This window comes from Paenibacillus sp. cl141a (genome assembly GCF_900109305.1).
In the GTDB taxonomy this organism is placed as follows: domain Bacteria; phylum Bacillota; class Bacilli; order Paenibacillales; family Paenibacillaceae; genus Paenibacillus_AQ; species Paenibacillus_AQ lautus_A.
Map to the genome: position 1 here is coordinate 921,813 of NZ_FNZO01000001.1, position 57,671 is coordinate 979,483.

Genomic DNA, 57,671 nt, shown 5'->3' on the forward strand with positions numbered 1-57,671 from the left:
CCTCGCGAAATCCTGCAATAGCGGATCTCTTGTCCGCATATTGCCTTGAAATGGGAAAAACAAAGGAATAGCGGAACCAGTGTCCTCTAATATCCCAAATCCATGGAGTTTCACAAAGCAGGATCTATGGTAGAGTATCCTAATGAGTGAGTCGGTAATACGACGCAAACCCCAGGTGTTATATTAGTGAAATCTGACGAATCTGGAGTCGATGGGGACAGAGGATCCGCTATTTCGCCGAAATGGGCCTATTATGGTGATCAAGCGGACACATAATCCGTTATTCAACCATAATCCTCGCGAAATCCTGCAATAGCGGATCTCTTGTCCGCATATTGAACAAAGGAATAGCGGAACCAGTGTCCTCTAATATCCCAAATCCATGGAGTTTCACAAAGCAGGATCTATGGCGTTTCCTAATTAGGGGAATCGGTAATACGACGTTAATCTAGGGTGTTATTATGGTGATTAGCCGAATAAGGAGATTGTATGGACAGCGGATTCGCTATTTGCTGGAATCGGCATGATATTGGACTCATGCCGATTCCAGCCGAACTGAATAACAGCATAACAAAAAGCTTACGCCGTTATACAACGGGTAAGCTTTTTGAATTCCAAACGGCTTTGGATGAGTTGATTATCGAGTGAATACTTTTTTACTGTGCCGTTTTTTCGAGAATATAACTGTTATAGCGAGAATGGCCCGATTTCCGCCCGTACAACAAAATCCCTCTCATCTGAAAATGAGAAGGATTGAAATAGAGGTTTTTATGAAGCTTTAACCGATGTCAGGAGCGTTAACTCCGATTGCTCTTGGTCGAGCTGATGGCAGCGGGAAGTTATGACAAAAGCTCCGATAGCGAATGCAATTGCGGCCCACGGCAGGTAGGCCAGGCCAATGCTGTCTACGACCAGGCTGCCCAGAAGGGAGCCGAGCGCAATTCCCATGTTGGATGCAACCGGCATGAGCGTGGATGCGAAGTCCTTGGAGCCGGGCGAAGATTCATCTGCCAGATCAATCAGGTATAACTGAACGGCGGTACTGAGCGCAAAGGAGAAGCAGGCCACCAGCATCAAGGATGCCAAAGCCATCCACTGGAGCGATAAGGTGAGGGCCAGAGCCGTCATAATCATCGCTTGGATGGTGAAAATCACTTTCAATTTTACCCGGGAATTGCCTTGCGCTACCTTGGCGCCAAGCCAGTTGCTTAGAATCGTGAAAGCGCCGTAAGCCAGCAACACGGTGCTGATCCATTGCTGAGGTATCCCCAGCACGTTCTCCAACAGCGGCGTGATGTACGTGTATACGATAAATACGGAGCCTACGCCAAAGACCGGAATGAAGAATGCAAGACGAATCCGTTGATTTTTGAACAAGGCAAATTGCTGCTTCATGGAGCTTACGCTAATCGTATTGCTCTTTGGCATAACGGCCAACATGAACGCAAGCGGGATGATCCCCACAAGTGAAGTAACGATAAAAGCGGTTTGCCATCCAGCCATTTGGCCGATTTGCGTTCCGACGGGAACGCCCAGGACATTCGCTATGGAAAAACCTCCAATGATCCAGGCAACCGCGCCAGCCCTGCGGGAAGCGCTCATATGCTCGCTGGTTGCGGCAATGGCCAGCGACAAGGTCAATCCGCACAGAATGGCGGTGATGATGCGAATGAACAGCATAACAGGATACGTGGTGGCGAAGATGGTCAAATAATTAAACACCAACACCGCAATGTACGCTGACAGGATGGTAACATGCCGCGGGATGCGTCCGAGCAGCGTCACTGCTAAAGGCGTTCCGAGCGCATAAGCGATAGCAAAGCAGGATACGAGGACACCTGCAGCCGCAAGCGAAATGCTGAGGGTTGCGCTAATGTCCTTCAATAATCCAACAATGACGTATTCGGTGGTACCCAGCACAAAGGCTGCAAACGTAAAAGCGATAATAAAAATGGTTTCTCTCAATCTGGTCATGGTTGTCTCTTCTCCTGGTTTCTCTTTTTGTATGGTTCGATCTTACGTTATGAAAGGCTTTTCAAGTCAAGCCCCAGATCGGAATTCCAAGAGAAGCTCTGCCGGCTTCATGCTATAATGTAGGAAAAAAAGTGGAGTGGGTGGATACCATGCCGAATCAAACTTCAAAGCGATCATGGCGTGCAGACAAATTATCACAGATCGGTTCTTCGATATTTGCCGAGGTCAGCGAATGGAAACAAGAAGCTGCCCAGGCGGGGAGACATATCATCGATTTGAGTATCGGCAGTCCTGACCGTGGTCCTTCTGACGATATACGCGAGATCCTGAGCCAAGAAGCGCTAAAAGAAGATAACTATACATATCCGGGCACCAGAGGAACTATGGAATTCCGAGAGCAGTCGGCAGCATGGATGAAGCACCGCTTCGGCGTGAACGTCGATCCCGATACGGAAATACTGGCCTTAATGGGCTCTCAGGACGGATTATCGCATCTGGCTCAAGCCATATGCAATCCGGGGGATTTGGCTATTGTGCCGAATCCGGGATATCCGATTTATGCCGGAGCCCTTGCGATCGCAGGGGTAACACCATGGTATTTGCCACTGAGAGAAGAGCGGGGATTCGTGCCCGATCTGGACAGCATACCGGAGGAGATTTGGATGAAAGCGACCTTCATCCTGCTGAATTTTCCGGGGAATCCGATTGCGGTTCAGGCTGATCTTGCTTTTTTTGAAAAGTTGGTCGGTTTGGCGAAAAAATGGGACGTGCTCATCGTCCATGACCTGGCCTATTCCGAAATGGGCTTTGACGGTTATCGTCCGATAAGCGTACTGCAGGCTCCAGGCGCTATCGACATCGCGGTGGAGTTTCACTCCTTCTCCAAAAGCTTTAATATGGCAGGCTGCCGCATCGGTTTTCTTGCCGGTCATGAGGAAGCTGTCGGCGCGCTGCGGGAATACAAAAGCAACATCGATTTCGGCGTGTTCAAGCCGGTTCAGACGGCGGCGGTCCATGCCTTGCGTCAAGCCATGGCTGCTTCCCGTGAAGATCGCGGTGTTGCTTCGCTGTATGAACAACGCCGTGATGTCCTCGCAGCTTCCCTGGCCGAAGCGGGGTGGGACGTCCCTAAACCCAAAGCCACGATGTTTCTATGGGCTCGGCTGCCAGAAGCTTTTCGCGAGGAAGCATGGAGTTCGCGGCGGTTCGCCCGCGAATTGCTGTTGAATACAGGCGTAGCTGTTATTCCAGGAGATGCTTTTGGCTCTGAAGGTGAAGGCTACGTGCGAATCGCGCTGGTCCAGGAAGAGGAAGCTCTGCGCGAGGCGGCGGTGCGCATAGGGAAATTTATTGGAGGTGTTTCGCCGTAAATGAAATGGCTTGGAGTCGGCTTCGCCATGTTTCTGGCGCTGACGCTGTTCCCTCAGAGTGCGGGCGAACTTGTTCATCATCAGGCATCGTACATAGAGGAAGTTGAGGGTGATGACAGCAACACGCCTTTTAAGGTGCAATATATAGATTTGGATAAGTACCAGAGCGTCAATGCGTATGAAAACACGTTTACCACCATGCCGGAGCAGGGCAGCAAATTAACCGTTAAGGTTCATAACAAGAACAGCTCTGGCCACGTGATGCTGAAGGTCTACCGGGGAACGGAGGAATTCGGATATACGGATGTCAAAGCCGGTACGGAGCGAACCCGGACATTCGCCATGCATGACGGGCGTGGAGTAACGGGGGATTGGAAGGTTTACATTACGTCGCGAGACGGTCAAATTATGAACCTGCAGATTCAAGCAGGACAACATGATTAATAGACGCTAAGACTACATTTTTCCATTCAAGTTATTTGCTAATTCAAGCATAATTAAGGGTGAGCCCATTGCGGAATTTTATGCCTGTACAAGCACCGGCCATAGAGATTCAATCTCCTGCTTCAGATTATGCCTATATGGAATATAGGCCGTGCCAGCCATTGATGCCATATGTAGCCTGTTATTGGAGTTTGGAATACCGAGTCACGTCCATTCAAGCTCCGCTCCATCGCATCCTTCCTGACGGTTGCGTGGATATCATATTTAATCTGAAGGCACGGACCGCCTCGGCCTCTGGCTTCGTTACGGGTCTGATGTCCCGTTATGAAGCGGCGATACTCACGCAGGAGCAGTCTCTGTTCGGTATTCGCTTCTATGTGGAAACCGTTCGTCCGTTCATCCACTTTCCCGCTTCCGAATTTCGGGAGGGTCCCGTTCTCTTGGATGAAGCGTGGGGGGCAGAGGTGAATCACTTGAACGAAGAAATGGTGACAGCTCTCGATTCCGCCCGACGCATCGAGCTGATTGAGACGTTTTTATTCAACGCGTTAAGACGGAGTAGCTTACATTCTGAGCCGCTGGTGGAGCAAGGCATGCAGCATTTATACGCCTCCAAGGGGAGAATAACCATTCATGCCTTGGCCGAAAAAATGAATTACAGCGAGAGAAACATAAGAAGAGCGTTTCAGAAGGAATTGGGCATGAAGCCGAAGGAAATGACGGACATCATACGATTCCAGAATTTGCTGCAGGGGATGCGTTGTTCCAAGCCTAACCGGTTTCCTGAAATCGCTGCCCAATACGGATATTATGATCAGCCTCATTTTATTAACACCTTCAAACGCTTATACGGCATGTCGCCGAAACAGGCTTTTCAACCATAAATTTTGTATCCATGGCGGCGGCAAGGTTTGTCCGTTTTTTACAATCTTTCATTCGGGTGTTGAACGACAATGGGGTAGAAGTAACAATAATGATGTACAGGAGGTATCGTAAAATGAGAGCAAGCATATCCGTACTTACGATTGGCGTTGATGACCTGGAACGATCCCTGAAGTTTTATCGTGACGGGCTCGGGCTCCCGACCGAAGGAATCGTTGGCACTGAATTTGCGCATGGGGCCGTAGCATTTTTTGACTTGCAAGCCGGTGTGAAGCTGGCGATATGGAATCGCAAGGATCTGTCGGTTGAAGCGAATGTTCCCTTATCGTCCCCGAGTTCTTCGGAATTCACGATCGGCCACAACGTCGGCAGCAAGGAAGAAGTGGATGAGGTGATGGAGCAAGCCAGTAGAGCGGGCGCGACCGTTACCGTACCGGCACAAGACACCTTCTGGGGAGGCTATTCCGGTCATTTCCTCGATCCGGACGGGCATTTGTGGGAGATTTGCTGGAATCCTGCATGGGAGGTTGATCTTTCGTGACGGATATGATAAATTAATCAACGATTGTTCCGCAACTGAATATTTTATTTGAATGTATAACCTCATTAATATGGTCTGAGGGTCTCTACCAGGAACCGTAAAATCCTGATTACAGAAAATGTTTTCCATTTTTTGTAATCAGGATTTTTTTGTTGATTATAAACATGACATCGAAGAAAGGGGATTTCATTCCAGATGAATCTGAAAGTATTAATTCTAGCGATATCGACGATTTCCGTCGGGCTGGTTGAACTTATTGTTGGCGGGATACTGCCGCTCATTGCGGACGACTTGCATATTTCACTCGGTACGGCGGGTCAGCTGATTACCGTGTTCGCCCTGGTCTATGCGATAGCGGGACCGGTGCTTCTTGCGCTGACGGCAAGAGTGGAGCGCAAACGACTCTATATGATTTCCTTGTTTATTTTCTTTATTGGTAACTTGCTGGCTTATGTAAGCCCAAACTTTACGCTGCTCATGGCAGCCAGAATCTTAACCGCGATGAGTACGGCGCTGATTATCGTGTTATCTTTGACAATAACCGCCAAGGTGGTTGATCCTGCACATCGCGCTAAAGCCTTGGGCGTTATCTATATGGGGATTAGTTCGTCATTGGTGCTAGGCGTGCCGCTCGGCATCCTGATCAGCGAGGCTTTCGGATGGCGGGTGTTGTTCCTGGGTATCGGCTTCCTGTCGATCGGTTCCATGATTTTGATCTATATGTTCCTGGACCGGATCAAGCCTGAAAATGTTACGCCGTTATCCGTTCAGATCAAGGCGCTGGGCAAGATGAAAATCGCCGGTGCGCATCTGGCCACCTTGTTCATGCTTGCAGGGCATTACACCATATATGCGTACTTCACGCCGTTTCTTGAATCTGAACTTGGTCTGAGTCCTTATTGGATCAGCATCTGTTACTTCCTGTTCGGACTATCCGCCGTCGGCGGCGGGGCGTTCGGGGGCGCGCTTGCGGATCGGCTCGGATCGCATAAGAGCATCGTAATCATCATTACGTCATTCATGCTGGTATTGTTCGTGCTTCCGTTATCCACATTTTCGATTGGCGTGTTTTTAATCGTGATGATGATATGGGGGGCATTGAGCTGGAGCCTGGCTCCTCCTCTGCAGAATTATCTGATTCAAGTGGATCCGGGTTCGTCCGATATCCAGCAAAGTTTTAACAATTCCGCGCTGCAAATCGGTATCGCATTGGGCTCTGCCATTGGGGGGCTCGTGTTAGAGCAGGGAGGCACTGTAGCCAGCACGGCCTGGGTCGGCGGGGGGATCGTCATCGTGTCCCTGGTTTGTGCCGTTTATTCCTTGACGAGACCTGCGCTAACGTGGAAGACAAGCAAATAAATAGCCGTACGTTTTTCGCGAATTAGAAAAGACAGCCGCATCCATGCAGCTGTCTTTTCTTTTGCAATCGTGTTGCACATCGTGCGCACTGCTCCCCGTGCGCACGATGCGTGGTTTGGGGCATGCTTGTATGGTGGGAGGAGTTTACATCTTGGCGACGGAAGAACGATAGATGATCTTGCCCTTCACCACAATTCTGCCGAATTTGGTATCAGGGGTGCTGATTTTGCTTAAGATGGACTGGATCGACGTTTGAGCCAGCTGCTTCATATTGACTTCAACCGTCGTCAGGTGCGGCACGGTCAGCGTAGCGTAGATATCGTTGTCAAAACCAACGACGGAGCAGTCATCGGGAATGCGGTAACCCATGCCTTGCAACTTCTGTACAACCAAATAGGCGACCTGATCACAATTACATACGAAAGCCGTTGGCAATTCACCCGGAATCTCGATGTCGAGATAATTGCCGTACTCATTCCGATCGTTGATCACCCAGTCCTGCTGAAGCGGGATATGATGCTCCAGCAGCGATTTATAGTAACCCAGGAACCGATCCTGAATGCTGCTTGTGGCATGCAAGCTGCCCACGTAGGCAATGTTGCGATGCCCTTGCCGGATCAGGTAATTCGTAAGTTCATAGGCACCGTAAAAATTATCGGAAACCACCGCGTCAATATCCGAATGGTCATCGTAGAAGTCCAGAAACAAAATCGGCGGTTCGATGGCGTGCATGATCTCGATGTAGGGCTTGCCAATTTGTCCCAGCAAAATGAATCCGTCCACTTTGCGATCATAATAGATGCGCGGCAGCTGCAAGGACTGTTCATCCGAGCTGCTTAATATATGAAGTATGCCGTAATACCCATAGTCTTCCAATCCCTTGGAGATTTCTTGATAGACACGCAGATAGAACGATTGGTCGGGTCCGGTAAAACGTTCGGGAATGATGACGCCGATGTTGTAGGTCAGCCCTTCGCGCATGGATCTGGCAACGGTGTTCACCCGATAACCCATTTCGCTGGCGACGGCTTTGATTCTTGCCTTTAACTCGTCGCTTACGCCTTCCTTGTCGTTCAGGGCTTTCGAGACGGTCACCGTGCTGACGCCAACTTGCTCCGCGATGTCCTTCATCGTTATGTTTTTGTTCATCGCGTTTGTCTCCTTTTATCTACAGTCGAAGTAGAGCATCTGTCCGAGTATGTATGCAACCATTCCTTGATTCAAGTACAGTATACCTGCTCGTCTGAGACAAATAAAGGCGAAGGCGCATTTCTGATTGTTATTCTGTTAGAGCTTGCTGCTTATCTGTTCGATTCGATTTAAAATTTCCAAGCAAAATCGACTGTTATGATAGGGACATTTCCATGGTCCGGCCATCTCATGCTGATCCGGTCGTCCGTTCTCATTAACGGACCAAAACCATTCGCTGCCGGGGCGGGAATCGATAATATTTTTTTTCGTATAATCCCACATGCTGAAGAACTGTTCTAGGAATTGAATATCTCCCGTACGCTGATAGGCATTGAAAAAACCGACCATAGCCTCAGCCTGGACCCACCAGATTCTGGAGGTATCCAGATGTGAGCCTTCTTGCTCATTCATGAGCGAACCATCCTTCTGCACGGCCCGTTCAGAAACGGCATACGCCAAGTCCAGAACCATGCGCTTATAATCCGGATTCGTGCTTCCGATGACATCAAGTGCCTCATCCATCAACCAGCTGGCCTCGATATCATGGCCAAATGAAGTGACATCCACGAGCGGGTTCCAATCCTTGTCAAAAAATACCCCTAAATGTCTCCGATCAGCATCGAAAATATGATGGTACAGAATGGACAGTAGGTTATGAAGCGATTCTCGGACCACCGCCTCGGGCCAAGCCCGATAAAGCGTGGAGTAAGCTTCCAGGACGTGAATATGCGTATTCATCGTGATATGCGCGACCACGCCGTTGCCGCTAAGCATTTCGTTGGGCTGTTCGTTCCACTCCCGGTCGAACTCTTCCTTGTAGGCCTGCCGTTTCGCATCATACCCCTTACTCTCGATCAGACGGTACAGCTCTTTGGCCAGATCCAATGCCTCTTGGTTCCCGGAAGCGCGGTGGTATTCGCTTAATGCATATACGCCGAACGCTTGATTGTAGATATGTTTCCTCGTATCTGTCGGGACTCCCTTGTAATCCACCATCCAATACAGTCCGCCATATTGGCGATCAATGAGGTGGCGCGCGAGAAATTGAAAGGCATGCCTGGCATACTCTGCGTAGATTTCGTGCCCCGTCGTCCGATAGGCTGCGCTAAAGCTCCATAACATTCTTGAACAGGCAATCCCGCCTTTGGCTGCTTGTTTATCGATCTTTAAATCGGCGTTCACTTGGCCGTAAAACCCGCCGTTGGTTTCGTCCTTCAATCCCCCCCAAAAAGGCAGGATATGCTCCAGCCATTCTTTTCGGATTTCAGAACTCAGGGTATGTAAAGTCATTGTCATATAATGCCTCCGTTATAAAGTTATCGTTAACCTTAGAGAATATATTAAGAAAAGGTATCGTTCGATGTCAACGAAATCTTTTGTACGCAACATTATTATAAACACATCTACACCATTGACAGGTGATGGTTAGGCATATAATATTCAAAATATTACTTTAACGATTACCTAAATGATTCGGACTTTAAGAAGAATCTAAACACTTCGGTTTTGATCCATCACCTAGTACCGAGGCTAGAAATCAAATGAGATGAATCCAGAAGGAGGAAGATGATGTTGATATGGATGCAAGGGTGGAAGTCTATTCTAGTCGCGATCCTGGCGTTTGTGTCAGTAGGCGGTGAACTTTCTACTCCAGAAGCAGTCACAGGATTTTATGTAAACGGTACCCAGCTGTATGATTCAACAGGCAAAGCCTTTGTGATGAGGGGGGTAAATCATCCCCACACCTGGTACAAGAATGATCTGAACGCGGCTATTCCGGCTATCGCGGAAACGGGAGCCAATACCGTACGAGTCGTCTTGTCGAACGGGTCGCGCTGGATCAAAGATGATCTGAACGCCGTCAAAAGTATCATTTCAGTGGTGTCACAGCATCAAATGATAGCCGTTCTGGAGGTGCATGACACGACAGGCAAAGATGATGATGCTTCCCTTGAAGCGGCCGTCGACTATTGGATCAGCATCAAAGGGGCATTGATCGGAAAAGAAGACCGCGTCATCGTCAATATTGCCAATGAATGGTATGGAAATTGGAACAGCAGCGGATGGGCCGATGGTTATAAGCAGGCCATTCCCAAATTAAGAAGCGCGGGCATTAAGAATACGTTGATCGTTGATGCCGCCGGATGGGGGCAATACCCGCAATCCATCGTGGATGAGGGGGCCGCGGTATTTGCTTCCGATCAACTGAAGAATACGGTATTCTCCATCCATATGTATGAGTATGCCGGTAAGGATGCCGCTACGGTGAAAACGCATATGGATGATGTTTTAAACAAAGGGTTGCCTTTAATCATTGGGGAGTTCGGCGGCTACCATCAAGGTGCCGATGTCGATGAGATTGCTATTATGAAGTACGGGCAGCAGAAGGAAGTGGGCTGGCTGGCTTGGTCCTGGTACGGAAACAGCCCGGAGCTGAACGATCTGGATCTGGCTGCTGGGCCAAGCGGAAACCTGACCGGCTGGGGGAACACAGTGGTTCATGGAACCGACGGAATTCAGCAAACCTCCAAGAAAGCGGGCATTTATTAATGTCGGATTAAGGTCGATGAGATTGCTTCTTAACAGCAAGCCAAACATAGGGATGCATGCAGGCTGTCGAGGAACCGTCTCGACGGCTTTTTTCTATAGGATTTTCTGAATCGACATACAGCCTATTCTTGCATCCACTTCGAGACCTATCGACAAAGAAGAGGAACAACCTTGATGCAATATCAATATGCTTGGCTTTGGAGAAACCTGCATCTAGTGCGGGGTTTTGTTTTGATGGTTTAAATATATATTTAATTCCTACTTGACAGGTGGTATTAATTGGTTTAATCTAGCCACAAGCAAATTCATTCAGTCCTCATTAAATGATCATTCATTATCTTAGTATTGAACGATATATCAGCCGATTGGTCTACCAAAGGCTCCTGTTTACTCGATTTCGTTATTTTAACGGAAGGGGAAATGGGAGCCTTTCTGTATTTTCCGGACATCGTTACGGATTATGACTTGGAGTCTGAGGCTATCGTTCCACAGGAAGGAGCGGCATGGAAGAAACGGATTGGGCATTAATGGAAGAGGCGGATTGGCATTTTCGCAAAATGGTGCGGAGATTTGTCAAGGAGCGTGACAAAATCTCGATAGAAGGCGTATCGCTGCCAGGTTTGTTGATCCTGAACACCATATTGCGGGATGGGGAGCAGAAGCTTGGGGAGCTTGCGGAACAGCTCGATTTTACGTCCGGAGCGGTAACGGCCTTGTGCGATAAACTTGAGGCTTGCGGGTTCGCGGTGAGAAGACGGAGCGAGAGCGATCGGAGATCGATTGTGCTGGACCTCACGGATGCAGGAAGAGAAATGCTGAAGCGTAACGAATACATAGGCGGTCGTTCGATCGAACGAATATTCGGAATATTCTCGCATGAGGAGCTGCGGGATCTGATCCATTATTTTGAACGGTTGAACGATCATCTGGAGGGCTTCTCGGATTTCGTGCTTCGGCCGCCCCGCCCATCTTTCGATACGCCGGCAGCAATTGATCAAAGCAATCCAGGCTCACTGAAACGCTCGAACAAATTCATTTCTTACTAAAATTCATATTAGAAAGGAAGTTGAACGATGGGACATCCAACGATTTATCCAACGGGTACAACCGTATTTCAACCGGGGAAGGCGTGGAGCGGCTACACGATTTATCAAGCCGCGGATACCGGCGCCCTCCTGATTGACATGAACGGCCGGGAGGTTCACTTATGGAAAGGGCTTCGGGGTTTTCCGAACAAGCTCTTTCCCGGAGGTTATGTGCTTGGGAGCACCTCAGAGCGCGATCCGAAATACGGGTTTCAGGATGAAACCAATCTGGTACAGGTCGACTGGGAAGGCAATATCGTCTGGAAATTCGATCGTTATGAATACATAGAGGATCCGGGTCATCCGGCACAATGGATGGCTCGCCAGCATCATGATTACCAGCGGGAGGGCAATCCCGTCGGTTATTATGTACCCGGGCAGGATCCGAAGGTAGATTCCGGCAATACGCTGATTCTTGCTCACAAAAATGTGAAGCGTCCCGAAATTTCCGACATCGAACTGTTGGACGATACGATCATCGAAGTGGATTGGGAAGGCAATGTCATTTGGGAATGGGCGGTTAGCGATCACTTTGATGAACTCGGGTTTGATGAGGACGCGAAACTAGCGTTATCCCGTGATCCGAATACCCGCGGCTTCGGAGCCCATGCCGGCGATTGGATGCATATTAACTCGGCATCTGTGCTTGGTCCTAACCGGTTTTATGATGCGGGGGACGAACGCTTCCATCCCGATAATATCATCTGGGATGCACGGGAAACGAACATTATTGCCATCATCGATAAAAGAACCGGGAACATTGTCTGGAAGCTTGGCCCTGACTATTCCACGGAAGAAACGAAGCATATTGGCTGGATTATCGGCCAGCATCATGCTCACCTCATACCGAAGGGACTTCCGGGCGAAGGCAATATTCTGATCTTCGACAACGGCGGCTGGGGCGGATACGGTAAGCCGAATCCGGAAGCGGCAGATGGCTTGAAGATAGCGCGGCGCGACCATTCGCGAATTCTGGAAATCAATCCCGTAACCTTAGAGATTGAATGGCAGTATACGCCCACGGAGGCCGGCTTTCAGGCTCCGCTGGACTCTTACCGATTCTACAGTCCGTATATCAGCTCAGCACAGCGTCTGCCTAACGGCAACACCTTGATTACCGAAGGAGCCGACGGCCGAATATTCGAGGTGACAAGAGAATTTGAACTGGTATGGGAATATATATCGCCTTATAAAAATATCCGCAACTCCAATATGGTCTACCGCGCATACCGGGTTCCTTATGAATGGGTGCCACAGCTTGAATTGCCCATAGAGACCGAGATTGCTCCGCTTGATGTGGCAGATTACCGCCTGCCAGGTGCCGCACCGAGAGGTGCCGTTACGACCGTGGAAGTAGAAGGCACGATCTCCTATGGGGAGGGGGCGTTATGCGTGGCCAGGACCGACGAAATAACGCAGAAAGAAAGGGATCGCGATGCGTAGACCTTATTTGAAACGATGGCATGCTTGGTTTCTGATATCGACGCTGGCAATGAGTTTGCTTAGCGGATGCGGTAAGGCCAGCGGTGACAGTCAAGAGAGTAAATTTCAATTGAAAATCGCCGATATTTCCACGAATGCGGTGTTTCGTATAGCTAAGAGCAAGGGGATCTTCGACAAACACGGGATTGATGCCGAGCTGGTGAACTTCGCAACGCCGGCCGAAGGCGTGAACTCCTTGTTTATTAAGCAGGTGGATGTTGCATTCGGTGCAGACTTCCCACTCCTGAATGCTGTTAGCAAAGGCGATTACTCTATATTCGCCTCAACCGGAACAGCCACGGATTTGAGCGCAAGCGAATGGAAATTGTTCGTCCGTAAAGAGATCGCCAGCGCTGCCGATCTCAAGGGCAAGAAATTGAGTTTCTCCAGGGGCACATTCATTCCCTATCTGTGGGATGTTTATCTCGCCGATAACGGGGTTGCATTGTCGGATGTGGAGCTGATCGGGCAAGGAGGCTTCGACGAGGCCTACGTGGCGTTGAAAAAAGGCGAAATTGACGCCGCATGGGTATATGGCGCAGTGCTGAACGAAAAGTTCGGTGCCCTAGCCGAAGCCAGAGAGCTGTCGGATATGTCGAAGACGCCGGTAAGGCTTGGCACCGGTTTGATCGCTTCGAATGAATTAATCAACAGCAACAAGGAAGGATTCGTAGCGCTTCTGAAAGCGCTGGATGAAGCGTCGGCTTATGCCCAAGCCCATCCGGAGGAAACAGCGGATTTGATGTACGAAGAAGTCAAACAGCCGAAGGAAGCGACCTTAAAGGATCTGCCGAAGAATCCATGGAGCATTGAATTTACGGACAAAGCCTATGCGGGATTGCAGGGACAGAAGGAATACATGGTCGCTAACGGTATCATCGAGAAGGATTTCGAGCTGAATGATAAATTGAATCTGGATTTGGTAAGAACAGCCTTCCCGGATCGAGTCATTGATTTGAAGTAAGGAGATGATGAAGATGAGAGCAGCGTCAAGGCAGAATGAAATCCATATTGAGCAGTTGAATAAAAGTTACACGCAGGCATCAGCATCGGCAGGCGGTTTACATTATATCATCCAGGACGTCAACCTGGCGGTTAAAGGTGGGGAGTTCTTCGTCCTTCTGGGACCGAGCGGGTGCGGGAAGTCGACGCTGCTCAGTCTGATCGCCGGCTTCGTCTCCAAGACATCAGGTCAAGTAAGGGTAGGGGAAAAGGAAGTGGAGCGCCCCGGCCAAGATCGTGCCGTCGTATTTCAGCAAGCCGACTCATCCTTGTTTCCGTGGCTGACGGTTAGGGAGAATGTGGAGTTCGGCCTCCGCATGAAACGGATGCCAGCTGAGAAGAGAAAGGAGATATCCGGCGAATTTATTGAGCTCGTGGGCCTTGCGGGACATGAAAGCAAATATCCGCGCGAACTGTCAGGCGGCATGAAACAACGGGTACAGCTGGCACGGGTGTTGTCCAATGATCCCTCGATCCTGCTCATGGATGAACCGTTCGGCGCATTGGACGCGATGACAAGACGCACGATGCAAAGGGAATTGGTCCGCATATGGCAGGATACGGACAAAACCGTCATCTTCGTGACCCACGATATTCAGGAAGCACTTCTGCTGGGAGGACGCATCGGCATTATGTCTGCAGGACCTTCCTCGAAAATAACGGATATCTATGAGGTGCCGCTTGCATACCCGAGAGATTTGTCAGACCCGGCCTTCCATGCCCTGCACAACCAAATCCAATCGCATTTTGACGAGTAGTGAGGAGGCGTTCCCGTGAGCAATCATCTTAAAAAATGGTCCCTGCATATCCTGTTATGGATGGTAGGACTTGGCGTCTGGCATCTGCTGTCCCTTGCGTATGGCCCGGAAATTCTGCCCGGTCCCGTCTATACGGCAAAGGGCGGATACGAATTGTTGACGGACGGCACTTTGATTCAATATATCGGAATCAGTTCGTACCGCGTGCTGCTTGGCTGGACGTTTGGCAGCCTGCTAGCGATCCCGGTCGGAATCATGATTGGGAAGGTCGGACCGATCCGTGCTTTCGCCGAGCCTTTCCTCAATTTCATTCGGTTCATTCCTCCGATTGCGTTCATAACCCTGTTTCTGGTCTGGTTCGGCATCGGGGAGACATCGAAGATCATGCTTATTCTGTATGCAACCTTCTTCATCGTGGTCTTGAATACGCTGACGGGCGTTTTATCCGTTGAGGAGGATAAGATCCGCTCCGCCCGCAGCATGGGGGCGTCCGAATGGCAGATTGTGCTGCATGTCGTCATTCCTGCAACCGTCCCTTTCATGTTCACCGGCATTCGGCTTGCGATGGGAACCTCGTTCATGGCGATTATCGGGGCCGAGATGATTGCATCCAATGAAGGCGTTGGTTATCTTATATGGAATTCACGATTGTTCTTCCGTACAGATTGGATATTTGTCGGCTTGATCTGCCTGGGATTGATGGGATTCCTGACAGACCGGGCCGTGGGGCTGCTCGGCCGCAAGCTGCTGTCCCGGTATGGGGTGGTCAGCGCAAATTCGCTGCGTCGGTAAAACGTTAATAATACAGCAGTTTCAAAACAGCAACGGCACCCTTCATGAAAAGGGTGCCGTTGCTGTTTTCCATCGACATCATGATCCGGAATAATGGATCACCATGCTTAACCGGTTCAGGGAATCCCCGGAATTATGATAAACATGAGGTTTGTCTGCTTTGAAGCGGATGGATTCACCTTGCTTTACCGTATATTCCTCCTGATCGACACGAACGGTGACCTCACCATCGAAAACGGTAATAAACTCTTCCGTACCCTCGATATGGGCCTCTGCACTTAAATAACCGCCATGTTCCATTTCTAATGAATATATCTCGAAGCGCCGCCCGTCTTCATACGGGAAATACGGATAAATTCGAATCCGGCCGTTATCCTCAACCAGTGCCTGCACTTCTTCCCGTGATACCACGACAGTACCGGAATGCGGCTCATTGATCAAAGACGAAAAAGAAAGCTTTAATCCGTTAGCGATCTTCCAGACGGTGGTTATGGAGGGGCTTGATTCCCCGCGTTCAATCTGACCCAGCATCGTCTTGCTGATGCCGGTCATTTCCGCGACTTTGTCCAAACTCAGCTTTCTCTGCTCCCGGAGCACCTTTAAATTGTTCGCCAATATCAGATTGATGGGTTTCAAATGATGGTTCACCTCTATACTGTACATATTGTGCGTTATAACACACATAAAGTATAATGATAACGCACGGTCGCTATAACGACCGATTAGAATCACTATAACATACAAACAAGAAAGGAGTTAAGAGCTTGTTTATCCTACCGCTGTTGACTTATGCCATTGTAGCTTCATTTACGCCCGGTCCCAACAACATTATTTCGATGACCAATGCACGAAGTTACGGTTTTCGAGCAACGATGCGCTTTATCGGCGGGGTTGCAGCCGGGTGTTTGATCATTATGCTGCTGTCCAGCTACTTCAACTTGGCAATGTATCAATACATCCCGAAGATTCGATCGGTTATGAATATGATCGGTTTCCTGTATATGATTTATCTTGCCGTAAAAATCATGCGTAGCAGGCCGCAGGGGGAAGCAGATGATAAGCCAGGCGGATTTAACAGCTTTACGTTCGGATTCATATTTCAATTCATGAATCCGAAGGTCATTTTATACGGGATTACGGCCGTATCGACCTTCGTGATGCCAATTGCAACAACCCAAGCGCAGCTGTTATTATTTTCGATACTGCTCACCATCGTTGGCATTTGCGCCAATATGACCTGGGCGCTATGCGGTTCGCTGTTCCAAAACCTGTTGTCCCGATATGAACGCACGTTCAATGTATTGATGGGACTGCTTCTGATAAACAGCGCATTCTCAATTTATGCAGCGAATGGATAGCAAGCGGGCCTCGTCGTGCACGGACGCCATGCCAAATAAAACAAGGCTTTCCGGAACGTTCATCCGGAAAGCCTTGTTTGGGTTATTCGAAGATTTTGGAAATCTGTTCTTTCAGTTTGTTAGCGGAAGCATGGAATTGGGTCAATTCCTCGTCGTTAAAGTCAAGGCTAAGAATTTCCCGAACCCCGGTGCGGTCAACCACGCACGGCACCCCTAGATATACGTCGGACACGCCATGGTAGTCTGTAAGCAGCGTGGACACATTGAGAACGGAACCCTCGTTTTGCAAAATGGAGACGATGATCCGGTCAAGCGCCAATGCGATGGCATAGGAAGTGGAACCTTTGGCGTTGATGATTTCATATGCGGCATTCTTGGTACGATCAAAGATATCTTCTCTTTCATGGTCCGTCAGATCGATCCCGATACCGGCAATGTTGGCGATGCTCCAGAGCGGCAGCTCGGAATCGCCGTGTTCGCCGACGATATGGGCGTGAATGCTGCGCGGATTGATGCCTTTGTTTTGACCGATCAAATAACGGAAGCGGGCGCTGTCGAGCAGGGTGCCGGAACCGATTACCCGATTAACCGGGAAGCCGCTCTTTTTCAATGTGACGTAAGACAGAATATCAACCGGATTCGTAGCCACGAGAATGATGCCGTGATCATTGTACTTCACGATATTTTGAATAATATCGTCAAATATGGCCGTATTCCGCTTCATTAAATCAATTCGCGTCTCGCCCGGTCTTTGGTTGGAGCCTGCGGCAATGACAATGATGTCTGCATCCTTGCAATCGCTGTAATCTCCAGCCCAAAGTTTCACCCCGCCAGCAAAAGGGAGCCCGTGGTTCATATCCAAGGCTTCGCCAAGAGCCTTGTCATGGTTGGCATCGATCAATACCAGTTCAGATACTCGTTCCCGCAAGAATAAGGTGTACGCAGTCGTTGCTCCTACAGCTCCTGTACCGATGATCACGACGCGGGACGGGCGCTGAGCTTCATTTTTAGTCATCCATGTTTCTCTCCCTTGTACTCAGTTAATGAAGTCCTATACATGGAAAGCTTCTAATTACTTACCCTAATGAGCAGTTATATACACAGCAACTCCATTAGGCGCTTTCGATAGTAATGATAACATATTCAGGAAGATTTAAGCAGTGGGAGTGTGACTTAAGTTACGATCATGCTCACAAATAGAAGGTTTTGATCGCACGTTACCTTTTATCTGTCTATTTGTCGATGTTGAACCGCCGTCGGCGCGATTCCAATTCATGCGAATGAAGTAAATCGCTCCTTTAGCTCCTGAAGCATGACCTTCCGGTATTCGTTCCCCTTATGGTAGAGTTCACCGATCCTTGTGTAGACCTGATCCCATTGTTCCTGATATGAACCGGCTTGTTGATCTGCGTGTTTTCTTTTGAACTCGTCCATGACGTTTTGGATATATGCCGGTCGAGCGCCCCATTGAAAGCGGTCATAGACTTGCCTAAACTGTTCCTGGGTATTGAGGATGCTGCTCAGTTTCATTCCCCGACTCTTCATGCCCTCCATAAATCGACCGGGGGATATGCCTCGCCCTATTTTGTTCCGAAGATGAATAGGCGTTGTCATTGGCTCATTCGTCCTTTCGTACTGAACGGGTAGTTTTGGTGTACATTCCGCCTATAGCTAGCCTAGAATATATTTGACCACATAGTAATGGTCACTTTGGAGCTGTTTGTGCAAGTCAGATTGAATGGAATGTGGGTCGTGAATTTATATTAAAAAAGCCTGAGGTGGTCCATGATGTTTGATATCCTTCTACCCGAGCAAAGCGAGTTTCCGTTATACCAGCAATTATACCTTCAACTTCGTGAGGGTATCCGAAACGGCGCAATTCCCGACGGACAACGATTGCCATCCGTGCGATCCCTCCAGCTTCAGCTTAATATAAGCAAGACGCCGATCGAGACGGCTTATCAGATGCTGACGGCAGAAGGGTATGTGATCAGCAAACCGAGGTCGGGGCTTTACGTCATGAATCCCTACAAGGAAATCTCATACTCCCAACAGCATCAACAGCCGCCCTCCATGACCACGATGTCAGTCATCCGTTCCCATGCGCATACCAATCCCAATGTCATCGATTTCAATCCAACCCGATTAGATCAAGCTGCCTTTCCGGTACGAATTTGGAATAAAATGCTCAAGGAAGCGCTGGACCACCACTTATGCGAGATCGGAATGTATGGGGATCCACAAGGCGAATACGCTCTTCGGCGCGTGGTTTCCGAATATCTGCGAAATTCCAGAGGGGTCAATTCAACGCCGGATCAAATTGTCATTGGTGCCGGAACGGCATATAGCATAGGCCTTCTCTCCAGGATGCTGAAAGGGATGAAGCATGTTGCCGTTGAGGAACCGGGTTACAGCCGGGTACGGGATCAATTTCAGCTGAATGGCTTCGAGATTCTTCCGATATCGCTTGGCGATAAGGGGATCTCGCTTGACCGATTGGAGCAAAGTCACGCAGAGCTCGTGTACGTAACGCCTTCTCACCAGTTCCCGACAGGAAGCATTATGCCGTATCCGGAGCGGGAACGATTGCTGGAGTGGGCGAATGCCAAAAAAGCATACATCATCGAGGATGATTACGACGGCGAGTTTCGCTACCAAGGCAAGCCGATTGCTTCGCTGCAAGGATTGGATGATAACGGACGGGTAATTTACGCCGGCACCTTCTCGAAAGTACTCACCCCCGCACTGCGGATGAACTATCTGGTTCTTCCACAGGCACTGCAGCATCAGTTGACCCAAATGCAGCAGGAGGTGTTTTTTGCCCCATCGCGTGTGGAGCAGTGGGCGATGACCGTTTTTTTCGAACAAGGGCATTGGTTTCGCCATATTCGCAAAGTACGTAACCTGTACAAGAAAAGACATCATCGGTTGATCGAGCTGATCGAGACTCATCTTGGCAAGTTTGTTGAAATTACGGGTCAGAATGCCGGGCTTCACCTTCAACTGCTCGTCAAAAAAGAAGCTACCTCGGAGGAATTGATTCAGGAGGCTGCGAAAGCCGGCGTGAAAGTATACGACTTGCGGAAGACGTGGATAAATCAGCGTCAAGACGCTGGACATTACCCGAGGATATACTTGGGATTTGCCAGTTTGAATGCGTCCGAAATGGAAACGGGCATACGGCTGCTGCAAAAAGCCTGGAACATGAACTAACCACTCGGGAACCCTCCTGTCTTTTATAACACCAACAAACTGACCATTCCATGCAGGTCAATTTGTTAGTTATGATAAGCAAAAAACAGGAGAAGGAGAGCAGGTATTTATGATCACGCATAGTGAGGTAAAGGCGTATTTGAACCGATTAGGCATATCCGAAATCAAGGCTCCGACAAAGGAATATTTATTCGAGCTGCATAAAGCGCACGTGGCAAGAATTCCTTGGCAGACCCTGGATATTTTTGCCGGGAAACCGACTCCCTTGGATATCCAAAATTCGGTACAACTGCTGATCCATCAACGAAGCGGTTATTGTTTTCATTTGAATGGAGCTTTTACCGCTCTTCTTCGAGCCTTGGGGTATGCGGTTAGTTGGCATAAGGCCGGCGTACAGCCGTTAGGACAAGAGCCACGGATTAACGGCTTCCATCTTGGATTAACGGTCAGCCTCATGAACGAAGAACTTGGGGAAGAAGAGTCTTGGCTTGTCGACGTCGGTCTCGGGGATATGCCATGGGAGCCGATCCCATTGAAATTCGGGAAATACGCACAGGGGCCTTTCACGTATATACTTGAGCCGTCCGGCATAACGGATCAGGGCTGGCGGTTGATCCATGATCCCCAATATTCCTATGTAGGGGTAGATTATGCGCCTGAGGTTGTAAACAGCTTGGAATTATTTAAAACAAATCATGAATTTTACAGCCGATCGCCGGAATCCCCATGGATGGATCTATTGGTTGTCAGGCAGCGGCACGATGTGGGCATGAGCGAGCTCAAAGGCTACATCTGGAGAAAATGGAACGGCAGCATGCTGGACGCCGCAGAGGTCTCGTCGAAATCGGAGTGGTTCGAGATCCTGGCGGACGTATTTAACGAGCCGCTCGTCAACTACTCCATTTTAGAACGGGATCAGATTTGGGCAAAGGTGTGCAAGCAGCATCAGAACTGGCTGAGGCTTGTGGAAGATCAACGATCTTAGAGGGGCCAGTCAGGCATCTCGTGTGACTCCTAAGCTGATCTCCTTCGTCATAGAACGTTCTAAACCAATCTGTCTCTTGAATGCTTGCAGCCCCAGGTGGTAAGATGGTACTTAAATTTCATGTCGCGAAGCACATGAACATGTTCCATAACCTACCTGTAAGGAGTTACATGCATGGCAACCATCGATGATTTTACCAAGCTGGATATTCGCGTCGGGACGGTCGTGGAAGCAGAGCCCTTCCCGGAGGCGCGCGTTCCCGCCATTAAAATGAAGATTGATTTCGGCCCGCTCGGGATCAAGCGTACAAGTGCACAAATTACGAATCGGTATGACGCGAATAGCGTTGTAGGAAAGCAAGTAGTGGCCGTCGTCAATTTCCCGCCTAGACGGATTGCCGGCTATCAATCAGAGGTGCTTGTGCTCGGCGGCGTACCGGAGCAGGGGGACGTGGTGCTCCTGAAGCCGGATTTCGATCTGCCGAATGGAACACCTATCGCTTAAGCTTATTCCATTTACCGATCCAAGCATCGGTTTTATGGTGAAGCTCTGCTCATACATGCGTTCCGGGACGGTCGCCTAACCCTCCTCCTTGAATATATCTAAAGTATCAGATGATTCAAGAGAGGATGTTGGCTTTGCAAACGGTTTCCCATGGTATCGTCCAAGAGTGGATTGCCTACACATCGAACTGTACACGCTGCTGGATTGGTCTCCTGATAGCCGTTCTTTGGCGTATGTCAAGAAACGGAGATGAACTACCACGCAGCCCTTATTATGAGATATCTAAGCCCTGTCCAATTGGGGAAATGGTCTACCCTTAATTCATCTTGTGGGCAGACGGCAACCATATCCGTCAAATCGGTGCGAGGCTGTCGTTCATCCAGCCTTCGAACAATGAGTTGCAGGAAAGTACCCGTCGGCCGTTGAATATATCCGAATGCTGCAATAATGATCAGGCCTTTTCAGGAACACTTATAGCCGCAGGAGGAGAACAACATGAAGTCGATTACCGTTCAAAGTCTTACGGAGTTATTTCATTTGGAAGTACTTGCAGGCGCCAATCGCATGGATCGAATGATTACCCGTCCGCAGACGCACAGACCGGGTCTGGAGTTTGTCGGGTATTTCGATTTTTTCCCGATGGAGCGAGTCCAGGTGCTCGGCCGTAAGGAGATTAACTATTTATTGACGCTTAGCATAGAAGAACGCAAGCTGCATATCGGGAATATCGTCAAATATCACCCGCCGTGCTTTATTGTCACCTCAGGACAGCAGGAGATCCCTTATCTGACCCTATTCTGCAATCAGGAAGGAATACCGTTGTTGCGTACGACCGAGACGACAACGGAGTTTATTGCCAAGTTGAACAGTTATTTGGTGAAGACGCTGGCTCCGGAGATGTCGATCCATGCGGTATGCGTGAATGTATCCGGGATAGGAATCCTGCTCCGCGGCAAATCCGGTATTGGCAAAAGCGAAACAGCCCACACCCTTATCCGGCGGGGCCATCGATTTGTGGCGGACGATATCGTGGTGCTCAAAAAGCTGGGCCCTTCGACTCTTCTCGGAACGCATAATGAGACAACCCGGGAGTTCCTTGCGCTGCGAAGCATCGGATTGATCAATGTGGTGCGTCAATACGGGCGAACGGCTTTTCAGGATGAGACGCGAATCGTGCTCGACATTGAATTGGTGCCTTGGCGTGAAAATTCCCTAAACAACGAGCTGGAGGCCGTGCCTCAATTTACGGAATATCTAGGCATCCAAATTCCTCATATCGAGGTTCAGCTTCAGCCGGGTCGCGACGTAGCCAGTCTGATCGAGGCGGCGGCCAACAATTGGTATCTTAAACAACTCGGCTACAGTGCGGCCGAAGACTTTATGAAACGAATCGAAAACGAGATGCAGTCGTGAGGCTTAAACGATTTTCCGCCATCTGATAATAAAAACTTACGGAAACGATGTTGGTGATAGATGAAAATCCAAATAGAACAACAACAAATCGAATGTCATGTAGAATACGGTCCACGCAAAAAGCTTTCGATCCAAGTCCACCCATCGGGTCTGATCACGGTGAAGGCGCCGAATCGTACAAGCGATGAGATGGTGATCAACGCCGTAAGGCGGCACGGGAGTAAAATCGTGAAGCAATTGCAAGCGATCGAGGCAGCCCGAACGGCTTCGAAGGTCAAGGCTTACGAGGATGAAGGCAAATTCCTTCATCTTGGGCAATATTATTCGCTTCATGAGTTAATCGAGACGGACGGGCGAACGGAAGAAGAGCTTCAACGGGATCTGAAGAGATTTTACTTCGCAAGCTGCAAGAAGATGATTGCGGAGCGCATCCGAATTTATCAGAAGCAGCTGAAAGTCACGCCGAAATCCTTCATCATCGAGGACTCCAAAACGAAATGGGGTAGCTGCAGCTCGGCAAAGCATCTTACCTTCAACTATCGCCTCGCGATGGCGCCCATCGAGGTCATTGATTATGTGGTCATTCATGAACTCTGTCATCTCTTGCATATGAATCATGACCGATCCTTCTGGCGATGCGTCGGCAGCGTGATGAAGGACTACAAAGCTAAGGAAGCGTTCCTTGCGAAGTATGGACATGCCATGACCTTGTAATGGAATGGTTACGAGTCATAGAGAGAGTAAGGACACTGCCTGATTTGGGCAGTGTCCTTTTTTTGAATGGATCCTGATCGGCTGATCTGATTCCATGATCCACTGGCAGCGTAGGCGCCAGGGCAGCTGCTTACCATGATTAACGGATTCCTGGTATTGGGGACGACTGCCATCTTGTCGACCAGTTATGCCGGCTGCTGCTTGCGTTGATCATAACATCTGTTTACATTAGAGTAATGACAAGGAAAAATTGAATCTTACGGAGGCAATGATGAAAACAATTGGACTCATCGGAGGTATGAGCTGGGAGAGCACCGTGATGTACTATCAGATTATAAATGAGGTCGTAAAGGAACAACGGGGTGGGCTGCATTCCGCAAAAATTTTGTTATACAGCGTGGATTTCCAAGAAATCGAAGAATGCCAGGCCGTTGGAAATTGGAACAAGAGCGCTGAAATTTTAGGAGATGTTGCCGTAAACCTTGAAAGGGGAGGTGCGGATTTTATCGTAATCTGCACCAATACGATGCATAAGGTTGCTCCAATCATTCAGCAAAGAATCCGTATTCCCATTATTCATATTGCAGATGCCACTTCGAAGAAGCTCATAGAAAGCGGCATAGATCACGTAGCTTTGCTTGGAACCAAATACACGCTGACTGAGGATTTCTACAAGGAAAAACTGATTACTGCCGGCATTCATGTGCTGATTCCTGATGAAGATGACATACAACTTATCAACCATATCATTTATGAAGAATTGTGCTTGGGTATCATTTCTCAACAATCCAAGAACGAATATTTGCGTGTGATCAACCAATTACAGAAGCAAGGTGCCCAAGGAGTCATACTTGGCTGCACAGAAATTGGTCTTCTTATTAAACAGGAAGATACGAATATCCCTGTTTTTGATACGACTCAGATTCATGGAACAACAGCAGCTCTATTTGCACTCGAAAAATAATCATTGATGTTTATTGTCGTGAGAGTTGCACCAGAAGCATGATTCCAACGCTTACCCGCATGCTCACGCCAACGTGGAAACCTGAAATGATCCCGCCTTTTTTGCGCGCAATGCGATCGACGGCATTTATGCCAACTGCGATCACGGCAAGGAATGGTGGATTCATAACCGTCGTAATTCACCCGGCGCTGTTACGGATAATCGCAGAGTAAGGAAACGGTTAGGCCTGATTGTCAGATGGGATGCACATCCGTCTGCAATCAGGTCTTTTAATGTCTTTGCGAAACAAATAGCTGCAGATGGCCGTATTATACAGATTGGGAAACGGGGATTGGGAGATTCCGTCGTATGTATGGGAGAACCGCACCTTCTAAAGGAGCAATTGACAACCCTCAGCAACAAGGTATGATCAAATAGATATCCGTATCATGCCGAGGAGGGAATATGATGAATTCGACTCAACACCAGGGAAGGCCGAATGTGCTGCTCATTACGGTCGATCAGATGCGCTTTGATTGCCTTAGCATAGCAGGTCACCCTGTGGTGGAAACGCCCAATCTGGACGAGCTTGCAAGGAGCGGCGTAAGGTTCAGCCGTGCGTATTCGGCCACACCCACCTGCGTACCTGCAAGAGCGGCGATCTTCACCGGCCAATCCCAGCGCGTTCACGGGCGCGTCGGCTATCAAGACTGCGTCCCGTGGAATTACAAGGAGACGCTGCCTGGGGAATTGGCTAAAGCCGGTTATCACACGCAGTGTATCGGTAAGATGCATGTTTACCCTGCACGCAATCTGCTCGGGTTCCACAATGTAATGCTTCACGATGGTTACCTGCACCACAACCGCAATAACCACGGCATTCCGATGCAGGAGCATTACGATCAAGTTGACGATTACTTGCAGTGGCTCCGCGAGAGGGTGCCGGGCGCCGATATGACCGATCTGGGTTTGGACTGCAATTCATCAACCGTCGCTCGTCCTTGGCATTTGGCGGAAATGCAGCATCCAACCAACTGGGTGGTAACGCAGTCGATTGATTTTTTGCGTCGACGGGACCCCGGGAAGCCGTTCTTCCTGTGGATGTCATTCGTCAGGCCGCATCCTCCGTTCGATCCTCCGCAGGCCTACTTGGATCTGTATGAGGATGCCGATATACCTAAGCCACCGGTTGGCGATTGGGCGGAGACGGAGGACCCGGATCAGGCCGGATACTCCCCTATAACGGGGCGGGGGCTGGTCCCGAAACGCCGTCTGCGTAAAGCGATGGCTGCCTATTACGCCCTGATCACGCATATCGATCACCAAATCGGACGCTTTTTGCAATCATTGAACGAATATGGGGAGCTAGGCAACACGGTGATCCTGTTTACTTCCGATCATGGCGAGCTGCTGGGGGACCATCATTTATTCCGAAAGTCTCTTCCGTACGAAGGCAGCACCCGCGTGCCGTTTATCGTTAACGATCCCGGCAACCGTTTAGGCCTGAAGAGCGGCACGGTTTCAGATCATGTCGTGGAAATGCGGGACATCATGCCCTCGCTGCTGGAAGCGGCCGGCGTGCCTATACCGGAAACGGTCGAAGGCGAGAGCATCTGGAGACTAGCGTCAGCAGAAAGGGATGGGGGAAGCAAGCCGGCTTGGCGTCCCCATCTTCATGGAGAGCACGCTCAAGGGATTCAGTCCAATCATTGGGTTACCGACGGAAAGGAGAAATACATCTGGTTCTCCCAAACAGGCAAGGAGCAGTTCTTCGATCTGGTTGATGATCCCAATGAGCTGCACAACGCAATCGGGGACGAAGATCGGCAGGAACGAATCCGTTATTGGCGTTCGGTCCTCATCCAAGAGCTTGAGGGACGCGAAGAGGGTTATACGGATGGCCGACAGCTGATCCCCGGCCGGAAGCCGGTAGCCGTATTATCCCATATTTTGAAATAGCACGAGACCGTAAATTCATTCAGAACCGTTAAGGAGGTAACATGCTAACGACACAACAGCTAAAAGACATTGAACGATTGCAAGCCGAGTGCGAACTTCATGACCATATCCAATTAAAGCTGAATTGGGAAATGCTCAGAGAACGCAAAACGGAGAATCTGGATTTCTTTCATTATGAGGAAAAGGAACTTGTAGCGTTTCTAGGGCTATATCCTTTTGGTTCGACCGTCGAGGTATGCGGCATGGTAAAGCCTGCCGAACGACGAAAGGGGCATTTCCAGCGATTGTTTCATCTCGGAATGGAACAGGTAAAACTCGCCGGATACAAGAAAATCTTGTTGAATGCGCCTGCAGGCTCCGATTCAGCTAAGGCTTTTTTGCATCAGCTGGGTGCGGAGCATGCTTTCACGGAGCATCAAATGATGTGGCAGGAATTGCCGCTTGAGGATTCGGACGGTATTCTACTGAGGCAGGCAACATTGGAAGATTATGAAACAAGCGTGCGCTTATCCGTGGAAGCATTCGGATTGGACGAAGAAGATGCCAAAGCGATGGAGAGCCATCATTTTGCTGATAATACGAGTAAGTTTATGATTGACGTAAACGAAGAAACGGTCGGGAAGCTTAGAGTCAGCCACGAAGAGGGGCAGGCGTGGATCTATGGTTTCTGCATATTGCCGGAATATCAAGGCCGAGGAATAGGCAGAAAAGCGTTGCGTCGCATCGTGAAGGAACAGAGCTCGGCCGGATACTCGGTGCATTTGGAAGTCGAAACGAAAAACGACCATGCGCTGAAGTTGTACGAGTCGGTTGGATTTCAAGCAGTGCATGCACAAGACTATTATCAATATGAATGCAGATGATAATAATATATGCGCAAGTAAAGTCGCCATCATGGCGGCTTTTTTTATTGATAAAGTCATTGATAAAGAGGGCCATTTCGTCTGTCGTAATGCTGAATGTGAGTTAGGTCCATGCATGAAAGGCTAAATATGTATACCAGATGTTAAATTTTTTCAGTGTCTTCTCCATTGTAAACGCTTTAATATCGATTTATGACCGACTGACAGGAGGGGAAGTTATGAAGTTTGCAGGACGTTTCTGCATGGTGTTATGGATTGTCGTCATTATGGTCTCGGCAGCCGGATGCATGGCGGGGAGGAACGGGGCCGATAGCAGAATGTCTCACCAACCGGAACGCCCGTTTGACAACGTGCGGATTACCGCATATATGGCTAAAAATCCGGTTGCGGACATCCTTCGCGCCCATCTTCCCGAATTTGAGAAGCAGACGGGAATCAAGGTGGATTTTCAAGCGTTGACCAATGAGCAGCTCAGCCAAAAGATGTTCGTGCAGATGACGGTAGGTAGTGAAAGTCCCGATGTGTTCATGATTCGGCCGTTGGAAGAGCTAAGTCTGTATGAGAGCAACGGCTGGTTAACGCCCTTGGAATCGTATGCCGTTTCGGACCCGCGTTACGACTTCGCCGATTTCTCTTCAACGGCGCTGGAATCGGTAACGGTGAACGGAAAGCTGCTTGCCGTCCCGCTATCGACGGAGCAGCAGATTCTATACTATCGCAAAGACCTGCTGGAGAAAAAGGGGATCGAAGTCCCGCAAACCTTAGAAGAGCTGGAAGCAGCGGTTAAACAGGTGCATGATCCCGAGCATGGCATGTACGGATTTGTCGCTAGAGGGCAGCGAAGCGCTCTCGTAACCCAGCTATCGTCATTCGTTTACTCCGAGGGCGGGAATTTTCTAAATGCAGATAAAGCAGCATTGAACACAAAGGAAACGCTCAAGGGGATTCAGCGATACGTAAGGCTGCTCGGAAACTATGGGCCTCCCGATGCGCTCAGTTACAGCTGGCCGCAATCCGCAGATCTCTTTGCGCAAGGAAAGGCGGTATTTTTTACCGATGCCAGCGCGATCTACTCCCTGCTATCGCAATCGGGATTAGCAAAGGAAAAGATCGGGTATGCGCTCTTTCCGGCAGGTGATGCCGGTCGCAAGCCGTATAGCACCACTGCATGGGCCATTGGCATCAATGCGAATTCTGCCCGCAAGGATGCAGCCTGGGCTTTCATCGAGTGGGCTTCGGGCAGGGATATGGTGCTGCAAGCCCAGAAGATCGGTAATCCGGGAGCACGGAGCTCGCTGTGGCATGACAAGGAAGGAATCTCCGGCTTTCCGGATGAGCTGATTCCAGTGATCAATGAATCCATTCCGATCGGAATGAGCTATGACCGTCCCAAAGTCATTCACGTGAAGGAAGCGCGGGACATTATCGGCGGTATCGTGGTGAAAGGACTTATCGGCGAAGATGTCGGAAGTGCTGCCGAGTCGGCAAACGTTCAATTGCAAGAACTGATGGACAGCGAGAAGTAGAGCGAATCGCTCTGACACGGGGGTATGTTTTTGATGAAGCGGTTAAGAACAAGTACGTTTGCGAAGCTTACAACATTGCTGGCGGTCCTGGTGATTCCCATTATTTTGCTGTATGCCTACTCCCATCAGGTCAGCATCAACGTCGTCCGTTCGGCTGTGGAGGAGGGCCAGCGGAACCGACTGACATTTTTCATGAGTCAGATGGACACCATGATCGATCAGCTAACGAAATATTCGGTGATTGCGAGCAATGATGACGGGATTAAGAGTTATCTGGCGGAGCGCTCAGGCAGCACTCCCATGGAGCGAATCGACAGTCAGCAGCGGATCACAGATATGTTGAACATGCAGATTGCAACTAGCAGCTGGGACAGCCAAATCTTAATGTACCTGACGCAGTATCGTGAATTGCTGACTACCGACTTGTCGGCGAGGTATGATGTCGAATACCTGGCTCATGCCCATAAGCAGAACTGGACTTATCATCGGGATTTGCGAGGGCAAGCTTTTTTTAGCTGGATGAGAACGTCGGCTTCGACGCAGGATCTGATCGTGGAGGTCCGTTTCACCGACCAGAATCTGGTCAATATGCTGAATCGATTGAAACAGGACGGGGACAGCGAGCCGTTCCTGTATGCCCCTGACGGTACCGTTATTGCCAACAGCACATCGGTCGAAGATACGATACAAATGGCCGCCGGCACCCTGAACGAATTGCAGCTTGGGGAAGAGGGCAGCCGAATCGTGCAATCGGGGCAGGGCAAATATGTAATGAACTACGTCTTGTCCAGCAGTTTGGGCTGGTATCTGGTGGATTTTGTCCGGCTGGACAGCGTATATTCCCCGATCACTTTAAGCAGCGCTCTCTTTTATATTTCCGTATCGCTCCTGCTTATTCTCGTCTTACTGCTGACCTTGTTGTTGTACCGCAATGTCCAGCGTCCGATTTCCCGCCTGCTTCATGCGGTGAGAAGGATCAGGGACGGTCAATACATGACGCGTCTGAAGGATGTGCCGAAGAACGAATTCATGTATCTGTTTCACTCCTTCAACAACATGGCAGAGCAAATCGAGGAGCTCATCGAGCGGGTGTACAAAGAGTCTTTGCGATCCAAGGAAGCGACGCTTAAGCAGCTCCAATCGCAAATTAACCCTCACTTCCTGTATAACTGCCTGTTCTACATCAAAAACATGGCCAATCTTGGCGATAAGGAAGCTGTTGTGGCCATGGCCCTGAACTTGGGGGAGTATTACCGATACACGACGCGACTGGAAAAACCGACCGCGCCTCTTGAAGAGGAAGTGAAGCTGGTTGACAATTATTTAACGATTCAGATGCTGCGGCTTCAGAGACTAACCTTCGAGATCGAGGTTCCTGACAGCATGATGCAGCTGGAGATTCCGCGTCTTCTGCTCCAGCCTATCGTGGAAAATGCCGTCATCCATGGTGTTGAGGATCAGTTGGATTTCGCGATGATTCATATTTCCGGAGAAATCGAAGGGAGCCGATGCAGGATCAGAATTGACAACAACGGCCAGGGCATGGACGACGGCATCATCGATAAGCTGAAGCGACAGGTCGAAGAGCCTTTGAACGAAAGCGGGGGATTCGGTCTATGGAACATTCATCAGAGACTGGTCACCCGGTACGGCAAACATGCGGGCCTGACCTTTTCAGAATCACCGTCAGGAGGACTTCGCGTGGAAATATGCTGGGAAATCTCAAGTAAAGAAAGGGGGGAGGACGTTGTATACATTGCTGATCGTTGATGATGAAGCAAGCGTGGTAGAGGGGCTTGCGCATACGATACCTTGGCAGAAAATCGGAATCGATGAGGTACGCAAGGCATACTCCGCTTTCGAAGCGCTGGAAATACTGCAGACGCAGCCGGTCGACATCATGATTTCCGACATCACGATGCCACGGATGAACGGTCTTGAGCTTGTCGAGATCACGAAATCAAGGTGGAAGAATATCAAAACGATCCTGCTGTCCGGGTATGCCGATTTTGCTTACGCGAAGGAAGCCATTACGCTTGGCACTTATGAGTACCTCCTAAAACCCGTCAGCGACGAAGTCGTTCTTGAAAAAGTAGGCGGAGCTGTGGAATCGCTGCGGCAGGAGCGTGAGTCCAGCGAAACCTATAATCGCGCGGTTCAGGCTTTTCGGATTAATCTGCCACATATTCGAGGCGAATTCCTGAATCAGCTACTTCAAGGCATGAAATCACCAAAGAACGTTTGGGCCGAAAAACTGGAGCTGCTTGAAATGAAATCCGCCATCGGAAAGCAATCGGCTTTGATGCTTGTACGGATGGAGGACCGTCTGACGGAAATGAGCCCCTATGACTCCTCCATCATGGAGTACGCGATCGGTAACATGGCGGACGAGATCTTCGGGGAACGGTTTCGATTGTGGCGATGCAGGGACATACATGGATATCTCGTCTTTTTTGTTTTTGAAAGCGATGATTCGGCGGCTGGGATGGACCCTCATGAGCATGCGGAGGAGAATGAGCTCAAGCATTTCGCTGCACAGCTGCAGATGAATGTCAGCCGTTACCTGAAAGGAACAATCTCCGTCCTGATCGGAAAGCGAGGTTCCTTCCCGGAAGATGTCCGAAAGCTGTATCAAGACAGTCTTTTCGCTTTGCGCCGCCATATCGGCAGCCACAGTGATATGTTCGTTTACGCAGAAGATGAGGAGGAGCTGCTTCCGGTCCGTTCCTTGCAAAAGTGTTATGAGCCTCCACTGCTTCATCATCTGCTGGAATCCGGCAGTTGGAAGCAAATCCAAGAGAAACTTGAGCAGATCCTGAAGGAATTGTCGCTCGCGCACAGTCAATCGCAAGAGCATGTAATCGAAGCCTTTTTCTTTATATATTCCTCGCTTAGCGCATATGCGCACAAGAACGGACGCAGTCTGGCCGATATCGTCGGAACGTCCCTAGCGGATGTAACGGGACTCTCGCAATGCACGACCGCTGCCACGCTCGGCAAATGGGTGGGCCAAGTTCTGCCTCTACTGGAGTCAAGCGCCGAACAGGCAACGCGCAGCGACCGGAGCGCTGCCGTGTCCCGGATGAAACGGTTCATACGGGATCATTTGTCTCAGGATATTTCCTTGCAAGCCATTGCGGACCATATGTATATGCATCCGGTTCACGTGTCCCGCCTCTTTAAAATGGAGACCGGATCGAATGTGAGTGATTATGTGCTCCGGTTGAAAATGGAGCAAGCGGCCGAGCTGCTGGCAGACCACTCCTTGAAGAACTTCGAGATTGCCCTGAAGCTGGGATACCACAACCCGAATTACTTTATTCGGGTGTTCAAAAAGTATTATTCCGTGACGCCGCAAGAATACCGAAACAGTTTGGAAACAGGAATGCCGTAATAAAGCCTTATTACCGTCCGTTTTCAGCCATGCATGTGGCTGGAAGCGGGCTTTTTTTGTCTAATTCGGCCGCTGCTTTGGATTGCGGCATCATGTTAAGTAAGGAGAGCGGATGTTAAGCCTATATCATTTAACCCAGTTTATGAAGCCCTTACAATGAATGATGTAAGGACATTCCACTATATGCTTAGGGGTGAACATGATGAAGATGAAGAAAAATTCCATACGATGGGTAACGGCTGCTTTAGTCATGATATTGATGGCAGGATGCAGTGTAGGGGGAACGGGAGGCAGCGGATCAGGGAATGCCGATCCGGGCAAGGAAACCCTGACATTCTGGATGAAGAAGCAGATGTTCGAAGAGCAAAACCAGATGATCCAAGAGAGGGCAAAGCAGTTCGGCGAAGAGCATGACGTGAATGTCAACGTGGAGTTTATCGCTTACGAGGACTTTTATCCGAAATGGTCGGCAGCCATCGAATCGGGTACTACGCCGGACGTCTCCTTCTTCGGCTACCAGGAAGTCGGACAATTCTATGCCAAGGACGTTCTCGAGGAGGTTACCGACGTTGTGAGCAGCGTGGAGAACGCTAACGGGGAAATACAGGACAGCCTGAAAACCTCCGTAACGTTCGAGGACAAATTATACGGAGTGCCGTTCTGGACCGAGTCTACGGCTTTATATTATCGGAAGGACATGCTTCAGGCAGCCGGTTACAGCGAGCCGCCCGGAACCTGGGAGGAATTCCGCGAAATGGCGAAGGCACTCACGGATTCTTCCAAAGGGATATACGGCGCAGGACTCGGGTACGGGAAAGGCAATTCGGATGCCGAATGGCTGACCCGGGCGATCATCTGGTCCTACGGAGGTTCCCTCGATACCGAGGACGGCAAAAATGTAACGGTGAATTCGCCCGAAACTCTTCAGGCGGTTCAGTTGATCAGGGATATTTTCATCGAAGATAAGGTGACGCCTCCGAGCTCCATCGGATGGGATGACAGCGGCAACAACAAATCGTATTTAAGCGGCCAGTCGGCCATGATCTTCAACGTCGGCAGCTTGGCTGCGACGATCAAGAACGATAATCCCGAACTGTACGAGAATACGGGGATCGCCATGCTGCCCGCAGGACCGAAGGGAGCGGTAGTGCCTGGCATTAGCAACAATCTAGGCATATTCAAGGCATCTGCGAACAAGGAGCTTGCCAAATCCTTCATCGAATATATGACGGACAAAGCGTGGTACGGCCAGTGGGTGCAGAATGGAGCTCCATTGACCGGTCCTATTTACACGGACCTGGCAAATGAGTCCGTATGGCAGGAGGAGAAGAACAAAGGATTTGTCGACTCCATCGCACATTTTGCTTTCCTTGGATACCCCGCAGAGTATAACCCGAAGGCTGGAGAGATTTATAACCTTCGATATGTCAACGACGTCTTCCAAAAGATGCTTCTGGATTCCGGATTCACGGCTCAACAAGCAGTGGACGAATTACAGAGCAAGATCGAGGCGGTATACGCGAAGTAGGGTTATGACTTAACCGCGCATCAGGCTCCGCAGTCCGAATACAAGCATCGATGCAAGGTCCGTGGCTGCGGATGAGCCTGAGGCGTCAGAAAGAAGGTGCTCTCAATGAAAAGCTTGGAAGTCCAAACAACACCGGGGAAGACCCCGACGCCTAGGCGGGAACGAAGTGATACAAGCAGCAGGCTGGCTTATCTTCTCATGAGTCCGGTGCTAATATATTTGCTGGCTGTCATGGCGCTCCCTTTTTGCTGGGCGGTCTATCTTAGCTTGACGAATAAAGTGGTCGGCGTTCCCGAAACGTTCATCGGCCTGCGAAACTATACGGAGCTATTTACCGATTCCGTGTTTTGGAAGGCGGTATGGAATACGGTTGTCTTTACGATGGTGGCCGTCATTTTGAAAGCGGTATTCGGGATGATTATGGCGCTCGTGCTCAACGAGAATATCGTTGCTCGAAACTTTTTCAGGGTGATGCTGTTTCTTCCGTGGACCATTCCCACGATCGTCTCCGTATTTACCTGGCAGTGGATTTATTCCGACGTCGGCGGCGTGCTGAATGCCATGCTCCTCAAAACAGGGCTTATCGACAGTCCCGTCGGCTGGTTGGCCACACCGGACCTGGCCATGTTCTCGGTCATTCTCGTCAACGTGTGGCGGGGCATTCCGTTCATGGGCATTGCCATTTTGGCCGGCCTGCAGACGGTGTCCAAAGAGATGTATGAAGCCGCCATGCTGGATGGAGCGGGAGCGATCAAGCGCTTTTTCTACATGACGCTCCCCTCGGTAAAAGAAGTGACCATTTTGTCTTCCGTCATCACCACCATCTGGACGCTGAACGACTTCGAGATTATCTGGCTGCTGACACGCGGCGGCCCGGACAACGGCACGCAGGTGCTATCCACGCTTAGCTATACCGTCGGCTTTCTGAACATGAGTCTCGGCAAAGCAATTGCGATTTCCCTCATTACGCTGCCGCCGCTGATCATGCTGATCCATTATGTGACCAAGCGTTCGCTGGCGTCCGACAAGTAAGGAGAGATCTTAATGAAGAATTCGCTCGGCAAGCAAATTGCGGTATACTCGACGCTCGCGCTGCTGCTAATATTCGCGCTCTTCCCTTTATATTGGATGGTGATTACCTCCTTCAAATCCAATGGGGAGATCTATTCCATGACGCCTACGTTTTGGCCGAAGGAATTTCTCGGAACCGCCTACGATAAGCTGATCAATGAAAAGGGCTTTATGACGAATATCAAAAACAGCTTGTTCGTCTCCTTGATCGTATCCTTGTTCTCGATCACGGTCAGCATGTTGGCTGCATATGCGATCTCCAAGCTCAGGTTTCGAGGAAGAAGCTTCATCTCCAAAAGCATTCTGTATGCGTACCTGATGCCGAGAGCCGTTCTGTTTATCCCGCTGTACATGCTGGTGACGGCCATCGGCATCAACAATTCCATTTACGGTCTCATGCTGATTTATCCGACGATCACGATTCCGTATGCTACGTGGATGCTCATTTCCTATTTTAGATCCATCCCGGACGAAATCGAGGAAGCGGCCATGATCGATGGATGTTCGCGAATCCGTACAATGACCAAGATCATTTTTCCGTTATCGGCTCCGGGCATTGCGGCTACCTTCATTTTTTCGTTCACGTTATGCTGGAGTGAATATCTGTATGCATTGGTTGTTGTCACAAAAGGCGCTGACAAGACCATCACGCTGGGATTGTCGGATATGATCGTCGGCGACGTCTTCGCATGGGGACCCCTGATGGGTGGCTCCATTATTGCATCGATTCCGGTCATCGTGATGTATCTGTTTACATCAAAATATATGGTAAGCGGAATGACGGTAGGAGGAGTGAAATAATGAAGGCGAAGAAAGTGTTAGTAACGGCTACGAATTACTCCCAACTGTGCGCGGATGCGAAGCGGCTGCTCGAAAACCATGGATGCGAGATCATCGAGAATCGTTTCGGACGTCCGCTGACGTTCGAGGAACTGAAGGAAGTGGTGGGATCGGTCGACGGCGTCATTGCCGGCGTGGACACTTGGAATGAGGAGATATTCAAGCTTGCGCCGCAGCTTCAAGGCATCGCCCGTTTCGGCGTTGGCGTGGACAATATCGATTTGGAGGCTGCAAGGAAATATGGAATACAAGTAACCAATGTACCACGAGGCAATGCCAACGCGGTAGCTGAGCTGGCGATCGGATTGATGATCTCGGCCCGCCGGCACATTCCCGCGCTGGATCGATCGACGAAGAACGGCGGCTGGGAACGCTTTGTCGGCTCCGAGCTTGCTGGTGGAACGATCGGCCTTCTAGGATTCGGGAATATCGCCCAGCTCACCGCGAAGAAGTTGAAGGGCTTTGATGTCGAAATTATCGCCTATGATAAATATCCAGATACAGTTAAAGCGTCGGAATACGGCGTTACCATGACAACTTTCGAGCATGTGCTGGCACATAGCGATATCGTCAGCATGCATTTACCCAGCTTGAAAGAGACACACCATATTATGAATGACAAGGCTTTCGCCAGGATGAAACCATCCGCCATTTTCATTAACACCGCGAGAGGAGCCGTCGTGGATGAACAGGCGCTTACCCGGGCGCTGTCGTCCGGAGTCATTGCCGGGGCGGCCATCGATGTCTACGAGTCCGAGCCCGTATCCGCCGACCATCCGATTCTTCAGATCGGGAATCTGGTAACGACGCCGCACACCGCAGCCGAGACTTTCGAGACGTATACGCGGGTCAGCATGATTACCGCTCAGGCATTGCTGGATATATTCGAAGGAAGGGAACCGCAAAATGTACTGACTGCAAAAGGATGATGTTCAACCATAGATACGAACCATTCAGGAGGGGACGCATATGTATCAGATCATTACCGACGGCAATTGGCCGGTTATGCTAACGCCGTTTACGGAGCAGAACGAAGTGGATTACGAGGCCTTGGAGCGGCTTATCGACTGGTATATCGACCGGGGAGCCGACGGCCTGTTTGCCGTATGCCAATCCAGCGAAATGTATACTTTGACCCTGGAGGAGCGCGTATTGATTGCAGCCTTCGTCAAAGCGAAGGCTGCCGGCCGGGTCCCGGTCATTGCATCGGGTCATGTATCGGAAGCGTTTGAGGACCAAGTAACGGAGCTAAACGCAATGGCGGAAACCGGCGTCGACTCCATCGTCCTGATCACGAACCGGCTCGCCGGTGCTGGGGAGTCCGATGATGTATGGCTGGCGAATCTCGATAAGCTGCTCGGGCGTTTACCAGAACACGTCCCCCTCGGATTGTATGAGTGTCCAGCCCCGTATCGGCGGCTTCTGACGCCCGAGATGCTGAAGAAATGCTCCGATACCGGACGCTTCCGGTTTATCAAGGACGTGAGCTGCGACCTGCAGCTGATCGGGGATAAACTCAAGGCGGTCCGGGGCGGAAGTCTGAAAATCTTCAACGCCAATACGGCGACGCTTCTGGACAGCTACCGGCTCGGCGCTTTCGGCTTCAGCGGCGTGATGGCCAACTTCCACCCCGAGTTGTATACATGGCTGTTCCGGAATTGGGAAAGCCAACCGGAAGCGGCAGGGGAACTGTCTGATTTTCTCAGTGTGTCGTCATTTCTTGAGAAGCAGCTCTACCCGGTGAATGCCAAGTATTACCTCATGCTGGAGGGCATACTGACAAACTATCGCTGCCGTTCGAGAAATCATGAGGAGTTCAGTGCCACCCAACGGCTGGAGATCGAGCAATTATACCGGGTGTCCAAACAATATGCCCGGAAGTATCCCATCACTATTTAAGGAGATATAGAAAAGCAAAACGATAAAGTGAAAAGTCGCCCAATTAGGGCGGCTTTTTGCTCCTGATCGCTTTCGCTTAGGCTCTTCATCTGGGCCGCTCAACAGCCAGAGTTGCTAACGAGCAGCAGGATCATGGGATCTGGTCCACGAATAATTAGAGAGCAGAGGCGAATGAAAGAAATTACAGAGAGATAAGGGAGATACCGTGATGGAAACCAATCAAACGATTCGTTTGGCAATCGAAGAATTTGTACAATTCCTTGCATCCACTTCGCAATGGGAAACACACTCTAAAAAAAGGTCTATGGTGTCAACGCTTTCTCCGCTTGAAGCCATCTTATGGCATACAAAACCGCGAATTAAGCGAACAGGAGCTGCTTTCTTAGACGAAGGCTCACGTTATTTATGGAGCATCGTGTTGTATGTTTCAAACAAAACGGGACTGTCATCGATACGGAATGGCTGAAGCCTTGCTTTCCGAGTTTTTTTGAATATGATATATTGCGCGGCATGTCCTACTTGGCGGAATAGTCCTGGAGGGGGAACAAAGCGCTCCCGGTCGGTCTGCTTGTCAAAAGGATTGGAACGATTACACATTTTTATGACAGCGGAAGGCTTGCGAATCGGGAGACAAGTCTTTGACAAACCTTTCCTTTGTTAGAAGCAGTGGCTGGCAAGGGCCGAGTTTCGCCTTATCTAACCCGACAATCGGACCGAGTTCTCGAGCAATTGGGCCCGCAGTATTCTTATGCAAAGTCTGCCGGTATAAACACAAGATCTTATACATTTATGAAGTCGCTAATCCAGCGGCTTTTTTTTCATTATCCACAGACACTCACTCTCACGCTATGGGGTCAGTCCCCTGCTCATTGCAACCCTTTTCCTACATGGACTTCAGCTATCAAAGGCGAGAACAGTATTAGCGTATTAGAACAAGTAGACATAAACGGAAGCCGGCATCAATTTATGATTCGCGGCAAAGAGAAGATCATCCTGATCGATGACGTTTCCTACCTGCAAGGATTAACGTATCAAATTACAAATGGCGATATGTTTACCCCGCGAAATTATGTCGTGAAATACGGCGGAACTTCAAGGCTTATTGAGTAGCCCCGACGGCAATACCAGCATTGAAGCCGATTCAAAAGAATTTATTGCTTATGAGCAATCCGCGCATTACCCACAATTTGAAGAGAAGGAGAAATTCTATAAGTGGATGACCGGTACATTCGCAAAGTAAATCCAACGGGATGTGCTTAAACTAACCGAAGCGATAACTCAATAAAGATATGTTAGCAGCCGATTAGAGCAATCGACTGCTTTTTTCATTCCATGAACGCAGTCCTGGATACAGGCTTTACTAGAAAGGTGTCTCTTTAAAAATCACAGTTATGTTAAATTGTCTAGGGATAATTGTTAATATTTATTGACAATTTCGATTTAATATTGTTTCATTTTATTAAACTAGGTTGAATGACACTGTGGACTAGGAGAACAATATATGGAATTGGGGAGCAAAATCCGAAAGCTTCGAAAGGAGCAAAACCGGAGCCTGGATGACATCGCAAAGGCTTGCGGATTCACCAAGAGTTTGTTGTCCAAAATCGAAAATGGGAAGACGGTGCCTCCCATCGGTACGCTCATCAAAATCGCCGAAACGCTTGGAACCAAAATTTCGATCTTACTAGATGACAACGATTTATATGGAACGGTGTATACGTCGCAAGCCAGGAGTATGGGGAAAATGGTCCATACGGATAAAGGGTACTCGTTTTCCGCGATTGCGGCCGAACGGCCGGAGAAATTAATGCAGCCGTTTTATTTTGTTGCCAAGAAAGGGAAGACAGGCAAAAGGACATTTTCCCATGTCGGGCAGGAATTTATTTATGTGCTTGAAGGCACGATGATTTATTACGTAGGGAAAGAGGAGTACACGTTAAATGCCGGTGACAGCCTGTACTTTGATTCGGTTGAAAACCACACCTATACACTGGTAACCGAAGAGGTCAAGTATTTATCGGTGTTTTGCTCCGACTCCAATGCTTAGAGAGGTGGTATTAAAAAAATTGAATGATTTGTAAAGCTCATGCTGGACTCTTGTAAACGATGGCAGTTCGAACTTCCCATTTACATGAAATCCGCATGAGCTTTTTTTATCACAGTACAAGGGGGATGAATCATGTTAAACATTTTGGTTGTCGATGACGAACCTAAGCACAGAAAGGGAATGTCCCGGATGCTGAAGGGGCTAAAACCGGAGTATAACATTTTTCATGCCAGGGACGGAGCGGAGGCTCTGCAGAGTATGGAGCTTCATCGGATGGATCTGGTTTTTACGGACATTCAGATGCCGGTCATGGACGGACTTGAATTAATGGAGCACTTGTCCCGCCGCGGAGGGAATGAAAGCATCATTATTATGAGTGCTTATTCCGATTTTGCATATGCGCAGCGCGGGCTCCAGTTGGGAGCAAGCGATTATGTGCTGAAACCGATTGAAGAACAAAAGGTTCTGCCGCTGCTTGCGAAAGCGGAGCACAAAGCGAGCGCTGTACGCCTTGCGTCCGTAGAATCCTCGCTTTCCGAGATGCTGGGGGGATGTCCGTCCGATGAAGATTATCGGTTATTGGAGGGGTTGTTCCCGGAATTTAAGCGCGGTATCGTGCTCACCGCTGTTTTTGGCGAGGCGAAAGAACATAAACTTCTGCTGAACCGACTCAAAGAGATACTTGCCCCGATGATCGAGGAATATGGATTTTCCAGCGCTTTTTGCATACAGGACAAAATGCTCGCTGTCTTGATAATGAGCTCCGAGCATTCATCCATGGTGATTCCCGGCTTCAAAGTCAAGCTGCAGAAGGTCATTCAACACTTCCAGCAGGTATACGGGGCAGAAATAACGTTTGGCCTGGGCCGTTATTTTACGGAATGGAGGCAGGGAGCCAAACAAGCTTACCAGCAGGCCTGTCATGCGCTCAAAACACGATTTTATAAAGGAGGTAAGGCGGTGTATGAAGCCGAGCCGATGAATAACGGAGCTGGTCCCGCCGTCGTTAAGCTTGAATTCATCGAATTAACCAAAGCGGTACTATCCGGAAACAAGCCGGAAATCGAAGCCTGTTTGGATTCGGCTGTTCACCAGGCCGCCGGCAGCGGTTTTCCCGAACCGGAAAAATTGAAGTACTTTCTTGCCGCCTCTATCCATCAAGCAACTGCCCTCCTCATGGAGAAAGGAATTGCTCCCTTACATAGCGCCGTCTATGAGGAAGCATTGCTGCATTGTCATACCGTTGATGAATTAATAAAGGCAGCCAGGCAATGGATCTTTGAGCTCACGGATCGCCTGGAGCAGCGGCGGCAGTACAAAACCGGGTCCATCATCGATAGCTGCAAAGCTTATATTGATACACACTATAACGAAGATGATTTGTCACTGAGCACGCTGGCGACAAAATTTCATTTTAATCCCTCGTATTTTTGTATGTTGTTCAAAACGCATACCCATATGACTGTCCATCAGTACATCACTCAAACGAGAATGAAGGTGGCCGCAGGTTTGCTGCTGCAGACCTCTCAAAAGGTTTACCAAATTGCCGAGCTTGTAGGGTATAAGGACGTAAAGTACTTCATTCGGCTCTTTCGCAAGGAATTTGGCACAAGCCCGGAAGAGTATCGCCATTTATCCGCTACTCGTTAATAAGGAAGGGATGTCATTTGAGAGGACGTTATTTATTACCGCGGTTTAAAGATCTCAGCTACAGGTTTCAGCTTTTTCTGACCTATGCCCTCATTGTTTCGATACCTCTTGGCATCCTGAGCTGGAAATACTTTAACTCCAGCAGAGAGTTTGTCTCCGAATTTGCCCGGCAAAACCTTTATTCCATCGTCAAACAAAACAATGAAATTATGGACACGGAGCTTGCGCGGGTGGAAGAAAGCAGCCTAGCCCTCATTGCGGAGCAAACGTTGTATGAGCAGTATTTGCATGCAAACCCGCATGACGAATACAGTATGATCACGATGGAGAAAAAGGTCAGCCGGGCGTTAAACAAATACTTTACGGATCTGGAGCAAATCTATTCCATCCACCTCATGACCAGTTATTCCAACATTGGCCCGACGGGCGCCTCCGCTTTCATCCCGTATGAGAATTTTAACCAAACGGCTCTATACAAGGCTGCATTGCAGGGGGACGGGGCCATGCAGTGGGTGCCTACCTTCTCATTTGATCAGATGTTTAATCAGGATATCAACCGCTCCAAGCCTCCCGAATATGTTCGTCTGCTGGCGGGTGTCCGCTTACTCAAGCTATTCAACATCAATCATGGCGAAGTCATTGAATTGCAGAGCAAGGCAGAGCTTCCAGTGCTGGTCGTTGTTTACCATCCTGAAATCTATCGTTCCCGCTTTGCCGACACGCTCCCTTCCGCAGGAGCTTCTTTTTTTATTGTCAGCCCGGACGGAAAGCCTGTGGCGGGCAAGTCCTTAGAGCAGGGGGAAACCGGAGTCGATCCCGTTTGGCTGGACGAAATGAAGGAAATGAAGAGCGGGACCTTAACCGTTACGCAGGATGGAAAGCCGCTCATCGTTTGTTTTGATACGTCTAAGGTGACCGGCTGGATATCGGGTGTCACCATATCGCCTGAAGCGTTGGCGGCCGCTTTTTTGCCGGAAATTAAATCCTACACTGTATACTTGGCCGTCGCCCTCCTGCTAATTTCGCTCCTGCTTGCGTTTATTTTTGCCAATACCATCATCAGGCCCATTCATCAGCTGCTTCTAGCGATCAAAAAGACGGGTGAAGGTGAATTTGATACCCGAGTACCGGTGGAATCCTACAACGAGATGGGGCTGCTAATCCACAAATTTAATCAAATGAACGTCAAAATCAACAATTTGATTGAAGAGAATTACAAAGTAAAGCTTCGAGAAAAAGAAACCGAGATCATGTCGCTGAACATACAGCTGAACCCTCATTTTTTATACAACACCCTAAACATCATGAATTGGACGGCACTTGAAAACAACCAAAGAGAATTAAGCCGCATGATTGTCAGCTTGTCCTCCATGCTGCATTACACCTCCGAGAACAGCCAGGATACCGGCGATTTGGCCGAGGAACTGAACTGGCTGAAACATTATATTTTCATCACGATTCAGCGTTTCGAGGACCGGTTTACTGTCGAGTACGACATTGCCCCCGAGCTCTTTGCATACCGGGTTCCCAAGCTCTTCCTGCAGCCGTTTGTTGAAAACGCGATCGTCCACGGATTTTCCCGTATGCACAGTGGGGGAAGGATTGTCATTCGGGGATGGATGGTTGGCAAGACGCGCATGTTTACGGTGGAGGATAACGGCACAGGCATTCCTCTCCGCAAGTTAGAACAGTTGGCCAAGCTCGAAGGGGATTCTATCGGCATCCGGAATGTGGATAAAAGAATCAAACTCATCTATGGAGAAGCATTTGGCATCTCCCTGACATCGGCGGAAGGAGAGGGCACTATCGTAAACATCAACTTGCCTTTATCGAATAACTGAAAATACTCCACCAATACAAAAATGTTGGAATTTTTTTCGGGACGGCTCCTTTTTACAATAAATATATAAGCTATCAGCCAATGAATGGAGGGTGAGTAGATGAACATCGCCAATCGTCTTGCAGGAGCGGTTTTATCGGCAGCTTTGGCAATCAGCGTATTGCTGGCGGGCTGTTCGGACAGCGGAGGAGCTACAAAAGGGGAAGTGGGCAAAGAGGGCCAAAGTCAGGAGGAGACGGTCACGCTTAAATTTTCCTTCTGGGGAGACACGATTGAAAAGAAAACGGTTACAGAAGCGCTTGAACGCTTCGAGAAGGAAACTGGCATCCAGGTGGAGCCGATGCATGTCCCGGCCGATTATTTGACAAAACTGACAACGATGGTGGCAGGGAATGTCGCACCGGATCTCGGTTATTTGTCATCGGGAGCTGCTTTGAGCTGGGGGCGGGACGGGAAATTGTTGAACCTCACACCGCTTATGGAAAACGACCCTGATTTTAATAAAGAGGATTATCTGGACCAGGTATGGTATGAAATTGATCCAGGCAATGCGATCGGGATGAGCACCGCCGTTGAAGGCTACGGTCTGATGTACAACAAACAATTGCTGCTGGAAGCGGGCGTCGAGCTGCCTCCGACGGAGGCAGATAAGGCGTGGGATTGGGACACGTTTGTGGAATACGCCAAAAAGCTAACGCTGGACGACCAAGGAAGAAATGCACTGGATCCGAATTTCAACCCGGATAAAATCAGGCAGTTTGGCCTTCAGTACGATCCTTATAACATGATGGCAGCCGTAGTCTCCAACGGCGGCAACTTCCTGACCGAAGACGGCAAAGGTTTCGGTCTTGCCCAGCCGGAGGCAATCGAAGCGATTCAAAAGCTTGCGGATTTGATGTATGTACATCATGTTTCCCCTACCCCGTTGCAGACCAAAAACCTGCCGGACACGGCGCTGCAGACAAAAAAAGTTGCCATGACGGTGTCCGGCAACTGGGCTCTTCAAGCCTTTGCGGAACAGGATTTTAATCTCGGCGTCGGGGTACTGCCGAAGTTGAAGGTCAGCAACACGCTGCTGGATGGCGCGCCAACGGTCATTTTCACATCAACAAAGCACCCTGAAGAGGCGTGGCTGCTGTATAAATATATGGCGGATCCCGAATCGGTGCTGCCGCTGATCGAAGGCGGGTTATGGATGCCACTGAAGAAAGAGTGGTACACGAATCCCGAGAAGATCAACAAGTGGGCGGCAGGGAACAAGGCGCATCCGGAAGGCTATACGGAAGCTTTTATGAAACAAACGATTGAAAACGGTATCCGCACCCCGGGCTTTGAAGTGAAGAACCTGGACAAAATCAACGCGCTCGTCACTCCCGCTCTTGATTTGGTGTGGACGGGCAAACAAAGCGCGGAAGAGGCGTTAAGAGGCGTAGAGCCCAAGGTTCTCCCGCTGATCGAGGGATATTACGGAAGGTAATTCTTTTCTAGTGGCGGGAATGTTTCGACCTGAACGATATTCATTCAAGAGAGGGGGGGATTCCTATTCTTCACAAACGCCGGATTGCAATGGCAGGCATCCTGTTTGCCTTACCCAGCATCTTGGGGCTAATCATGTTTGTCATGCTGCCAATGATCGCCAGCTTGCTGCTCAGCTTTACGGATTACCGCATCGTCAATACGCCTAAATTTATCGGATTCACCAATTATACCCGGCTTTTTGACGGAACGGATCCCTATTTTTATAACTCGTTATGGGTCACCTTCAAATATGTGGTCCTCCGTGTTCCGCTGGGGCTTGTGTTCTCTTTTATCGCCGCGTTCTTGCTTAATATGGGATTTATCCGCGGCAAATCCGTCTTCCGTACGATCTTTTACTTGCCGTCCATCGTGCCTGCGGTGGCCTCTTCGATGATCTGGCTTTGGTTGTTTAGTCCCGATCTAGGGTTGTTCAACAGCTTTCTTGAAGCCTTGAATTTGCCTACGCTCGACTGGCTCTACTCCGAACAAACCGTAGTGCCTTCAATCGTCTTGATGAGCCTTTGGGGTATGGGGAGCACCATCATTATTTTCTTGGCTGGCCTGCAAGGGGTGCCGAGATCCTTGTACGAGGCGGCTATCGTGGACGGCGCCGGCGCCATCCGGAAATTCCGGCATATTACGATTCCCATGATGACGCCAATTATCTTCTTTAATTTGATCATGGGGTCGATCGGAGCTTTTCAGGTGTTTACCGAGGCGCTGATTATGACGCAGGGAGGTCCCAATAACGCCAGCTTGTTTTATAACTATTACATTTACCGGCAAGCCTTTCAGTTTGGCGAAATGGGGCAAGCTTCGGCCATTGCATGGATTCTGTTTATCATCATCCTTTTGGTCACCGTTATTTTCTTCCGGACCTCGAAGTCCTGGGTATTTTATGAAAGCGAGGTGTAGCTCCCTGTGAAAAATAGCCGCCGGATTTCGCAGATTATCGTTTACTCGGTCCTCGTTGTGGGAGCTGCCTTCTGTTTGCTGCCGCTGTTTTGGCTGGTGCGCAGTTCGATGATGAATTCGCTGCAGATTTTTGAGATGCCGCCGAAATGGATTCCATCGCCGTTTCGGCTTCAAAACTACGTCGAGGCGCTGACAACCATTGACTTTTTCCGGTTCTTCCGCAACACGTTGATTATTACCGTCAGCTGTCTGTTCGGCGCTCTCTTCAGCAGCTCGATCGGAGCGTACAGCTACGCTAGGCTGGATTGGCCGGGAAGGAAACTGTTTTTCAGTTTGCTGCTGGCCAGCATGATGCTTCCCGGCGCCGTCACCTTGATTCCCACTTTTATCGGCTGGAGGTTTGCCGATCTGATTAACACCTATGTCCCGTTAATTTTGCCGGTATGGTTCGGCTCGGCCTTTGATATCTTCCTGCTTAGACAGTTTTATTCCACGATACCGAAAGATATGGACGAAGCGGCGTATGTGGATGGAGCCGGCCCGTGGACCATCTTCTCCCGAATTATTATTCCTTTGTCCACACCGCCTCTTATTGTGATCGGGTTATTTTCCTTTATGAACTCCTGGAATGACTTTATGGGACCGCTGGTGTACTTAAATGAGGAGAGAAAGTTTACGCTCGCGCTTGGCCTGCAAATGTTCCAGTCGCTTCACAGCGCGCAGTGGCATCTTCTGATGGCAGCTTCCACCGTGGTGATTATGCCGGTTATCGTGGTTTTTTTCATAGGACAGCGTTATTTTATCGAGGGGATTGCGTTGACCGGAATAAAAGGATGAGAGGGGCGTTTCCATAACTATAGTTCAACTCTGTTGAATATAAATCAAAATAGTTTCATTTGAATATTGTAAGAACTTACGAATTTTTGATTTGTCACCATACGAAGGGAGTGCGAAGCATATGGACTCACAACGACTTAAAAAGGCAAGGGAGGCACTCGAGCGGCACGAAATTGACGCACTGTTGATTTCCAGCCCGTATAACCGGAGATATGTTACCGGCTTTACGGGGACCGCCGGTTGGGCTGTCATTACACAGGGCCAGGCGTGGCTGGTGACCGATTTCCGCTACACCCAACAAGCGGGGCAGCAGGCCAGGGAATTTGAGGTGGTGCAGTATGAGGGCCAGCCACTGGAGCTGATCCGGGAGAAGCTGAAGGCCGTTGGCGCCAAGAAATTGGGGTTTGAAAAACATCATGTTCCTTATGCGGATTATGAATCGTATGAACGGACGTTTGGGGGTATTGAACTCTTGGCTACCGGACACATCGTTGAAAAGCTGCGCGGCATCAAGGACGAGGCGGAGCAGCGGTGTATCCGAAAAGCGATTGAGATTACGGAAAAGGCCTTTGAGTTTATTCTGGGTTATATGAAGCCTGGCGTTTCCGAAAGGGAGGTGGCGGCGGAATTGGAATATTTCATGCGCAAAAACGGCGCGGTTTCATCGGCGTATCCGGCCATCATCGCTTCCGGCGCACGCTCGGCGCTGCCGCACGGAATAGCCAGCGACAAGCTGCTGGGAATGAATGAATTCGTGACCCTTGATTTTGGAGCGAATGTTGAAGGATATTGCTCCGATTTGACGCGAACGGTTTTTATCGGCAAACCGACGGAACGCCACCGGGAGATTTACCGGGTTGTTCTGGAAGCCAACCGGTCTGCCCTGGAGGGGCTGAAACCGGGAATGACCGGGAAGGAAGGAGACTCACTGGCCAGGGATTATATTTCCAGTTGCGGGTACGGAGAATATTTCGGCCATGGTTTAGGCCACGCCTTTGGTTTGGAGATTCATGAGCCCATGCGGTTCTCCCAACAAACGGAAGATACACTTGAGCCCGGCATGATTATGACGGTTGAGCCTGGCATCTATCTTCCTGATTATGGAGGCGTCCGCATCGAGGACGACATTCTGGTCACGGAAACTGGCATCGAAGTACTGACAACATCGAACAAAGAGCTGATCGTTTTGTAGAGGGGAGGGAAGGAATCCATCCATGAATGCTGAATCTGCGGAAGTTGTCGTGATCGGCGGAGGGATTATCGGCATGTCCATCGCTTATTATGCGGCGAAAGCGGGAATGGACGTGATGGTAGTGGAGCGCGGAGAAATCGCCGGGGGAACCTCCTCCAAATGCGACGGCAACATTTTGGCGATTGACAAGGATCCGGGCTTCGACAGCCAGATGTCCTTAAAATCGCAGGAATTGGTGGCGGAATGGGCTCAGGAGCTCGACGAGGAATTTGAGTATCGGACACCCGGCAGCATCCTTGTTTGCGAGACGGAAGAAGAGATGGTTGCAGCCGAAAACTGGGTTATGCGGCAACGGGAAGCCGGGCTTCCGTTCCGCATGCTCGACCAAAAGGATCTGCGCGGCGAATGGCCCCATATGGCCGAAGATTTGCTCGGAGGCCTAGAATGTGCTACGGATTCTACGGTAAATCCGGTTTTGCTCACCTACTCGCTGGCATCCGCTGCCCGCCGATATGGGGCCAGGCTCCAGGTCCATACACCCGTCACGGCGATCCTGCGTGATGCAGCCGGGAGGATCCGTGGCGTGGAGACATCCGGCGGCACGATTCGCACAAATACCGTCATCAATGCCGCCGGGGTATGGTCGAAGCATATTGGGCGAATGGTCGGGCTCGATATTCCGATCGAGCCCCGCAAAGGACATATCCTGGTAGCTTCCCGTTGGGAGAGCATCGGCAAACGGAAGGTGATGGAATTCGGCTATCTGATCAGCAAATTTGGCGGGAAGCGCTGCGTCGATCCGAAATTTGAGCAGTACGGGATCGCGCTCGTTTTTGAACCGACCGCTTCTCAGAATTTTCTGATTGGCTCGAGCCGCCAATTTGCGGGGATGGACACCCGCGTGGATCAGGAGGCCATTCGGCTTATCGCCGAAAGGGCGATCCGCTTTTTTCCAGTCCTGGAGCAGATTCCGCTGCTTCGAACCTACGCCGGATTGCGTCCTTGGACCCCGGATCATCTGCCGATAGTTTCCCCCGTCGATGAAATCCCCGGATTCTATATCGCGGCGGGACATGAAGGCGACGGCATCAGTTTGGCCGCCGTCACGGGAAAAACGATTTGTGAAATGCTGAGCGGAGCGGCAACCTGCATACCCGTAGAACCGCTGCGTTATGACCGTTTCCGCTGTGGGACGGTTCGTCAGGAGGTCATTTTGTGAGAATATCCAAGCTCGTGAGTACAATCGACACGCACACGGGGGGAAACCCAACCCGGACCGTGACAAGCGGAGCGCCGGAGCTGATCGGCCGCACAATGACCGAGAAGATGGTGTACATGTCCGAACATTACGATCATTTTCGCCAAGCACTGATGCTGGAACCACGGGGACATGAAGTGATGTCAGGCTGCATTCTGACCCCTCCGTGCGACAGAAGCGCCGATATCGGGGTTGTTTTTATAGAAAGCGGTGGATATTTGCCGATGTGCGGTCATGACACGATCGGCCTATGCACTGCACTGATCGAGGGAGGGATTTATCCCGAGAGCAAAAGGGTTTTCAAGCTGGATACTCCGGCAGGACTTGTTGAAGCAAGGCTTACGGTGGAAAAGGGCAAGGTGAAGCAGGTTTCGTTCACCAATATCGCTTCTTTTTTATACATGCGGGATGTCCGGGTACACGTAGAGGACCTCGGCGAAATTTCCGTCGATATTGCGTACGGTGGTAATTTTTACGGGCTTGTGGATGCACGATTGCTTCATCTGCCGCTGGTTCCCGGACGGAGCTCGGAAATCGTGCGGCTGGCGATAGAAATACGGGAGGCGATCAATCGTGAGGTGGAGGTGGTCCATCCCGAAATTCCTGTCATTCGCGGGCTCACCCATATTGAGTTTTACAGCGATCCCGTATCACCGTCGGCCCGCTGCCGGAATACGGTTGTGGTTCCACCCGGAGGCATCGACCGCTCTCCCTGCGGGACGGGAACCTCGGCGAAAGCTGCTGTGCTGTACGCCAAAGGGGAGCTTGAAAAAGGGGAGGAATTTCAGCATGAAAGCATCGTGGGCTCCCTGTTCCGGGCCAAGGTTATGGAGGAAACGACGGTGGGCGGTTTGCCAGCGGTCATCTCCGAAATATCCGGTTCGGCATGGATCACAGGCTTTCATCAGTTTGTATTGCAGGATCAGGATCAGCTGAACCAGGGCTTTTTCCTGCTCTAATGAATAGAACCGGAGGCCGGCATTATGGAAACAACGAAATGGTATGCGGCGCTGGATACGCATTCCTGCGGCGAGCCGCTGCGGATCATCACTGGCGGCCTACCGCAGCTTAGCGGCTCCTCGCAGCATGCAAAGTCATTATTTTTCAAACGGCATTTCGATTCCGTCAGAAAGCTGCTGCTGGCCGAACCGCGGGGGCATCGAGAGATGACGGGAGCGATTGTCACGGCGCCGTCAACGGAAGCCGCGCGCTTCGGGCTGCTGTTCCTCAATCAGGAAGGCCTCGCTGCTGTGAGCGGTCACGGCATCATCGCGGTGGTCGCAGCCTGGACGGCGACGGGGCAGCTGGATTCTGCGGATGCGGCCAAGGGGGTTCTGATCGATTGCCCGGCGGGAACGGTGACCGCTTTTGCCGATTGCGAAGGGCATGAAGTCCGGTCCGTTTCCTTTTTGAATGTTCCGAGCTTCGTGTATGCCAAGCAGGTCACGGTGAATGTTCAGGGTGTGGAGGCGAGTGTTGACATCGCTTTTGGCGGCGAATTTTATGCTGTGGTCAATACAGCCGCATTGGGAGTCGCGGGCGCTTTCCCGCTTCCGAAGCTGCGGGAGTGGGGCGGGCTGATCCGCGAGGAAATCCAACGGCAGCTTGAGGTGAAGCATCCGTACTTGGAATGGATTTCCGGGATTCATGGTGTGTTTTTCTATCAAAGGGTTGAAAGGGGCGAAGGCCGAAACCCGAATCACCCCGCTTATCGCAGCGCGGCGGTATTTGCCGGAGTCCAGCTTGACCGTTCGCCGGGAGGCGCCGGCACCAGTGCCCACATGGCGGTTTTACATTCCCGCGGCTTGCTTGAACCGGGGCAACAGGTCATTTATGAGGGGATAACCGGCGCTCAAATGGTAGGAAGCATCGCGGAGGAAGCGGAAACGCACGGGTACAAAGCCGTTATTCCCCGGCTTACAGGAACCGCTTATATTTTGGGATTTATGAATTTCATGATGGATCCGACTGATCCGCTGCCGGAAGGATTTGTTCTTTACTAATGGATATGGAATGAACAAGAACAGAGGGGAGAAATGTCGATATGGCAATATTTGAAGGGGTTTATGTCGCCCTTGTCACGCCGTTTACACCGGATTACGAGGTTGATTACAATCGTCTGGCTGAGCTATGTGATTCACTTATCTCACAAGGCGTCCATGGCCTGATCCCGAACGGATCTTTAGGCGAATATGCGACCTTGACCCAGGAAGAGCGGGCCAAGATTGTAGATACGGTAATCGAAGCCGCGGCAGGCCGAGTGCCGGTAGTGGTTGGCTCTGCAGCGCCTTCCACCAAGCAGGCGGTCGAGTGGGTACAGCATGCCAAGGATGCGGGAGCTGCCGGCGTCATGGTATTACCTCCGATTAATTACCGACCGCTTGAGTTTGAGGTCGTCGCTCACTATGAAGCGATCAATAAGGTGGGGCTGCCGGTTATTGTTTATAACAATCCGCACGATTACAAGGTCGATTTGACGCCGCAGCTGCTTTCCAGACTTTCCAAGCTCGAACATGTAGTTGCCGTCAAGGAATTTTCCGGGGACATCCGCCGCGTACACGACATTTTGGCGTATACGGATCTGGAGGTGATGATCGGCGTCGACGATTTAGCCATGGAAGGTGCGCTGTTCGGGGCAACGGGTTGGATTTCCGGCGTGCCGAATGCCCTGCCGAAGGAAGGCGTGGAGCTGTTTAACCTGGCGAGACAAGGCAAGTATCAGGAAGCGTCCGCGCTGTATCGCCATCTTCTTCCGCTGTTCCACTTCGATGCCAGTCCGCAGCTGGTTCAATCGATCAAGCATATGATGGAGCTGGCAGGTTTTCCGGTAGGCCCTACGCGCCCGCCTCGCCTTCCGCTGCCTGAAGCCGATTATGCAGCGATCAAAGAAGCGTATGAGTTTGCCGTAAACCGGAATCAGCCGGCGATGAAGCCATAGGTCAAAAATTAAGGATGAATCCGCAATAGGAGGGAAGGCAAATGATTAACAGCCGCAATTGGATCGGGGGAGAGTGGATCAAACCTTCGGCGGGGGAAATCGCCGTGATCAATCCATCCAACACCAAAGAGCAGGTGGGGTTACTCCATTTATCGGATCAATCACAAGTTATTCAGGCCGAGCAGGCGGCGCGTGATGCTTACGCCTCCTGGTCCCGCATGAGCGGCTCAGCCAGGGCCGGGCATTTGGACCGCATGGCGGATGTACTCGAGTCAAAGTCAGAAGACGTGGCTATTCTTGCAAGCATGGAGATGGGAAAACCGATTGCTGAAATGCGTGGGGAAGTCAAGAGGGGAGTGAATCTGCTTCGTTATTACGCCGCTGAGGGGGGCCGGGCAAACGGGGTGGTCATCCCTTCCAGCGAGCAGAACGTGCTGCAGTACACCCGGAAGATTCCTCTCGGCGTGGCAGGCATCATTACGCCTTGGAACTTCCCGGTTGCCATTCCAATCTGGAAAATAGCCCCCGCGTTGATATGCGGAAACACGGTAGTATGGAAGCCGGCGGAACTTGCGTCATTAACCGCGACCCGGCTCGCTGAAGTTTTTGCCGAGGCCGGGCTTCCGCCAGGCGTCATCAATCTGGTTGTCGGCAAGGGCAGTCAGATCGGTAATGTCCTTCTGGAGCAGGTTCCCTTGGATGCCGTAAGTTTTACCGGCTCAACATCCACAGGTCTTAACATAGCTCAAATTTGTGCCAAACGAAATATTAAATATCAAACCGAAATGGGCGGTAAAAATGCCGCCATCGTGTTAAACGACGCCGATCTTGAAAAGGCGGTGCCGCTCATTGTCAGCGGAGCGTTTCGATCAGCAGGCCAGAAATGCACGGCAACAAGCCGAATCATCGTTGAATCCGGGATCTGCGAATCATTTATCGAGGCGTTGAAGCATGCCGTATCCAACATCAAGCTTGCTCATGCTCTCAACTCCGAGGCTTACCTTGGCCCCGTGGCGTCCGTAATCCAGTATGAAACGGTGATGTCTTATGTGCAAATGGCCCATGAACAAGCCGAGATTTTGACTCAAGGCCCCACAGCAACGGGAAATCAGGAAGGTTACTATATTCGGCCGATGGTGGTCGGAGGTTTGAACGCCGGGCACCCGCTGATTCAAGAGGAGATTTTCGGACCTGTTGCCGCGGTGCTGGAAGCCGCCGATTTTGATGAAGCGGTGGCCTTATGCAATCAATCCATTTATGGGTTGAGCGCTTCACTGTTTACTCAAAATTTATCTTATGCCCACCGGTTCCTGGACGAGGTCCAGGCTGGAATGGTTCGTGTCAACCAGGAAACGGCGGGAGTCGAATATCAGTCCCCATTCGGCGGAATGAAACTGTCAAGCTCCCATACGCGCGAACAGGGGCAGGCTGGGCTGGATTTCTACACCGACCTAAAGACGTGCGCTATTTTTTATGGATAGGAGGCTTCCGATGAATTGCTCTTCTATGATCATATGCCGCTGTGAAGAAGTGACCCTCGTCCAACTGGAGGCCGCCTATGAGGCAGGATGCCGCACCTCGCGGCAGTTAAAAATGAAAACGCGGGCCGCTATGGGTGCTTGTCAAGGCAGAGTATGCAAACAGCTCCTCGAAACCTGGATTATTGCCAAGAATCCGGCGTCGCCTCGGGATCCGGAGCTGCTGCCGTACCGTCCTCCAGTGCGGCCCGTGACCTTCGGCCAGTTGGCAAAGGGTGATGTGTAGTGGAGAGAATTACCTTTCATCCGATTTTGGGACCGCAGAGGATAGAGCGGGAACCGGTGAGCTTTACGTTCAACGGCAGGAAGCTGACCGGACTTCAAGGCGAGCCGATCGCGACGGCCCTGCTGGCCTCCGGCATTCGCACGCTGCGCAGGCACGAGGAGAGCGGCACGGCCAGAGCTCTGTACTGCGCCATCGGGCACTGCATGGAATGCCGGCTGAACGTGGAAGGGAGAGGGAAGGTGCGCTCCTGCCTTACCCCGCTCGAAGAGGGAATGCGTATCACCGAAGGGCAGCAACTTCCTAATGAGATTACGGGGAGGAAGTTGCAATGACCAAGACACCGGCATACGATCTGTTGATTATTGGGGCCGGTCCGGCGGGATTATCTGCCGCAGCGGCGGCGGCCGAGCATGGTCTGGGCGTAGCTGTGCTGGATGAATTCACTGAGCCGGGCGGACGCATGCTGGGACAGTTTCACGAGGAAAAAGGCCGCTGGTGGGTAGGAAGGCGGGTTGCGGAACAGCTGATAGAAAAATGCAGCGTTCTAGGGGTGGACATTCGCTGCGGCGTTTCCGTACACGGCATGCTCCGAACGGACCACAGCTGGGTCGTTAGATCCGCAAGCGGATCGATCTCGGCCGCAAGGGTGCTGCTCGCAACAGGCGCAGCTGAAATTCCGCAGCCGATTCCAGGCTGGACACTGCCCGGGGTTATGTCGATCGGAGCCGCTCAGGTGATGGCCAATGTTCATTACGTGAAGCCGGGCCGCCGTGGACTGATCATCGGCGTGAACGTACTCGCCATGGCGATTGCCCGCGAGCTGTCCGTCAGCGGAGTTACGATTGCGGGGATTGTGCTGCCAGAGAGGAATTCTGTATCCGGTCAAGACGCTTTACCTGAAGAAGCGGTGAAACGATTGCTGAACCTTGCTCATTTGGCGCCGTCTCCACTGTTGAGAATCGGAGGGAAGCTTGGTGCAAGCCTTGGAATGGCCGGTACGTTATCCCGTTTTTTTCCCCGGGACGGAATGAAAATTTGGGGAATTCCTTTACAGCTGCGCACTGCCGCGATATCCATCAACGGTCAACATCATGTAGAATCCGTGACGCTGGCGGATGTAACCATAGCAGGTGAAATCATTCCTGGAAGCAAGCGGGAGGTACAGGTGGATTTTGTGGCGCTTGCCGGCGGCTTGTACCCGCTGGCGGAATTGGCTGCGGTGGCTGGCTGCCCTTTTGTGTATGCAAAGGAACTGGGCGGTCATATTCCGCTTCACAATGAGAACATGCAGACGCCGGTGAAGGGCTTGTATGTCGCCGGCAATATTACGGGCATTGAAAGCGCGCTGGTGGCCATGGCACAAGGCAGGGTTGCAGCCGCCGCCATTTGCCGCGATGCCGGAGTGCTTGGCAAGGGTCTGGAACATACTCTAGATGAAGCGACAGACCACGTCCGTCGGGTTCGCGCCGCTGCTTTGATTCAGTTTCATTCGGGCATTCCGGATGCCAGAGAGCAATTATACAAGAAACGGGAAGAAAAGGCATGGATGTGAAACCATCATTCTCCTAACGGGAACAGCAGCCTCATCACCGGGTTCACAGCCCCGGCTGACTAACTCGGGCCGCATGAAGCCTCCATCGCGTTTTTAAGTGAAGCCTACAGCCTGTCCGACATACCACAAAGTGAATAGGGAGGGGATGAAAATAAGTACGGTTCAAGAAGACGAAAGCATTGTGATGAAGGATTTAGAGTCGCTGTATCTTGGCAATCTGGCAACGGTGGAATTCGATCTCCACTTACCCCGGAAAGGGAAATACGGCTCGAAGATCACTTGGACATCGGGGGATTCCCGCTTTCTCCATAATGACGGCATGGTGACTCGGCCGAAATATGGTATCGGCAAACGTACGGTCCCGCTGCGCGCATCGTTTCAGTATGGCAGCTGTGTCAAGGAAAAAGTCTATGAAGTGACCATTTTGGAGGAAGAAAACAACATTCAAGTGTCCCGGATTTATCCGACTCATCTGAAAGCGGAGTTGGGCAAGACGTTCTATCTGCCGGCGGTCGCTGTGGTAGAAACGGTAGAGGGGGAAGTCATTTCCCATGGCGTGGATTGGGAACAAGGGGAAGAGCGCTTTTTTGAGGAACCTGGTTCCTTCATGATCAAAGGGGTGCTAAAAGATACGACGATTCCGGTAAAGGCGAAGGTGTTGGTGGCAGCCAAGCTGGATCGGGAAACGATCGACACGGCTCCCGCCGCGAGCAGCTTTCCCGCCGGCGCAGTTATTCTGAAGGATGGCACCGCCTTCAAAGCGGCTCAAGACAGAAGCCTCGCTTTCTTGAAGAAGGTCAATGACGACCAGATGTTGTATAATTTCCGAGCTGCCGCCGATCTGGATACGCGCGGAGCCCCGGAAATGACCGGCTGGGATTCGCCGGACTGCCTGTTGAGAGGGCATACGACCGGACATTACTTGTCTGCGCTAGCATTGTGTTATGCGGCAACAGGGGATGAAGACATCAATCGGAAGGCGGAGTATGTGGTCGCTTCACTGGAAGAATGTCAGCTTGCTTTTGCGAGTAAACCCGAATATCATGCCGGTTTCCTTAGCGGTTACTCTGAGGAGCAGTTTGACCTGCTGGAGAAGTTTACCCGCTATCCGGAGATATGGGCTCCTTACTACACCCTGCACAAAATTTTTGCCGGACTGCTTGACTGCTACCGCCATCTTGGAAACAGCATGGCACTGGCGATAGCCGATAAGCTTGGCGATTGGGTATACCGCAGATTAAGCAGGCTTTCAAACCGTGTATTGAAAAAAATGTGGGGCATGTACATCGCCGGCGAATTTGGTGGCATCAATGACTCGCTCGCTGAGCTGTATACCATTACGCATAAGCCTGAACATCTCGCTGCGGCAAAGCTGTTCGACAATGACCGCCTGTTTGTCCCGATGCGCGCCGAGATTGACGCCATCGGCGGGCTTCATGCCAACCAGCATATTCCACAGGTCATCGGCGCGCTGAAAATATTCCAAGCCACCGGGGAAAAGGAATATTATGATATGGCCCACTTTTTCTGGAAGTCCGTGACCGAAGCTCATACGTATTCAATCGGCGGCACCGGCGAAGGCGAAATGTTCAGGCAGCCGGGCAGGATCGGCGAATATCTCAGTGACAAAACCGCGGAGACCTGCGCCTCCTATAACATGCTGAAACTGACAAAGGATTTGTTTGCGTATCGTCCGGCTGCAGAATATATGGATTATTACGAGCGGACGATGTTCAATCACATTTTGGCCTCCTGCGATCATCAGCCGACGGGAGGGAGCACCTATTTCATGCCGCTGGCTCCCGGCGGTGCGAAGTCCTTCGACGTTTCGGGGAACACATGCTGTCACGGCACCGGATTGGAGAATCATATGAAATATTCGGAAGCGGTTTATTTTTATGATGAATTTACGCTGTATGTGAACCTGTTTGTCGCTTCCACTCTCCATTGGAAGGAAAGGCAGGTGAGGCTGACGATGGACGTAGATGGTCACAATCCCGGGAATGTGACGCTGAGGGTGGAAGGGACGGGGGACTTCATACTGAAAGTTCGCCGTCCACATTGGAGTGGGCCGGGCTGCCGTATGGAGATCAACGGCGGACAGGCCGATATGGCCGCAGACTCCGCCGGGTATGTCTCCATCAGCCGGAAATGGCAGAGAGGGGATGAGATCAAACTCTTCTTTGACTGCGGGCTCCGTTTAGAAGCAGCTACCGACCGGAAAGAGCGTGTATCGCTAGCCTATGGTCCGTACATCTTGGCTGCGCTCTCCGAAGCAGATGACTATCTGCGGTTGCCACTGCGCGAAGAGTCGGTGCAGGAAAGTTTCGTGAAGGAAACCGGGCCACATGGGTTTGCTTTTCGCTATGTTGAGGATGATTTGTTGTTCATCCCGCTTGCCGATGTGTTTCATGAGCGTTATCACGTGTATGTTGAACAGGTTTGACCTCAATATGACTTTTTCAGATATATAGAGAATTCTAGCTCAAACTGAATGAAGAGAGCAGCACGAGTGATAGT

Annotated in this window: 52 protein-coding genes, 1 pseudogene and 1 riboswitch; of the genes and pseudogenes, 47 read left to right on the plus strand and 6 right to left on the minus strand. The window is 50.5% G+C overall.

All coding sequences use genetic code 11. The features are described 5' to 3' along the window. The first annotated feature begins 489 nt into the window (after positions 1–489). Positions 490–648 (plus strand): hypothetical protein, encoded by a 159-nt coding sequence (locus BMX45_RS31210; protein WP_175495029.1) that lies wholly within the window; start codon positions 490–492, stop codon positions 646–648. A 120-nt stretch (positions 649–768) separates the two neighbouring features. Here the strand turns inward: BMX45_RS31210 and BMX45_RS04345 are convergent, their stop codons facing one another. Beyond that, on the minus strand, positions 769–1,974 hold the full coding sequence (locus BMX45_RS04345; RefSeq protein ID WP_090908654.1) for an MFS transporter: 1,206 nt from the start codon (positions 1,972–1,974) through the stop codon (positions 769–771). 149 nt (positions 1,975–2,123) lie between these two features. Between BMX45_RS04345 and BMX45_RS04350 the strand changes: the two genes are divergently transcribed. From BMX45_RS04350 to BMX45_RS04370, 5 genes are all read left to right on the plus strand, one after another. Further along, complete coding sequence (locus BMX45_RS04350) at positions 2,124–3,344, plus strand: aminotransferase class I/II-fold pyridoxal phosphate-dependent enzyme (protein ID WP_254777944.1); 1,221 nt, start codon at positions 2,124–2,126, stop codon at positions 3,342–3,344. Continuing rightward, positions 3,345–3,788 carry a hypothetical protein gene (locus tag BMX45_RS04355; protein ID WP_090908656.1) on the plus strand — a complete coding sequence of 148 codons (444 nt, stop codon included), beginning with the start codon at positions 3,345–3,347 and terminating at the stop codon, positions 3,786–3,788. A gap of 137 nt (positions 3,789–3,925) precedes the next feature. After that, entirely contained in the window at positions 3,926–4,672 is a 747-nt protein-coding gene (locus BMX45_RS04360; protein ID WP_254777945.1) for a helix-turn-helix transcriptional regulator, read from the plus strand. Positions 4,673–4,785: 113 nt separating this feature from the next. Beyond that, complete coding sequence (locus BMX45_RS04365; RefSeq protein WP_090908657.1) at positions 4,786–5,211, plus strand: VOC family protein; 426 nt, start codon at positions 4,786–4,788, stop codon at positions 5,209–5,211. Positions 5,212–5,243: 32 nt separating this feature from the next. After that, a riboswitch (purine riboswitch) is annotated at positions 5,244–5,343 on the plus strand. A gap of 63 nt (positions 5,344–5,406) precedes the next feature. After that, positions 5,407–6,570 carry an MFS transporter gene (locus tag BMX45_RS04370; protein ID WP_090908658.1) on the plus strand — a complete coding sequence of 388 codons (1,164 nt, stop codon included), beginning with the start codon at positions 5,407–5,409 and terminating at the stop codon, positions 6,568–6,570. A gap of 144 nt (positions 6,571–6,714) precedes the next feature. Here the strand turns inward: BMX45_RS04370 and BMX45_RS04375 are convergent, their stop codons facing one another. Together BMX45_RS04375 and BMX45_RS04380 are read right to left on the minus strand one after the other, a co-directional pair. After that, on the minus strand, positions 6,715–7,719 hold the full coding sequence (locus tag BMX45_RS04375) for a substrate-binding domain-containing protein (protein WP_090908659.1): 1,005 nt from the start codon (positions 7,717–7,719) through the stop codon (positions 6,715–6,717). Between the two features lie 138 nt (positions 7,720–7,857). After that, positions 7,858–9,057, minus strand: a complete 1,200-nt coding sequence (locus BMX45_RS04380; RefSeq protein WP_090908660.1) for an AGE family epimerase/isomerase — start codon at positions 9,055–9,057, stop codon at positions 7,858–7,860. A gap of 270 nt (positions 9,058–9,327) precedes the next feature. On the opposite strand from BMX45_RS04380, the gene BMX45_RS04385 reads away from it, so the two are divergent. The 6 genes from BMX45_RS04385 (at position 9,328) to BMX45_RS04410 (ending at position 15,430) form a co-directional block, all read left to right on the plus strand. Continuing rightward, positions 9,328–10,311 (plus strand): glycoside hydrolase family 5 protein, encoded by a 984-nt coding sequence (locus BMX45_RS04385; RefSeq protein WP_175495030.1) that lies wholly within the window; start codon positions 9,328–9,330, stop codon positions 10,309–10,311. A 503-nt stretch (positions 10,312–10,814) separates the two neighbouring features. Next, positions 10,815–11,357, plus strand: coding sequence for a MarR family winged helix-turn-helix transcriptional regulator (locus BMX45_RS04390; protein ID WP_090908662.1), 543 nt, complete (start codon positions 10,815–10,817; stop codon positions 11,355–11,357). Positions 11,358–11,384: 27 nt separating this feature from the next. Continuing rightward, complete coding sequence (locus BMX45_RS04395; protein WP_090908663.1) at positions 11,385–12,839, plus strand: aryl-sulfate sulfotransferase; 1,455 nt, start codon at positions 11,385–11,387, stop codon at positions 12,837–12,839. After that, positions 12,832–13,842, plus strand: a complete 1,011-nt coding sequence (locus BMX45_RS04400) for an ABC transporter substrate-binding protein (RefSeq protein WP_090908664.1) — start codon at positions 12,832–12,834, stop codon at positions 13,840–13,842. The genes BMX45_RS04395 and BMX45_RS04400 overlap by 8 nt, the downstream gene beginning before the upstream one ends. A gap of 13 nt (positions 13,843–13,855) precedes the next feature. Continuing rightward, positions 13,856–14,638 carry an ABC transporter ATP-binding protein gene (locus BMX45_RS04405; RefSeq protein ID WP_090908665.1) on the plus strand — a complete coding sequence of 261 codons (783 nt, stop codon included), beginning with the start codon at positions 13,856–13,858 and terminating at the stop codon, positions 14,636–14,638. A 15-nt stretch (positions 14,639–14,653) separates the two neighbouring features. Next, positions 14,654–15,430 carry an ABC transporter permease gene (locus BMX45_RS04410; protein ID WP_090908666.1) on the plus strand — a complete coding sequence of 259 codons (777 nt, stop codon included), beginning with the start codon at positions 14,654–14,656 and terminating at the stop codon, positions 15,428–15,430. A 78-nt stretch (positions 15,431–15,508) separates the two neighbouring features. Here BMX45_RS04410 and BMX45_RS04415 read toward each other — a convergent pair whose 3' ends face one another. Next, a complete protein-coding gene (locus BMX45_RS04415; RefSeq protein WP_175495031.1) occupies positions 15,509–16,066 on the minus strand; it encodes a helix-turn-helix domain-containing protein in 558 nt (185 codons plus the stop codon). 128 nt (positions 16,067–16,194) lie between these two features. On the opposite strand from BMX45_RS04415, the gene BMX45_RS04420 reads away from it, so the two are divergent. Beyond that, complete coding sequence (locus BMX45_RS04420) at positions 16,195–16,788, plus strand: LysE family transporter (protein ID WP_090908667.1); 594 nt, start codon at positions 16,195–16,197, stop codon at positions 16,786–16,788. 82 nt (positions 16,789–16,870) lie between these two features. Here the strand turns inward: BMX45_RS04420 and BMX45_RS04425 are convergent, their stop codons facing one another. Both BMX45_RS04425 and BMX45_RS04430 read right to left on the minus strand, forming a co-directional pair. Beyond that, the gene (locus BMX45_RS04425; protein ID WP_090908668.1) at positions 16,871–17,803 is read right to left on the minus strand and encodes an L-lactate dehydrogenase; all 933 of its coding nucleotides are present in this window, start codon (positions 17,801–17,803) and stop codon (positions 16,871–16,873) included. Between the two features lie 257 nt (positions 17,804–18,060). Further along, a complete protein-coding gene (locus BMX45_RS04430; RefSeq protein WP_090908669.1) occupies positions 18,061–18,333 on the minus strand; it encodes a hypothetical protein in 273 nt (90 codons plus the stop codon). Positions 18,334–18,576: 243 nt separating this feature from the next. Here BMX45_RS04430 and BMX45_RS04435 point away from each other — a divergent pair, with 243 nt between their 5' ends. The 34 genes and pseudogenes from BMX45_RS04435 (at position 18,577) to BMX45_RS04600 (ending at position 57,597) form a co-directional block, all read left to right on the plus strand. Beyond that, positions 18,577–20,001, plus strand: a complete 1,425-nt coding sequence (locus BMX45_RS04435) for a MocR-like pyridoxine biosynthesis transcription factor PdxR (protein WP_090908670.1) — start codon at positions 18,577–18,579, stop codon at positions 19,999–20,001. A 109-nt stretch (positions 20,002–20,110) separates the two neighbouring features. After that, on the plus strand, positions 20,111–20,986 hold the full coding sequence (locus BMX45_RS04440) for an arylamine N-acetyltransferase family protein (protein WP_090908671.1): 876 nt from the start codon (positions 20,111–20,113) through the stop codon (positions 20,984–20,986). Between the two features lie 174 nt (positions 20,987–21,160). After that, entirely contained in the window at positions 21,161–21,490 is a 330-nt protein-coding gene (csaA, locus tag BMX45_RS04445) for a chaperone CsaA (RefSeq protein WP_090908672.1), read from the plus strand. A 495-nt stretch (positions 21,491–21,985) separates the two neighbouring features. After that, positions 21,986–22,903, plus strand: a complete 918-nt coding sequence (gene hprK / locus BMX45_RS04450; protein WP_009593767.1) for an HPr(Ser) kinase/phosphatase — start codon at positions 21,986–21,988, stop codon at positions 22,901–22,903. Between the two features lie 60 nt (positions 22,904–22,963). Then, a complete protein-coding gene (locus tag BMX45_RS04455; protein ID WP_090908673.1) occupies positions 22,964–23,617 on the plus strand; it encodes a M48 family metallopeptidase in 654 nt (217 codons plus the stop codon). 271 nt (positions 23,618–23,888) lie between these two features. Beyond that, positions 23,889–24,581 (plus strand): aspartate/glutamate racemase family protein, encoded by a 693-nt coding sequence (locus BMX45_RS04460; RefSeq protein WP_090908674.1) that lies wholly within the window; start codon positions 23,889–23,891, stop codon positions 24,579–24,581. Between the two features lie 447 nt (positions 24,582–25,028). After that, complete coding sequence (locus BMX45_RS04470; protein ID WP_090908675.1) at positions 25,029–26,519, plus strand: arylsulfatase; 1,491 nt, start codon at positions 25,029–25,031, stop codon at positions 26,517–26,519. Between the two features lie 41 nt (positions 26,520–26,560). Beyond that, entirely contained in the window at positions 26,561–27,382 is an 822-nt protein-coding gene (locus tag BMX45_RS04475; protein WP_090908676.1) for a GNAT family N-acetyltransferase, read from the plus strand. 218 nt (positions 27,383–27,600) lie between these two features. Next, positions 27,601–28,908, plus strand: coding sequence for an ABC transporter substrate-binding protein (locus tag BMX45_RS04480; RefSeq protein WP_090908677.1), 1,308 nt, complete (start codon positions 27,601–27,603; stop codon positions 28,906–28,908). 33 nt (positions 28,909–28,941) lie between these two features. Next, positions 28,942–30,678: a sensor histidine kinase gene (locus BMX45_RS04485; protein ID WP_090908678.1), complete on the plus strand. Its 1,737-nt coding sequence runs from the start codon at positions 28,942–28,944 to the stop codon at positions 30,676–30,678. After that, a complete protein-coding gene (locus BMX45_RS04490; protein ID WP_090908679.1) occupies positions 30,656–32,302 on the plus strand; it encodes a response regulator in 1,647 nt (548 codons plus the stop codon). Before BMX45_RS04485 ends, BMX45_RS04490 begins: the two co-directional genes overlap by 23 nt. A gap of 202 nt (positions 32,303–32,504) precedes the next feature. After that, positions 32,505–33,830: an ABC transporter substrate-binding protein gene (locus tag BMX45_RS04495; protein WP_254777946.1), complete on the plus strand. Its 1,326-nt coding sequence runs from the start codon at positions 32,505–32,507 to the stop codon at positions 33,828–33,830. Between the two features lie 105 nt (positions 33,831–33,935). After that, complete coding sequence (locus BMX45_RS04500) at positions 33,936–34,862, plus strand: carbohydrate ABC transporter permease (RefSeq protein ID WP_090908681.1); 927 nt, start codon at positions 33,936–33,938, stop codon at positions 34,860–34,862. 12 nt (positions 34,863–34,874) lie between these two features. After that, a complete protein-coding gene (locus tag BMX45_RS04505) occupies positions 34,875–35,702 on the plus strand; it encodes a carbohydrate ABC transporter permease (protein WP_090908682.1) in 828 nt (275 codons plus the stop codon). Then, positions 35,702–36,670, plus strand: coding sequence for a phosphoglycerate dehydrogenase (locus BMX45_RS04510; protein WP_090908683.1), 969 nt, complete (start codon positions 35,702–35,704; stop codon positions 36,668–36,670). The genes BMX45_RS04505 and BMX45_RS04510 overlap by 1 nt, the downstream gene beginning before the upstream one ends. 40 nt (positions 36,671–36,710) lie before the next feature. Beyond that, the gene (locus BMX45_RS04515) at positions 36,711–37,640 is read left to right on the plus strand and encodes a dihydrodipicolinate synthase family protein (RefSeq protein WP_090908684.1); all 930 of its coding nucleotides are present in this window, start codon (positions 36,711–36,713) and stop codon (positions 37,638–37,640) included. A gap of 208 nt (positions 37,641–37,848) precedes the next feature. Next, entirely contained in the window at positions 37,849–38,106 is a 258-nt protein-coding gene (locus BMX45_RS31680) for a hypothetical protein (RefSeq protein ID WP_254777947.1), read from the plus strand. A 413-nt stretch (positions 38,107–38,519) separates the two neighbouring features. Beyond that, positions 38,520–38,880, plus strand: a pseudogene (locus BMX45_RS31685) (hypothetical protein); the annotation flags it as partial. A 261-nt stretch (positions 38,881–39,141) separates the two neighbouring features. Further along, positions 39,142–39,687, plus strand: coding sequence for a helix-turn-helix domain-containing protein (locus BMX45_RS04525; RefSeq protein WP_090908685.1), 546 nt, complete (start codon positions 39,142–39,144; stop codon positions 39,685–39,687). Positions 39,688–39,819: 132 nt separating this feature from the next. Further along, positions 39,820–41,337: a response regulator transcription factor gene (locus BMX45_RS04530; protein ID WP_090908686.1), complete on the plus strand. Its 1,518-nt coding sequence runs from the start codon at positions 39,820–39,822 to the stop codon at positions 41,335–41,337. A 17-nt stretch (positions 41,338–41,354) separates the two neighbouring features. Beyond that, on the plus strand, positions 41,355–43,178 hold the full coding sequence (locus BMX45_RS04535) for a cache domain-containing sensor histidine kinase (protein WP_090908687.1): 1,824 nt from the start codon (positions 41,355–41,357) through the stop codon (positions 43,176–43,178). Between the two features lie 99 nt (positions 43,179–43,277). Then, the gene (locus BMX45_RS04540) at positions 43,278–44,654 is read left to right on the plus strand and encodes an ABC transporter substrate-binding protein (protein WP_090908688.1); all 1,377 of its coding nucleotides are present in this window, start codon (positions 43,278–43,280) and stop codon (positions 44,652–44,654) included. Between the two features lie 89 nt (positions 44,655–44,743). Next, on the plus strand, positions 44,744–45,610 hold the full coding sequence (locus BMX45_RS04545; protein WP_175495032.1) for a carbohydrate ABC transporter permease: 867 nt from the start codon (positions 44,744–44,746) through the stop codon (positions 45,608–45,610). Between the two features lie 6 nt (positions 45,611–45,616). Beyond that, entirely contained in the window at positions 45,617–46,447 is an 831-nt protein-coding gene (locus BMX45_RS04550) for a carbohydrate ABC transporter permease (protein WP_090908689.1), read from the plus strand. A gap of 121 nt (positions 46,448–46,568) precedes the next feature. Continuing rightward, entirely contained in the window at positions 46,569–47,639 is a 1,071-nt protein-coding gene (locus BMX45_RS04555; protein WP_090908690.1) for a M24 family metallopeptidase, read from the plus strand. Between the two features lie 22 nt (positions 47,640–47,661). Further along, positions 47,662–48,858, plus strand: coding sequence for an NAD(P)/FAD-dependent oxidoreductase (locus tag BMX45_RS04560; protein ID WP_090908691.1), 1,197 nt, complete (start codon positions 47,662–47,664; stop codon positions 48,856–48,858). Next, complete coding sequence (locus BMX45_RS04565) at positions 48,855–49,856, plus strand: proline racemase family protein (RefSeq protein ID WP_090908692.1); 1,002 nt, start codon at positions 48,855–48,857, stop codon at positions 49,854–49,856. Before BMX45_RS04560 ends, BMX45_RS04565 begins: the two co-directional genes overlap by 4 nt. 24 nt (positions 49,857–49,880) lie before the next feature. Further along, positions 49,881–50,900 (plus strand): proline racemase family protein, encoded by a 1,020-nt coding sequence (locus tag BMX45_RS04570; protein ID WP_090908693.1) that lies wholly within the window; start codon positions 49,881–49,883, stop codon positions 50,898–50,900. Between the two features lie 41 nt (positions 50,901–50,941). Further along, entirely contained in the window at positions 50,942–51,835 is an 894-nt protein-coding gene (locus tag BMX45_RS04575) for a dihydrodipicolinate synthase family protein (protein WP_090908694.1), read from the plus strand. Positions 51,836–51,879: 44 nt separating this feature from the next. After that, positions 51,880–53,316, plus strand: a complete 1,437-nt coding sequence (locus tag BMX45_RS04580) for an aldehyde dehydrogenase family protein (RefSeq protein WP_090908798.1) — start codon at positions 51,880–51,882, stop codon at positions 53,314–53,316. 10 nt (positions 53,317–53,326) lie between these two features. Next, a complete protein-coding gene (locus BMX45_RS04585; RefSeq protein WP_254777948.1) occupies positions 53,327–53,599 on the plus strand; it encodes a (2Fe-2S)-binding protein in 273 nt (90 codons plus the stop codon). After that, positions 53,599–53,931 carry a (2Fe-2S)-binding protein gene (locus BMX45_RS04590; RefSeq protein WP_090908696.1) on the plus strand — a complete coding sequence of 111 codons (333 nt, stop codon included), beginning with the start codon at positions 53,599–53,601 and terminating at the stop codon, positions 53,929–53,931. Before BMX45_RS04585 ends, BMX45_RS04590 begins: the two co-directional genes overlap by 1 nt. Beyond that, positions 53,928–55,151: an NAD(P)/FAD-dependent oxidoreductase gene (locus BMX45_RS04595; RefSeq protein WP_090908697.1), complete on the plus strand. Its 1,224-nt coding sequence runs from the start codon at positions 53,928–53,930 to the stop codon at positions 55,149–55,151. The genes BMX45_RS04590 and BMX45_RS04595 overlap by 4 nt, the downstream gene beginning before the upstream one ends. A 145-nt stretch (positions 55,152–55,296) precedes the next feature. Next, complete coding sequence (locus BMX45_RS04600; RefSeq protein WP_090908698.1) at positions 55,297–57,597, plus strand: beta-L-arabinofuranosidase domain-containing protein; 2,301 nt, start codon at positions 55,297–55,299, stop codon at positions 57,595–57,597. Positions 57,598–57,671: the final 74 nt, after the last annotated feature.

Bases quoted from the DNA above. Each gene is read 5' to 3' on its own strand.
- BMX45_RS31210 (WP_175495029.1), top strand. From the start codon at position 490: ATGGACAGCGGATTCGCTATTTGCTGGAATCGGCATGATATTGGACTC.
- BMX45_RS04345 (WP_090908654.1), bottom strand. From the start codon at position 1,974: ATGACCAGATTGAGAGAAACCATTTTTATTATCGCTTTTACGTTTGCA.
- BMX45_RS04350 (WP_254777944.1), top strand. From the start codon at position 2,124: ATGCCGAATCAAACTTCAAAGCGATCATGGCGTGCAGACAAATTATCA.
- BMX45_RS04355 (WP_090908656.1), top strand. From the start codon at position 3,345: ATGAAATGGCTTGGAGTCGGCTTCGCCATGTTTCTGGCGCTGACGCTG.
- BMX45_RS04360 (WP_254777945.1), top strand. From the start codon at position 3,926: ATGGAATATAGGCCGTGCCAGCCATTGATGCCATATGTAGCCTGTTAT.
- BMX45_RS04365 (WP_090908657.1), top strand. From the start codon at position 4,786: ATGAGAGCAAGCATATCCGTACTTACGATTGGCGTTGATGACCTGGAA.
- BMX45_RS04370 (WP_090908658.1), top strand. From the start codon at position 5,407: ATGAATCTGAAAGTATTAATTCTAGCGATATCGACGATTTCCGTCGGG.
- BMX45_RS04375 (WP_090908659.1), bottom strand. From the start codon at position 7,719: ATGAACAAAAACATAACGATGAAGGACATCGCGGAGCAAGTTGGCGTC.
- BMX45_RS04380 (WP_090908660.1), bottom strand. From the start codon at position 9,057: ATGACAATGACTTTACATACCCTGAGTTCTGAAATCCGAAAAGAATGG.
- BMX45_RS04385 (WP_175495030.1), top strand. From the start codon at position 9,328: ATGATGTTGATATGGATGCAAGGGTGGAAGTCTATTCTAGTCGCGATC.
- BMX45_RS04390 (WP_090908662.1), top strand. From the start codon at position 10,815: ATGGAAGAAACGGATTGGGCATTAATGGAAGAGGCGGATTGGCATTTT.
- BMX45_RS04395 (WP_090908663.1), top strand. From the start codon at position 11,385: ATGGGACATCCAACGATTTATCCAACGGGTACAACCGTATTTCAACCG.
- BMX45_RS04400 (WP_090908664.1), top strand. From the start codon at position 12,832: ATGCGTAGACCTTATTTGAAACGATGGCATGCTTGGTTTCTGATATCG.
- BMX45_RS04405 (WP_090908665.1), top strand. From the start codon at position 13,856: ATGAGAGCAGCGTCAAGGCAGAATGAAATCCATATTGAGCAGTTGAAT.
- BMX45_RS04425 (WP_090908668.1), bottom strand. From the start codon at position 17,803: ATGACTAAAAATGAAGCTCAGCGCCCGTCCCGCGTCGTGATCATCGGT.
- BMX45_RS04430 (WP_090908669.1), bottom strand. From the start codon at position 18,333: ATGAAGAGTCGGGGAATGAAACTGAGCAGCATCCTCAATACCCAGGAA.
- BMX45_RS04435 (WP_090908670.1), top strand. From the start codon at position 18,577: ATGTTTGATATCCTTCTACCCGAGCAAAGCGAGTTTCCGTTATACCAG.
- BMX45_RS04440 (WP_090908671.1), top strand. From the start codon at position 20,111: ATGATCACGCATAGTGAGGTAAAGGCGTATTTGAACCGATTAGGCATA.
- csaA (WP_090908672.1), top strand. From the start codon at position 21,161: ATGGCAACCATCGATGATTTTACCAAGCTGGATATTCGCGTCGGGACG.
- hprK (WP_009593767.1), top strand. From the start codon at position 21,986: ATGAAGTCGATTACCGTTCAAAGTCTTACGGAGTTATTTCATTTGGAA.
- BMX45_RS04455 (WP_090908673.1), top strand. From the start codon at position 22,964: ATGAAAATCCAAATAGAACAACAACAAATCGAATGTCATGTAGAATAC.
- BMX45_RS04460 (WP_090908674.1), top strand. From the start codon at position 23,889: ATGAAAACAATTGGACTCATCGGAGGTATGAGCTGGGAGAGCACCGTG.
- BMX45_RS04470 (WP_090908675.1), top strand. From the start codon at position 25,029: ATGAATTCGACTCAACACCAGGGAAGGCCGAATGTGCTGCTCATTACG.
- BMX45_RS04475 (WP_090908676.1), top strand. From the start codon at position 26,561: ATGCTAACGACACAACAGCTAAAAGACATTGAACGATTGCAAGCCGAG.
- BMX45_RS04480 (WP_090908677.1), top strand. From the start codon at position 27,601: ATGAAGTTTGCAGGACGTTTCTGCATGGTGTTATGGATTGTCGTCATT.
- BMX45_RS04485 (WP_090908678.1), top strand. From the start codon at position 28,942: ATGAAGCGGTTAAGAACAAGTACGTTTGCGAAGCTTACAACATTGCTG.
- BMX45_RS04495 (WP_254777946.1), top strand. From the start codon at position 32,505: ATGAAGATGAAGAAAAATTCCATACGATGGGTAACGGCTGCTTTAGTC.
- BMX45_RS04500 (WP_090908681.1), top strand. From the start codon at position 33,936: ATGAAAAGCTTGGAAGTCCAAACAACACCGGGGAAGACCCCGACGCCT.
- BMX45_RS04505 (WP_090908682.1), top strand. From the start codon at position 34,875: ATGAAGAATTCGCTCGGCAAGCAAATTGCGGTATACTCGACGCTCGCG.
- BMX45_RS04510 (WP_090908683.1), top strand. From the start codon at position 35,702: ATGAAGGCGAAGAAAGTGTTAGTAACGGCTACGAATTACTCCCAACTG.
- BMX45_RS04515 (WP_090908684.1), top strand. From the start codon at position 36,711: ATGTATCAGATCATTACCGACGGCAATTGGCCGGTTATGCTAACGCCG.
- BMX45_RS31680 (WP_254777947.1), top strand. From the start codon at position 37,849: ATGGAAACCAATCAAACGATTCGTTTGGCAATCGAAGAATTTGTACAA.
- BMX45_RS04525 (WP_090908685.1), top strand. From the start codon at position 39,142: ATGGAATTGGGGAGCAAAATCCGAAAGCTTCGAAAGGAGCAAAACCGG.
- BMX45_RS04530 (WP_090908686.1), top strand. From the start codon at position 39,820: ATGTTAAACATTTTGGTTGTCGATGACGAACCTAAGCACAGAAAGGGA.
- BMX45_RS04540 (WP_090908688.1), top strand. From the start codon at position 43,278: ATGAACATCGCCAATCGTCTTGCAGGAGCGGTTTTATCGGCAGCTTTG.
- BMX45_RS04545 (WP_175495032.1), top strand. From the start codon at position 44,744: ATGGCAGGCATCCTGTTTGCCTTACCCAGCATCTTGGGGCTAATCATG.
- BMX45_RS04555 (WP_090908690.1), top strand. From the start codon at position 46,569: ATGGACTCACAACGACTTAAAAAGGCAAGGGAGGCACTCGAGCGGCAC.
- BMX45_RS04560 (WP_090908691.1), top strand. From the start codon at position 47,662: ATGAATGCTGAATCTGCGGAAGTTGTCGTGATCGGCGGAGGGATTATC.
- BMX45_RS04570 (WP_090908693.1), top strand. From the start codon at position 49,881: ATGGAAACAACGAAATGGTATGCGGCGCTGGATACGCATTCCTGCGGC.
- BMX45_RS04575 (WP_090908694.1), top strand. From the start codon at position 50,942: ATGGCAATATTTGAAGGGGTTTATGTCGCCCTTGTCACGCCGTTTACA.
- BMX45_RS04585 (WP_254777948.1), top strand. From the start codon at position 53,327: ATGAATTGCTCTTCTATGATCATATGCCGCTGTGAAGAAGTGACCCTC.
- BMX45_RS04595 (WP_090908697.1), top strand. From the start codon at position 53,928: ATGACCAAGACACCGGCATACGATCTGTTGATTATTGGGGCCGGTCCG.
- BMX45_RS04600 (WP_090908698.1), top strand. From the start codon at position 55,297: ATGAAAATAAGTACGGTTCAAGAAGACGAAAGCATTGTGATGAAGGAT.